A 56,371-nucleotide genomic window follows, 5' to 3' on the forward strand; every position below is an offset into this window, starting at 1 on the left:
GGGTTTCGAGAGGAACACCAATGTGCACGTCAAATCTCCTGCGTGATCTTATTGAGTAAACCCATGCACTACGGATGATTCGGCGGCGGCGATGGTCACCGCCTCGGTCCCGATGAAGCATCACATGATGGAGATGAAGGCGCCGACTACCGCCGACAGGCCGTTGGGAGCAAACCCGCCGTGCTCGGCCATCAGGCCGCTCAACCCGCTGACTTCCCGATCGGGAACCCAGCCTATCAACACGGCAAAACCCACACCGATGAAACCAATGATCGCCACGACCTTTCACCGAGCAGGCGCATGACCAGAACGACCAGCAGGCCAGAGAACAGATAGGTCAGCAGGACGGCCGGGCCAGCCGCCGCAATGGCATGTCCTGAGCCCACGAACAAACCGGAGCCGATAATCCCGACGATAGACAACATGGTGAAGTGACGTGGCTTGAAGCCCTGCGCCAATTGGCCACTCGAATCCTTGGAGCTCGGGCTGATCATTATTTTTTTCTCTGGTGAACGACATTCAGGCGTGCTGATGGGGGGCTATTGTCCCCCTCCTAAAAACGGCGCCCTCCAAGCGCTGCCGTTCTTGTCAAACCCATCATCGCGATGTGGTTATTTCGATGAAAAGCAGTGCCACCTTACTCGGCTTGTCCGACGATTCAGTTACCTGTTCGCGCCACCTTCTTGCCTGATATCGACACATGCAAACTTGGCGTTCACGATGAAGACCAAGCGGTCACGAAGTGGCTTGGTGTAATCATTTTGTTTTTTGCGCACTCTGCTAACAGAGCAATGAATGGTGATAGTTTGCGAAGCTTAAGCGTGCGAGAAGTTTTCGGAAGAGGCCTGCAACCTGAAACGGGTCATGAAAATCATCGGCGCTAACGGTTTGTTGGTAGGGGGCAAGGGAATGCAGTTTGTTGCTAATGGGCCAGACATCGCTGTCTGAGTTATTACGGGCTCATGAGGAAGGTCGTGTTGTGTTTTTCTGTGGGAAACCAACCCGGTAGTGAGGCGCTCGAACGTGCCTGTCGGGAACGTTCGCATGCCATTACAACCATACCAATTTCGGCCCGGTCAGTTTTGAAGGGGAGCACCGAGCTCTGTAGAACAGAAACTCTCACCTCTTAAATACCGCCATTTTGATACACCGTCGCACTCCAATATTGGCTGCCGTTACGTTTTTGGCGAGTCCATCCATCTGCCTCCAGTTGTCTGGCGATCATTCGATTCATAAACCCATGACCGAGCAGCAGAACCGGTCCTTCGCCGGCAAGGGACTGAAGCCGTTTAGCTGCCGTGCCGGCGCGCATCCTCGTAGTGGCGACGGATTCGACTCGGCGTGAGTAACCGCACAACCATAAGATCCGAAGGATAAATGCCCAGGTAAACGGCGATAGCCGTGGCAGTTGCCAGTGACCATAAGGCAGTGGAGCTTCACAGAACAGCGCGTCGACCAGGGCGGGCTTCAGGCCGAGAGCCTGGACGGAAGTCAGCGCACGAGGCGCGTTGCTTGAGACAATCACCGTGGCGGTTGCGGCGAGCTGCATGCTGGCATCCGGGACGGGTTGATTGGTAATTTCGGAGCGGTCGTATTGTTCGATCCAGTCTTTCATATCGAGCGCTGATATTTTGTCGGTTGCGACCAGTTTTGGCTGGCCGTGACGCATCAGGATTATTTTTCTGCTCACGGTCTGTTTACGTCCTTGTCCTGGTGTGTATCAAACCAACCGTGATCACGGTACCACGCCACGGTGTCGGTGATTGTTTGCTCCAGCGCCCGGAAACTCAGGTCAAGCTCTCGTTCGCTCTTGCCGTGATTGAAACGGGTGCGGTCCTTTTCTCGTACCAGCAGGCGCAACGTGGCTATGCTCAGCAGAATGGGCTTGCCGGTAATACGCGCGTAGATCTCCTGCACAACTGCCAAGGTGTACAGAAAGGGCAGCGGCAGTTGTCGAACGGGTGTCTTGACGCCTGCGATACGCCCAAGAGCGGGCACCAGTTCACGCATTGTCATATGCCGGCCCGCCGCGAGATAGCGCTCGCCTCGACGCCCATCTCTGGCGGCGGCAATCTGCGCCAATGCCACATCGCGGGCATCGACAACGGAGAAGCTACCGGGGATCAGTCCGGGCAATTTGCCGCGTACGACATCGTTGACCAACTGTCCCGAGGAGGTCGGGCCAATGTCGGCAGGCCCCCACATCCAGCCAGGCAGGACCATGCAGGCATGCATCTCGGGATGGACTTCCAGGAACGACAGGACGACACGGTCGGCGAGTATCTTGCTGCGGTAGTAGTCATCCGCGTCGGCGTCGGCCCGCAGGCAGGTTTCATCGATTGACGTGCCGGGAGCGCCGTCGAGCACGGCGATGGAAGACGTATGGATGAACCGTCGTATACCAGCGCGGTAGGCCTGACCAAGCAGGCTCCGTGTACCGGACACATTAATCTTTTCGAGTTCTTCCCAGTGGCTGCCGCCCTTGTAGTTGTCGCGAAAGAACGCTGCGGTGTGGAACACCGTATCGCAGCCTTGTAGCGACGCTGCGAACGCTTCGACATCGGCCATGTCACCAACGACCAGTTCCACACCCGGCAAATGCTTGAACTGTTGTTCACCTTTGGCTCTTGAACGGACCAGGGCTTTGACCACGCAGCCACGAGCGACCAGTTCACGTACCAGGTTGTTGCCCAACAAGCCGGTCGCGCCAGTGACGAATGTGTTATGCATGTGTCACCCCTCACTCTGATCGGTTGACGGCATCAATACCGCACTGTCGAAGAAGACCTCTTCGCGTATGGCCAAGCCGTCTTTGAAGGTGAAGTGTGCGGCGTAGTACACGGTAATGTGGCGTCCATGGGGTGGAATCACCCGGTCCGACAGCACCAATGGTGCAGCGAAGGTGCCGGTCAGGAAGGCGGTCAGTGCCAAACGATCGTGGGTGACGATAAATGGGCTCAAGATCACCTTGGCATCGGGGAACGCTTCGAGTAATGCGCGCTCTCGCTTGTGCATGGCCTCGCGACCGGTTTGTATCCCCATGCCATCGAAGTAGATGAAGTCTTCGGAAACCAGCGCAAGCATCGCCTCCAGGTCTCGGCGATTAAAGGCGCTGGCGGCGCGTGCCGCATAGTCGTTGGGGCCAGTAGTCATACAGTCCATTCCATTCTTTTCGAGGGGGTGTAGATATACCGTTGACACCTCTGCCGAAAAACAGCGACTGCTGCATAATGGATTTGCAAATTTGCGGATCAGGGAAGATATGAAGCATGGCTTTGCAAGCAAACTGGGACGATCTTCGCCTGCTGTTGGCAGTCTCGCGACGTGGCAGCTTTCTCCAGGCCGGTCAATTGCTGGGGGTCGCTGCGTCTACTGTGGCGCGACGGCTGACCCAACTTGAAGGCGCACTTGGCGAGCCACTCGTTGAGCGGGGAGTTGAAGGATGCAGGTTGACCCCGCGAGGCCAATCCCTCGTGGACGTTGCCTTGGCTGCAGAAGCGGGCTTGAGGCGTCAAACCGTTACGGGCATGTCCGAACCAGACACAGAGCTATCTGGCAGTGTCGTGGTCAGTGCAGGAGAGGGGTTCTCGTCTTGCGTGCTGGAGGCCGCGAGTCGCTTCACCACTCTGCATCCGCGATGCTCGGTGGAGTTGCTGATAACAGCCGACTTTCACAAGATCGTCCGCGGAGTCGCAGACATTGCTGTACGCACGACTCATCTGGGCGAGCCGTCGCTGATTTATCGCTCCATAGGCAGGCTCGCTTACGGTGTATTCGCCGATGCAGGTTATCTGAAGCGGTTTCCAGGGCTGACTCCGGCCACTGCGGCCAATATTGCCTTGCTTCCTCCGCTGGACATGTTGCCTCAAATGCGCATGGCAAAGGCCTCGGGCCTGGACCGCACGCAGATCAGCGTGAGCTCGTTCGCGGTTCAGCTCGAATCGGTGAGGCGAGGAATGGGCGTGGCAGTGTTGCCCAGAATTCTGGCGAAGGATCTGATCGGGTTGTTCCCGGATCTCCAGCTTCCAGATATGGAGGTCTATCTGGTGACCCGGCCGCAGGCATTGAAACAGGCTCACATCAAATGTTTTTTTGCCATCCTGGAGCAGGTACTGCTTGAAGCCCTTTCCATGGAAAGTGTCGAAGGGGACCTCTTGGAGGGGCGCCCCGAAATGGGTGCATGAGGCAGCTTGCAGGTTGTACGGTAATGGTGGAAAACAATCGGAACTGCGGTCGCAACCTTTGTCTGGCGAGAAAAGAGGCGGACCGCGTTCGGCCGATTTCGACGGTCACGACCGACCGAAATAGCCTGTGGACTCAGCCGGTCGACGCAACGGATTGGCTAAATTGTTCAGCAGGCGTTTCGTAGTTTAGTGTTTTCCGAGAGCGGCTATTCAGCTGCCAGGCCACTTCATTGACTGCGGCAGAAATCTGCTGGAGGCCAGCGAGTTCCACTCAAGGCCTGCCAGGATACTCTGAACTCTTGACAATGGAGGTACGGGAGCCTGGGCGGACACTGGATATCCCCCGGGTGCTGATCGAACACGCAGGCAACGTGGTAAGCAAGGACGAAATGATTGCTCACGTCTGGCCAACTTCAGTGGTCGGGGATATCAATCCGCGCGTGCACATTGCCGCCCTGCGACGGGCTCTCGTCGAAGGCCAGAACGGGTGGCCCTGCACTGTCAACTTTCCCCAGCGCGGCTACAGCTTCGTCGTCCCAGTGCAGCGCGAGTTGGAACGGACGCTGGTTTTGATCAAGACCGGACACAAACACCAGCACAAATTAACTCGTCCTGCGTCCGGTCTGCACCCAAAACTCGCTCCTGCAAATGGATATAACCCATCTCAAGGACAAACCAGCGAGCAACGTGGTGGTCTATCACAGTGGCTACGGGCACACCCGGGTCACGGCCGGCTGATTTCCTCGGTGCTGACAAGATCGTACCGATCGAAACCTACGGTATCTCAAACGGGTCAAGGGTTCGAAACTGCTCGTCCACCCTGGCGTGCCCGTGGGCTAACTGATACTGACAAGGATCAGCTCAACGCCGACCTGCTGACTTTCCTTCAAGCTTGATTGGCTCTGCCCCTGGCGCAGGCGTTCGGGCCCGCGCCGGTTTACACCCCTTGCATGGGCGGCATTCCAGTGCTGGGGTGATTCACGGTCGTCACCCCGGAAAATGAGCGGTCCTGCCGCTCGATTTGATCATTGGACGTGAATTTGAACGGTTAGTGAGGGAGGCGGCTTGCGTTGCGGTAGGTGGTGCGGATCGCACCGCCCGACAGCGCCAGGCGAAAGGCGTAATGCCTTCGCTGCGGGTGAAAATGTGACTGAAGTGCGCCTGATCACAGAAGCCGCATTCCAGGCCGATTTGCGTCAGGGTCAGGTTGGTCTTCTCGATCAGTTGCTTGGCCCGGGCGACGCGCTGGCAACGAATCCAGTCCTGGGGCGACAGGCCAGTGCTGCACTTGAAGGTACGGGAGAAATGACTGCGGGACATCGCGCAGGCCCGTGCCAGTTCGGTGACTTCCAGGGGGTCGCTGAGGCGGTCGAGGATCAATTGTTTGACCAGGCATTCCCGCCAGGGAGTGAGACCACCAGTGATGGCTTTTCGCGTTTGGGTGGCTGACACGCAGGTGTTGTTGTGCTGAACATGGGCCATGACAAATGTCCGTGTTGATGGGTGTGTTCTGGAGCACAGTGCGGTGGGGCGGCACCATCCCTTTTGGAAAAACAATCTTGCATCGAGGGTTTGATTTTTGGTCGCAAGGCTTTGGCTGGCGAGTTAAACGTTGTTAATTCCCTCCTTTGAGTGCCTATGATTCAGTAAAGTCCAAAGACGGGTGCCTGGTTGAAAACACAATGGAACGGTACTCGGGAATCATTACGATCTGCGCAATGCCGATTTGAACCTGCTGGCGATTTTCGAGGTTCTGATGTTCGAAAAAAACCTGACCTGGGTCGCTGGAAAACAGTCCCCGGATGCGCCGTTCATTGCCGCCAAACAAGTGCAAAACTTGTGGGAGCGAGCCTGCTCGCGAAAGCGGTGTGTCGGATGACATCAATGTCACTGATACTCCCTCTTCGTGAGCAGGCTCGCTCCCACAAGGTCAGTGCCTGACAGTTGTTTAACGGTTCTGCAACCATCCCAGAAAGCCACCTTTCCTGACCGCCACCGGTTTGGCCATCAACGCCATCCGGCTGTTCTGCTGCCGGACCGCTTGCAGCTTGTTCAGCGCCCGGTCGACTTCGCGTCGTTGCTCCATGCAACTGCGGGTCAGGGATTTGTCGAGGCGGTAGATGATGCTTGAGGTCATGGCAGTGAACCGTGCCTGGGACGGCGTGTCGGCGAGGATGCTTTGTTCGCCCATGATTTCACTCGGCCCCATGCGCCCGGCTTCAATCTGCATGCTGCCGTCGGCGACCGTGGCGCTGACCACGCCGGTGGCGATGACGAACAGGCTGTCCGGTACTTCTTCCAGATCCAGCACCACCTCACCGGCCGCGTATTGCTGCGCCACCATGTTCCGGGCCAGGCGATCACGCTCCTCGGCGCTCAGGGAACGGAAGACTTTCACTTCATCGAGCAACGCCCGGGCGCGGGTCGAAGGCTCGATCACGCCATCGGGCTGCCGGGAGATGCCTGCCGCTTCGAGGTGCCGATGGGCGAGATCGAACAGCTGATTGCGCACTTCGCTTTTCTTGCCGAGCTCGGCGATAAAACCGCTGGCAACGTATTCGGACATCTCTTCGCCGGCCTCTTTCAACACCGCTTTGGGTGCAGGGTTGAGCAACAGGCTGCTGCTGCCTTGCAGGGTGCGGTCGAGGGCGTCGAGTACTCGACGGGGGCGGATGTGGTTCGGCACCCTGATGCTGATCGACACCCCGTGCAGGTTGTTCGGTTGGCTGAGGTTGACGATCTTGGCCTTGGCCGCCACCGAGTTCGGTACCACGGCCATCGTGCCGGCGCTGCTCAACAGGTGCGTGGCGCGCCAGTTGATGTCGAGCACCTTGCCCTCGACGCCATCGATGACGACAAAGTCGTCCACCTGATACGGCTTGGTGGTGTTGAGCACGATGCCGGAGAACACGTCGGCCAACGTACTCTGCAGCGCCAGACCGACGACGATGGCAAACACGCCAGAGGTCGCGAGCAGACCTTTGACCGGCAGATCCAGCACATAGCCGGCGGCGGCGACGATGGAAGCCAGAAACACCAAGGCACCGATGACGTCCTGCAACAAACGGCCGCTGTGGCCGATGCGGCGCATCAGCACCAGACCGAACACCTCGGTCAGCACCCGTGCGGCGTACAGCCACCAGAGAATCCCCAGCGCCGTCGCGCCAAGTTGCGCCACCTGGTCATCGGCAAACAACGGCGCCTGCAATGGACTGACGCCGGTATTGATGATCAGCGAACTGAACGCCAGAAACAGCACCAGCCGCACACCAACCCGTGGCGCACGATGCTTGAATGGGACGAGGTGCCAGAGCAGAGCGTCGAGCACCAGCAGCAGGGCGCTCCAGGACAACAGGTGGGCAGAGAAAATGCTCATGGGGTGGACTCCTGCGGGCACAAAAAAATCGCCACACCCAGAGGTGTGGCTAGTGGTTGCACTCAGTTCAGATGGGTCTTGAGTTCCGCCGCCGCTTGCCGCACGGCTGCCTTCACCTCGGGAATCTGACTCAACGGATTGAGCAGGCCAAAGTCATGAATCATCCCGTTGTAGCGCACCGAGGTCACCGGCACACCGGCCGCATCGAGGTGGCGGGCGTAACCTTCGCCTTCGTCACGCAGCACGTCGAATTCGGCGGTCTGCACCAATGCGGCAGGCAGGCCCTTGAGTTGTTCGGCGCTGGCGTTGAGCGGCGAGGCATGGATCTGCGCACGTTCGGCCGGGTTGGTGGTGTAGTTGTCCCAGAACCACTGCATCATGCCTTTGGTGAGGAAGTGCCCCTCGGCGAACTGCTGGTACGAGCCGTCGTCGAACTGCGCGTTGGTTACCGGCCACATCAACAGCTGGAAGCGCAGGGCCGGGGTGTTCTGCTCCTTTGCCATCAGCGCCACGACTGCCGCCATGTTGCCGCCGACGCTGTTGCCGGCCACCGCCAGACGCTTGCCGTCGACACCGATTTCCTTGCCATGCCCGGCCACCCATTTCGTCGAGGCGTAGGCCTGGTTGATCGCGGTCGGGTACTGCGCTTCCGGCGACGGCGTGTAGTCGACGTACACCGCGACCGCGCCGGAGCCCACCACCAGGTCACGAATCAGGCGTTGGTGCGTCGGGAAGTCGCCCAACACCCAGCCGCCACCATGGAAGAACATGAACACCGGCAACTCGCCTTTGACCTTGGCGGGGCGCACCACTTTCAGGTTGATGGTCTGGCCATTGACCTTGATCGCCTTGTCGCTGACGTCCACACCGGACAGATCAACCTTCACCGAAGCCTGGGCACCGGTCAGCACCGCACGGGCGTCTTTGGGGCTCAATTGCTCAAGCGGTTTGCCACCGCCGGCGGCGAGGGCATCGAGGAAGGCCTGGGTGTTGTGTTCTACGCCAGTACCTTCAGCAGCGAACGCATTGCCGATGGACAGGGCGAGGAGGGAAGCGGCGAGGGTTTTCTTGATGTTCATGTGCAAATCCTTTTTAAGCCGTTTTAGTTTTTCTATGCCTTGGGATCGGGCTGCTGTGGCGCTGGGGTTTCGGCCTCAGCAACACCGTGAGCACAGATTAATGAGGTGCCGGAAAGTGAAAAAGCGGCCATAAAGCGTTTAACTGTCAACCAGAGAGTGACAATTAGCCCGTTCGAAGGCATTCCGGGCTGTCTGCTGCCGCTGTTCCCGCAGCGCTATCGCGAGGTGACTGCTGGCGAAGTAAATTCTCTCAGCACAAATCCTCCAGATTCGCACATCCGTACAATCGTTCTGCTCTAGCGAAACCGAAAATGGCGCTTCTCAAAACATATCCGGAGAAGTGTTATGGCAACCGCAAAAGCAGCACCAGGCAAAGGCCTGATTGATCCGAGCAACCACGCCCTGATCCTGATCGACTTTCAGTCACAGATGTCATTTGCGACTAAATCCATCGACGCTGTATCACTGCGTAATAACGCTGCACTGATCTCGAAAGCAGCGAAGGAATTTGGCGTTCCTGCCATTCTTACCACCGTCGCCGAAAAAAGCTTTTCGGGCCCAATGTTTGAAGAAATCACCTCGGTCTTCGCCGGCCAGGAGCTGATTGACCGGACCAGCATGAACACCTGGGAGGACGAGCGTATCGCCGTCGCCGTGAATAAGATCGGTCGCAACAGAATCGTTCTTGCCGGTCTCTGGACCTCGGTCTGCATCGTTGGACCGGCGATCTCGGCGCTTGAACAAGGCTTCGAGGTCTACGTCATTTGCGATGCGTGTGGTGACGTTTCAGATGAGGCTCATGAGCGTGCTATCGAGCGTATGGTTCAAGCAGGTGCGCGTCCAATGACCTCGCTTCAATACCTCCTGGAATTGCAGCGTGACTGGGCTCGCAGCGACACCTATAACGAGACGGTGAAAACTTCTATCGCTCACGGTGGCGCTTATGGTCTTGGTTTGATTTATGCCAAAACCATGTTTAACGCATCGGAAGGTCACTGATCGGTAAGCGCCTCTTCCCCACCAGGGGATGAGGCGCACTTTGCCTGGGGATCCGGAAGATTGGCATTGGGTACGAGTCTGTCGCGTCGTTGGCCACTTCTGAGCAAACTGTGGGGAGGAAATGGTGAGTACGATGACTGAAGAGCAGGCACCGGGTACGGCCTGGCAACCGCTTCGCCATGGACTGTTTCGCAGTCTATGGCTCGCCAGCATTGCATCCAGCATAGGGACGTGGATGCATGAAGTCGGTGCGGGGTGGCTGATGACCTCCTTGTCGGCCAGTCCCCTCATGGTGTCTCTGGTACAGGTAGCGGGTGCCGCTCCCATGTTCCTTCTAGCGCTGCCTGCTGGCGCGCTGGCCGACATCGTCGACAAACGGCGTTACCTGTTGGCTGTCCAGGCAGGAATGGCCGTCATTGCACTTGCGCTCGCCTTGATCACCTTTGCGGACCTGATGAGCTCTACGCTTTTACTCCTGTTTACTCTGGCCATGGGGATTGGAACGGCGCTGACCATGCCAGCATGGTCAGCGTTGACACCTGAGCTGGTTCCGGCCAGTGATCTGCCCGCCGCGATATCGCTGAGTAGCGTGGGGGTCAACGTTGCCCGGGCACTCGGACCGGCCATCGCTGGCATCATCATCAGTCTGGTAGGGCCATGGGCGACATTTGCCGTCAATGCCCTGTCCTTCTTTGGCGTTATCGCGGTGCTCGCCTTGTGGCGTCGCACGCCACAACAGACCGTATTGCCGGCAGAGCGCCTGTTTGGCGCTATACGTACGGGTTGGCGCCATACCCGTAGTTCACGGCACCTGCAGCGAGTTCTGGTGCGCGCCCTGGCCTTTTTCCTGGGTGCAAGCGCCGGCATGTCCTTGCTTCCACTGATTGTGCGAAGTGAGCTGAAGGGCAGCGCTGAGCAATTCGGGATCTTGCTCGGTTGCGTGGGGATCGGGGCGGTCGCGGGTGCAATGTTTCTACCCAGGATTCGTCAGCATGTTGCTGTCAATCCGCTGGTGGCATCGGCCAGCCTTATCTATGCAGCAGTATTGCTGGCATTGGCATGGATTCATGATTTCTATCTGCTTATCCCTGTGATGTTCCTCAGTGGTGCTGCCTGGATCGCGGTATTGTCCAGCTTTCAGGTGTCTGCGCAAACATCGGTACCTGCGTGGGTAAGGGCCAGGGCGTTGGCGGTCTATATCCTGACTTTCTTTGGCAGCATGGCTTTGGGCGGTGTGATATGGGGACTGATCGCCAGCTGGTTTTCGATCTCGATATCGCTGAGTCTTGCCGCCGTAATCATGGTGGTGGGAGTAGGGGTGGGCTGGAGGGTCAAACTGCCTGCGCTGAGCGCAGAAGACCTGGCCCCTTCGCTGCATTGGCCGCAACCGTTGATGGGTGTCGACGTTGAAGGTGAGCGTGGGCCTGTCATGATTACACTCGAATATGAGATTGACACGGTGGATGCCGATGCCTTCAAAGACGCTATGGAAGAGGTGCGCAGGATGCGGCAGCGCAATGGTTCTTTTTCCTGGCAGTTGATGCAGGACACCGAAAATCCGCAACTGTGGATCGAGTTGTTTTTCGACGAGTCCTGGTACGACCATCTACGCCACCACGGTCGAGTCACTCGCGCAGAGTTGAAAATCGAATCAGCCGCCCGGCGCTTTCAAATCGCTGGAAAGTCTGTACGTATTCGGCACTTGCTCAAAGGCTGACGGGTTAGTCTCACTTCAGTCCTGCGGTGGAAGAACGGCCTGCGCTTTTGAAAAGGTTGTGCAACCTGCGCCTCTTCTGGTACCGGGAAAAAAGGGGGCCTGAAGAACCGCAAAATCATTCGCTCGGACGTAGCCGGGGCGGTCTGACGACGACCATTGGTATCAAGATGACCGGAGAGGGCCCGTGGCTGCCCCAGATCAGGAACGCCAGTTTCCGGCCAGAATCGGCAAACTGCGAATTTTGGCTGCCTTCTTCATGTACAGGAGTTTTTCCAACTCCTGTACATGAATCCAAGAAACCGGTTACTGAAGGGTATTGGTAATGGCGTCAAAGGCGACCATGTCGTCGATAACCTCACCACCGGTGGGTTTGGTCTGTGCTTGCCACACTACAATCACCACATCTTTGGTCGGATTGATGTAGAGGAACTGACCAAAAGTGCCTGCAGCAGTAAAGGCTCTATCAGCCTTGGAAGCATCGGTCCAGCCTGGCCACCACATGTTGGCAAAGTCACCGTATGCCGCATCTGTGCCAGTGGTCGCGCTGGCGAAGCTCATCCAGTCTTCAGGCAACACTTGCTGTTCACCGGCCTTGCCGCCGCTGAGGAAAAACTGTCCAAAGCGCCCGTAATCTTCAAGGGTTGCACTGATGCCGCTGCCGCCCACTTCATTGCCGTTAAGGCCGTCGAGCCACCATTTGGCATCGGTTTGCATGCCATAGGGGACCCAGATTTTCTCGCTCAGGTATTGCGTCAGTGGCTTGCCCACGGCGGCGCTGACCAGTTGTCCCAAGACTTGCGTTTCACCGGTGCTGTAGTTGGTGCGAGTGCCAGGAGGTGCAGCGGTGGGCAGGCTTGCCATGAACTTGAGGAGCGACCCAGGCACTTGTTCGATTCGCAGCTTGATCAGCTGTCGTTCGTCTGATGTTGGATCAGTGTATTTCTCGTTCCATTTGATTCCGGAGCGCATGGACAGAATTTGACGTACGGTGACCTGGTCGTATCCGCTACCGGCCAGCGCGGGTAAGTAGTGAGTGACTTTGTCATCAAGGCTTTTGATGGCGCCGTCCTGCAATGCAGCGCCCACGAGAGTCGAGGTGATTGATTTCGCCACCGACATCGACATCCAGCGGGTGTTGGCGGTATTACCTTTTTCGTATCGCTCAGTCACGATTTGACCGTCCTTGAGCACCAACAGGCCTGTCACCCGATTCAGCGCAACGTAGTCATCGAGACTGTAGCGCTTGCCTTTATAGTCAAAGGCAACCGGGCCGAGTGGCGTGCCGCTGCGCGGTAACGGGAAAGGATGGCCGCCCGCTTTGATGGTCCGCACAGGGAACAAACGATCAGTATTGCGAAAGGTAGTGACGGCCATGTCCTCGCTGAGATTGCCGTCATAAATGGCCTGCACTTCGCCAATCGGCTCCAGCGCAGGTTGTTGGTAGGACTTCGTGGGACCAGGAGTGGCCGCGCAGGCGGTCAACGATAGAACGAGTGTCGAAACACACACCACCACTTGGAGATGGCTGCGCTTAACGAGCGATGGATGGCGAGGGAGCATTGGCATAAACACCTTCCTATGGTTTCTTGTTGTTTTGTCAGGGGGCAGTTTGCAAGGTGGACATTTTTGGGGCGCGTGGGATCGGGCCCGATCACGCGCGGAATCGGGCCATGGATAATCTGGAATATTTGATTGATTGATTGATTGATTGATTGATTGATTGATTGATTGATTGGCCAGGCTTGGTGAGAAAGCGCTCTAACGCACTGCCGCCACCAGTTCCAACTCCAGCAATCCGCTGCCTGGAAGCCCGGCGACGCCCAGCGCAGAGCGCGCGTGTTGCCCGCGCTCGCCAAACAACTCGATCAGCAAACGCGAAGCTTCGTCGAGAACTTTTGAGTAATCCTGGTAACCGTCCTCGGCATAGACAAATCCGCGTACGAACACAATCCGCTCGACGCATTCCAGATCACCGACCGCTTGCTCAAGCGCGCTCAAAGCGCGCAATACACAGGTGCGAGCAGCCAGGATCAAGGTTTCTGCAGACATGTCTGCCCGAGCCGGACCTTTGATTACACTGTCGGCCAAACGACACACCTGCCCGCTGACATAGGCCACACCACTGTGGACCACCACCGGTATGTAGTCACCCTTGGGGGCAGGGGCATCGGGCAATTGCAGACCCAACAGCTTCAGTCTCTCTCGAATGCTCATGGGCTCACCTGCGCAAAACTCACCGGCCCACCGAGCCACAATCCCTGAATCTGCTCCTGAGCATCCCGGCGAAAGCGCAACGATATCTCTGAAGGGCGGCCCATAGCCCGACCCTGACGAACACGCACCGGGCGTTCATCAACACTCACCAAGCCGTTTTCCAGCAAACCGAAGGTCAGGGCCGCGGCTGCAATACCGGTGGCCGCGTCTTCGGGGTAGCCGGAGGACTTGGGAAACTGTCGTGCATCGAATTGTCGAGTGGCAAGGTCCAGTGGTGCGTAGGGGTACAAACCGGTTGAGCCGATGCGCTCGCACAATTGCTCAATCCGGCGAAAATCCGGTTTCAACCCGTCCAGCACCGCCACGCTCTTGAGCGGGATCAGGGTTTTCACCCGGCTGGTGGCGGCGTTCTGGATGGGTAACGGAGCCAACTCATTGGAACTGATGCCCAGCACCGAGAGGATTTGCGCTTCGATGTCCGGGGACGAGAGAGTTTCGACCTGACCTTTGGGTTGGCTGATTTCGACCTGTACGGTGCCACCCCCATCGCGCATGACCCGCGCTTCCACGCGTCCACTCAAGGTCCAGATCGACAGTTGATCCTTTGGCAACATCCCCAGTCGGTCCAGCAGCCAGACGGCGCCGACCGAGGCATGTCCACACATCTCCATTTCGTGGTTCGGCACCCAGAAACGGAAGCTGAAATCATAGTCGGTTCCGGCCGGTGGCGAACAGACGAAGCCGCATTCATGCCCGTAAGCCTGGGCCACAGCCTGCATGTCCGCGTCGCTCATGCCGTCGGCGCGAGCGACGGTTGGTGCAGGGTTACCGCCGTTTTCGGCAGCAGGGAATACATTGATCAGATGAACTTGCGGGGTCATTTCTGCGCTCCTTGAGCGTCCGATAAAGCAGGTGCAACCGCATCGACGATGGCATTGGTAAATGCTGTGTGCGGATCAAGACTGACCGGTTCCGCTTCAACAGCGTTCATGAAACTGATGTTCTTCTGGACGCCCGACAACTCGACCCTCGGCGTGGCCGGGTAAGAGGGCAGTGACGCTGTCCATGCCGCATCGAAAATCGGCGCGGCGGTGTGAGCGAAGTACGGCCGCACGGCTTCCCGAGCCTTGTCCGGATCGGTGGCGATCAGTTGCTCGGCGCGCCACAGGGCTTTCACCATTTTTCGTGCGGTGTCGGTGTTACTGGCCAACCAGTCTTCCCGAGCAATCATCGCTGTAAAGAGGAAACCGTTGAGCGGCTGATATTCACCCTTGGCCAAGTCCATCAACACAAATCCCCCTTGCTGTTCGGCGGTGGTGATAGTCGGTGGTGACAGCGAAAAACCATTGATGCTGCCCTGGGAAAACGCCGCCAGCATGTTCGGCGCGCCGCCAATCGGCATGATGGTCAGGTCTTTGTCCGAACTCAGGCCTGCGTCCTTGGCCAGATAGCGAACCAGCATATCGGTGGTGCTGCCGGGACCGGTGACGCCGATTTTCAATCCTTTCAAGGCTTGTGCCCGGGCAGTCAGTGGTGACGCAGCGGATACACCCGCACTTTTCGCGGAATCGGCATCGATCACCACGGTGCTGCCGAACTGCGTCTGCACCGAGGCGAAAGCCTGAACATCCTGTCCCTTGGAGCGGGCACGGATGGCCACCGCCGGCAGGCCGACATAGGCGTCGGCATCACGTCCGAGGACAGCGGTAAGCGCCGCGGAGCCGCCTTTCTGGAAGACGATGACTTCGATGTCGAGCCCTTCTTCGGCGAAGTAGCCAAGCTTCTGCGCGACATAGATCGGCACATACAGGAAGCCTTCACTGGGAAACGCCAGTTTGACCTTGGTCAACTCGGCGGCCTGAGTCGCGAACCCACAGAGCAGTGCGCTGGCAAACGCGGTCGCCGTCATTAGACGTTTGAACATGATGGAACTCCGGATAATCAATCGAAAGGATGTTCAGACCGCCACTTCACGTTCGGCGTCGTTGGCTTTCCATGGCATCAGCCGGCGTTCGGCCAGTTTGACCGCGGTATTGAGGATCAGCGCCAGGGCAATGATGCCCACCAGCGCGGCGAACACACCGGCGGTGTCAAACTGCGAAGCCGCGTCGGAGAGCAAGTAGCCGAGCCCGCGATTGGCAGCGATGATTTCACCCACCAGTGCGCCGATCAGTGCGTACGGCACCGACAGGCGCAACCCGGTAAACACCCAGGTGAACGCGGAGGGAATGACCACCATGCTCAACAAATCACGTTCGCGGGCGCCCATCAGGCGCAGGATGGTCAACTGCTCGCGGGACACGTTGCGCACTCCGCTGTAGGTATTGAGGAACACCAGGAAGAACACCACTGCTGCGGTCAGAATGACTTTCATCGGCAAGCCGATGCCGAACCAGAGGATAAACAATGGTGCGAGAGCGACCTTCGGCAAGCTGTAGAACGCGGTGAGAAAGGGGTCGAGGATGTCGGCCAGGACTTTGGCCCGGCCTAACAGCAGGCCAGCAGCGAGACCGGCCACCGAGCCGAAGAAGAATCCGAGTACGGCTTCCAGCGTGGTAATCCCTGCGTGGTAGAAAAACACGCCATTGAGCAGGAGCTTGCACAAACTGGCCGCCACGGCAGAAGGCCGGCTGATGAAAAACTCCACGCCGAACCAGCGGGAAATGCTTTCCCACAGCACCAGCAGAAACACCAGGAACAGCAAGCGATAGACCTGAATCATAGGGCCTCCAGAGAGTGAGCCAGCGAGGAAGGATCGGCGGCACCGGCGATGTCTGGGGCCAGGCGCTGCCAAAGGGCGGCGCAGAGTTCGACGTAGTGCGGATCGGAACGCAGTTGCACCAGATTGCGCGGCTGCGCCAGTGACACCTCAAGGATGTGATCGATGGTGCCGGGACGCCCGGCAAAGACCACGCAGCGATCGGCGAGGGCGATGGCTTCGTCGACATCGTGGGTGACGAACAGCACGGTTTTTTTCAGTTTCTTGCACAGTCGCAACAGCTCGGTTTGCAGCGTGAGGCGCATCTGCGCATCGAGGGCTCCAAACGGCTCGTCCATCAGCAAGGTCTCAGGATCGCTGGCCAGCAATCGGGCCATGGCCGCACGTTTTCGCATGCCACCGGACAGTTGGTTCGGGTAGCTGGCACCAAATCCGGTCAATCCGACCAAGGCCAACAGTTCCTCGACACGTGCGTCGATTTCACGCTTGCCCAGGCGTCGGATCTGTAACGGTACGGCGATGTTGCCGGCCACTGTGCGCCATGGCAGCAGGTGGTCAGCCTGGGTCATGTAGCCGACCCGTGTGTTGACGCCTTTGACTTCGGCGCCGTCGTAATGAACCCGACCTTCGGTAGGGCCGAACAGCCCCGCGGTCATGTTCAACAACGTCGATTTGCCGCACCCGGACGGGCCGACCAAAGTAATGATTTCGCCACGCTGGATCTCAAGCGATACATTGCGCACGGCCACAAACCTGCGCCCGTCGACCTTAAAACTCTTCTGCACATCAGCGAAACTGATAAAGGGTTCTCGCCTCACGGCCCCATCCTCTTGTTGTTTTGTCAGGGCTCAGGATGCCGGGTGGAGAAACTCGGGGCGCACGGGATCGGGCCTCATCATGCGCGAGATCGGGCCATGGATAATCGGGATGGTTTACCGGTTGGTGTTACGGCGAAACTCGTCAGGCGAGCAGCCCTGTGCGCGTCGGAAGACATGGGCCAGGTGGGAAGGGGACTCGTAGCCGACGCTGTTGGCAATCTCCAGCACAGACATGCGCGTGTGCTGCAGCAGGTTCTTCACTCGCTCCAGGCGCATGCGCTGAACGCAGGCCAGCACAGATTCGCCAGTGTGTTGGGCAAACAAGCGGGTGAGGTGGCGTCGTGAAACATGAAAGGCTTCAGCGATCTCGTCCAGTCCCGGAGACTGTTCAAGATTGCCATCCAGATAGCGCTGAACATCACGCACCAATGCCGCACCATGACGTTCGGTCGAAGAACGTTGCAGGCTTGGCTGGCTCAGGGAAATCGCCAGGCATTCCAGGAGCAGCAAGTGGTCGGTCTGGGTGATTTGCCTACGCCGATCCACGTAGCGATCCGGTTGACTGAAGGCTTTTTTCGCCAGCAATAGATGATGAAGCGGTGCCGAGGCGTGCCAGATACCCAACGTCGGTACTCGCAAAAAACGGTTGGCATCACCGGACAGATCACGCAGGGCATAGCTCATGTAATCCGGGTCGACATAGAACGCAACATGTCCCTGTCTCACTGTCATTGACGATGAGGAATGGCTCCACTGGGGTGGGACCAATACGAACTGTCGGTCAACCATCGACGTTGAACGGCCGCTTTGTTCGTCCTTGAATCGCAACAAACCATGCTCCGGCACCATGATCATGAATTCATCATGCTCATGGGCAGCGGTTTCATAGGCTCCATTGGAGTTGAAGACGCTGTAGATTTCACGCATTGGCCACACCGGGTCGCGTCAGTCAGGTGCAAACACTAATACGCTGCGTAGTGAGAAATCTCAAGATCGGAAAGAGGCAGCCCGCTCGGTGAATGGCAGGCACTCCAGGTCAGGAGAACTCTCGATGTTGAATGATGTACACCTGCTGGAACGGCACAGCCTGCTCAGCTCGGCCGATTACCGCGAGATCAAGGACAAGGTCAGCCAATACCTGTGCCCGCACAGCTTCAACGTACTGCGTGACCAGAATGCAGCTTTGAAAGGGCAGAAGTTTTCACGCGCGGCATTCATGAACCTCCCTTAGCCACCCACCAGTCCAAAAAACAACCTGCGTCACGCCTGAGAAGCGAACCTAAGCTAATGCTAAAAAGATATTTATTACTACTTTTTAAGAACGTTTAGCTTCAAGCAAGGATTACAGGTTCAGTCAGACATGGAGTGAAACATGGCGCACACACGGGGTATCACCTCCTTACCGACTCTTGATCTGTCATTGCTCGATGGCACTGCGGCACAGCGTCAGGGGTTTCTTGACGATCTGCGTCATGCGGCACGGGATGTGGGCTTTTTCTACCTGACCGGCCATGGCATTGATACTGATTTATTGAAACAGGTGCAGAGCCATGCCCGTCAATTCTTTGCGCTGCCGGACAGCGAGAAAACTGCCGTCGGCATGATCAATTCCCCACATTTTCGCGGTTACAACCGCGCGGCGTCGGAGATCACTCGCGGTAAACCCGATTTACGCGAGCAGTTCGATCTGGGTGCAGAAAGGGACGCATTATCGCTGGTTGAAAACAGCCCTTACTGGGCACGCCTGCAAGGCCCCAATCAATGGCCAGCCGCGTTGCCGGCGCTCAAGCCATTGTTGCTGGATTGGCAGCAGGCCATGACCGGAATGTCGCTGCGCTTGCTCCGGGCTTTCGCCCAGGCGTTGTCGCTGCCGCAAGAATCTTTCGATCAGTTGTACGGCGATAAGCCCAATGAGCACATCAAGCTGATGCGGTATCCGGGGCAGGTGCCAGACGAAAGCAATCAGGGCGTGGGAGCGCACAAGGATTCAGGTTTCCTGAGTTTTCTGCTGCAGGATCATCAAACCGGTTTGCAGGTGGAAATCGAGGAGGGGCTTTGGATCGATGCGCTGCCTCGGGACAACACTCTGGTTGTGAACATCGGTGAATTGCTGGAGCTGGCCACCAACGGCTATCTGCGCGCCACCGTGCATCGCGTGCTGTCGCCGCCCGAGGGCAGTGAGCGTTTGTCGATCGCCTTTTTCCTCGGTGCGCAACTGGACGCGGTGGTGCCGCTTTACCCCCTGCCGCCGGAGCTGTTGCGCGAAGCACGGGGCCCGGCGAGCGATCCCGACAATCCGTTGTTTCGCGACGTGGGCTGGAACTACCTCAAAGGTCGCCTGCGCTCCCATCCCGATGTTGCCCAGCGATTTTACGGGGATGTACTGATCCCCAACGCACTCAGCGCCTGACCCTTTTACTCGATCAAGGATTACGAACATGTTCAAGAAGACAGGATTGACCCTGGCGGTACTGGGCGGGCTGGTTGCGTCTCTCAGCGCATTGGCACTGGAACCATTACGCGTGGCGGCAGACCCGGTGCCTCATGCGCAGATTCTGGCGTACATACAAAAAATCGACCCGCAGTTGAACCTCAAGGTGATCGAGATCCCCAACGGCGTGAACTCCAATGAACTGCTGGCGCACGGTGATGTGGACGCGAACTACTTCCAGCACTTGCCGTATCTGAAATCTCAGGAGCAGGCCCTCGGCGAAAATTTCGCGGTGGCTGCAACGGTGCATATCGAACCGTTGGGGATCTACTCCCACCGACACAAAAGTTTCGACCAGGTACCACTAAAAGGCACGGTGGCGGTGCCGAATAACGTCACTAACCTGAGTCGCGCACTGTACTTGCTTCAGGACAATGGCCTGATCAAACTCAAGGCCGGTTTCAACGACCCGGCCACTGACCAGGCAACACCCAAGGACATCGCCGAAAACCCGAAGCAGCTGAAAATCCTCGAAATCGAGTCGCCGCAGATTCCTCGCGCACTGGAGGATGTCGATCTTGCGGTGATCAACGGCAACTACGCGCTGGACGCCGGTCTGGCTCCGGCCAAAGATGCGCTGGGCCTGGAAAAGGCCGATGGCAATCCGTACGCCAATATCCTCGTGACCACGCCAAAGTTGCAGGACGACCCGCGTATCAAACAGCTGGCCAAAGACCTGACGTCGCCTGAGGTGGCCAAGTTCATTACCGACACCTTTGCCGGTTCGGTCATTCCGGTCGACCCGGTAACCGTGGCGGCCAGCAAGCCATGATTGTCGTCGAGCAGTTGAGCAAAACCTACTGGCCGGGGCAGGCACCTGCGTTGGACAACGTGTCCCTGAGCATTTCCGACGGTGCGATCTACGGGATTCTGGGGCGCAGCGGCGCAGGGAAATCGACGCTACTGCGTTGCCTCAATCTGCTCGAACGACCAAGTTCCGGGCGTATTCTGCTGGACGGTGAAGACCTGACAGCCCTGTCCGACCTCGAACTGCGACGACAACGCCAGCGCATCGGCATGATCTTCCAGGGCTTCAACCTGCTGCATTCACGCAACGTGTTCGACAACATCGCGGTGCCGCTGGAAATCGCGCGCGTCGATAAAGCGCGGCGCCATGTACGGGTCAGGGAGCTGCTGGAGCTGGTGGGCTTGAGCGATAAAGCCCGGGCGTTTCCTTCGCAGTTGTCCGGTGGGCAGAAACAACGGGTTGGCATTGCCCGTGCGTTGGCGGCGCGACCGGCTTATCTGCTGTCGGATGAAGCCACCAGCGCCCTCGACCCGGAAACCACGGCTTCGATTCTTGAACTGCTGCGCGATATCAATCGGCAGCTGGGGTTGACCATCGTGCTGATCACCCACGAGCTGGACGTGGTCAAGTCCATATGTGATCACGCCGCTTCACTGGCCCATGGCCGGTTGGTCGAGGCGGGGCCGATCGCGCAGTTGTTGAACAACCCGGACTCCAGCCTGGGCCGTTCACTGCTGCCGGGTTACTGCGCGCCTTTGGGCAAGGATGCACAAACCCTGGATTTGAGCTTTTTCGACAATCTGCTGGCCACGCCGGTGCTCAAGGAGTTGGTGCAACAACAGGGCGTGGAGTTGAACCTGCTGGCCAGTGGCGTCGAGTCTGTTGGAGGGCGCAGGGTAGGGCGGTTACGCGTGGCTTTTCGGCAGCCCGGTGAGGAGCTGAACCTGACGCGGGTGGTGGACTTTCTGAAGCGGCGTGGCGTCAGGGTGGAGCGTTCATGAACCGGAATATCGACTGGAGCGAAATCGTTCAACTGGTGCTGAACGCAACCGGTGAAACCCTGTACATGGTGCTGCTGGCGGGCATTTTTACCCTGCTGATCGGCTTGCCCCTTGGCGTGTTGCTGTTCATCAGCCGCCGCGGTGGGTTGTACCCGATGCCCAGACTCAACAAAGGCCTGGGCGGCTTGGTCAATCTTGGTCGCTCGTTACCGTTCGTGGTGATGCTGATCGCGTTGATTCCGCTAACCCGTCTGGTAGTCGGCACGACGTTGGGGAGTACTGCCGCCGTGGTGCCCATCACGATAGGCGCCTTTCCTTTTTTTGCCCGAATTGTCGAAAACGCACTGGACGAAGTCGATAAGGGCCGCATCGAAGCCATCCTCGCGATGGGCGGTGATATTCGACATGTGATTTTTAAAGTGCTGCTCCCCGAAGCACTGCCAGCGTTGCTCGCGGGCATCACTTTGACCCTGGTGATGTTGATCGGATTCTCATCCATGGCCGGGGTTATCGGGGGAGGCGGGCTCGGAGACCTGGCGATTCGCTACGGTTACCAGCGTTTCAATAACCAGGTGATGGTTGCGACCGTGGTGGTGCTGGTGATTCTGGTTCAGAGCGTGCAAAGCCTTGGTGATCGGCTGGTGAGCTCATTGGCTCATCGGCGATGACTTCTTTCGGAATCCAGCTGTGCAGCTGGGCGACATGACCAGGCTTCACTGGACTCGCTCCCATTGCAACTGCTGGCGCCGTTGGTCGATCCCGATATCATGCAGGGCGTAGATCACGAATGTAGATAACGCTATGCCAGGATTGTCATTCGCCGTCAGAATTTTGTTCGCATGCTGCCTTTTAGTCGCAACCGCTAATCACATCCGTGCGGACGTTTCGTATTACGTCGCATTGAAGCAACAGTGGCTGGAGCCGTTCTACCTGTCGCAGGTAGCTTTCCTTATCGTAGTATTTCTACTCTCACCCATCGCTTGGAATGGCCCTGTTCGGGAAGTAGCGCTCACCAATCCAGTCCGGCTGTGATTCGCTCCATTTATGAGGTAGAAGCGCTTCGATCTCACTCGCCCGCTGCGTCGGAAGGCGCATCGGCACATCTTTGAGATAGGCATACGAATCATGCCCATTCATGTTCGCCGACTGGATCAGCATGATTGCCGCCGCCCGTTTTCCGCTGCGTAGCGATCCAGCAAATAGTTGGTGAGGACTTCTCAGCCAGTAACGGTTTGACACTCTGTCACTCGCATCCAGCCATTAAAAAAAGCACCCCTTACTCCCGGATATCATGATTTTTCACAAGCATGAGCCTTCCATATAGTCCTCCCAAGCCCACTTGGAACACGGTTGTGTTTCCCTTGATGCGAGACAACTTTATGGAAAACAAGAAACGCGCCGTCCAGGCTTCAGAGGTTGGGATGGGGACTCGAGTCGTATGGGGAGGAGAGCAGGTTCAACATCCCTACAATGCGACCCAGACACCCATCGTGGTCAGTGCCGCCTATGGCTATGACGATATCGATAAGTGGTATGACGTGGCATTGGGGAAGGAGCCCGGCTTCATTTACAGCCGGATGAGCAATCCCACTGTCTCTGTCCTGGAAGATAAACTCTGTGAGCTCGAAAACGCAGAGTCGGCTGTAGCTTTCAGTACCGGAATGGCCGCAATCAGCGGTGTACTACACACCTTCCTATCCAATGGGCAGCGTGTGATATCTACACGCGACAGCTACGGTGGTACGAACAAGATTTTCGAGGAGTTTCTTCCTCGCATGGGTGTGGAGGTAACCCTTTGCGATACGCTCGACACTGTGGCACTTGAGCAGGAGATCGCTAAAGGCTGCAGCGTCCTGTACCTGGAAACACCCACGAACCCAACGCTGAAAATCGTTGATATTCGGCGCCTTGTGGCAGCGGCGAAGCGAGTGGGCGCTTTGGTTGTTGCGGACAATACATTCGCGACGCCTCTGAATCAGAATCCGCTCGCTTTAGGCGTTGATGTGGTTGTGCACAGCGCGACCAAATTCCTGTCCGGTCATGGTGATGTGCTCGGTGGTGTGGTCTGCGGCGCCGAGCATTTGATGTCTCAAGTTCGCCATTACCGCGAAATCAATGGTGCCTCGCTGGATCCTTTTTCGGCGTATCTAATCATCCGGGGCATCAAGACTCTGGCTCTGCGCCTTCGCCAGCAACAGGCGAGCGCGAAGCTTTTGGCCGAGTACCTCTGTACCGAGCCGCTGGTCGAGTCTGTGAACTATCCGGGGTTGCCTCAACATCCAGGTCATGACATCGCTCGTTCGCAAATGAACGGATTCGGAGCCATCGTCAGCTTCGTGCTGAAAGGTGGCATGGACACAGTGACTCGTTTGCTGCCGCTGCTCAGATTTGCGCATCGGGCGGGTAATTTGGGCGCTGTCGAGACCATCTATGGGCCGGCTCGGACGACCAGTCACGTGGAAAATACCTTGGAAGAACGTCAGGCACTTGGAATTTCCGAAGGTTTGGTTCGAGTGTCCGTAGGTATTGAAGATTCAGCAGATTTATTGGCTGACCTAAAACAAGCCTTCGCTTTAGTGCGAAGTAAACAAGGTGATGCAAGCCTTAACGCTGACAGTGCCCAACGTTTCATTGAGGTAGAAGCCTGAATACGGGCAGGACTTTCGATATTCATCTTAAGCCCTTCATGAAGAATGAAAATAATAAAATCCTGCGACGACAAAACTGTACTGCCCAAAAGCCGGTTACAAGGCGTTTGTCCGCACATTTCATGAGAATAAAACTATGTCCACGCATATCGAAGATAATCAACCCGATCCAAACTCGCGTTTCAAAAAGGAAATGCAAACACGCCACATCGTGATGTTGGCACTGGGCGGTGTGATCGGTACGGGGTTATTCCTTACCTCCGGTTACACGGTTAATCAGGCAGGGCCACTCGGTGCAGTGATCGCTTACATCATCGGTGCAGTGATGGTGTATTTAGTCATGGTCTGTCTCGGTGAGTTGGCTGTACAGATGCCGGAAACCGGATCTTTCAGTAGCTACGCAACGCGATACCTGGGCCCAGGCACAGGCTACACAGTGGCCTGGCTTTACTGGCTCACTTGGGCGGTAGCTATCGGTTCAGAATTTACGGCTGCGGGCATACTGATGGTTCGGTGGTTTCCTGATACACCGGTCTGGATTTGGAGTGCGCTATTTGCCATTGCAGTTTTCTTGAGCAATGTTGTCTCTGTTCGGTTGTTTGCGGAGACTGAATTCTGGCTTTCGCTGATTAAGGTTCTGACTGTTATCACGTTCATTGTGATCGGCGGAGCGGCAATTTTCGGTCTTTTTCAAGTACAGAGTTTGCAGGGAGCGGGACTTTCCAACTTCACACGTGAGGGGCTTTTCCCCACCGGGTTCTTACCCATTGCAATGACCCTCCTGGCTGTTTCCTTCGCATTTTCCGGAACCGAGCTGATCGGGATTGCGGCAGGTGAAGCGCAAGATCCACAAACTAGCGTGCCCAAGGCAATCCGCACGACAGTGGTACGTTTGGCGCTGTTCTTCGTGGGGACAATTTTCGTCCTTGCGACGTTACTGCCACGAGAACAAGCGGGGCTCGTAGAAAGTCCGTTCGTGATGGTGTTTGAGCTGATTGGCATCCCATACTCTGCCGACATTATGAACTTCGTCATTCTCACGGCACTGATTTCCGCCGCTAACTCGGGGCTGTATGCCGCATCGCGCATGCTGTGGACATTGAGCGATCAAGGACATATGCCCAAGCGCTACGCCAGGCTCTCCAGTCGGGGCACACCGGTGAACGCCATCGTTCTTAGTATGGCGGGTGCAGTGGCTTCTCTGCTCAGCAGTGTGTTTGCCCCTGATACGGTTTACTTGGCCTTGGTGTCCATTTCCGGTCTGGCGGTCGTAGTCGTGTGGATGAGCATTGCCGCAAGCCAGATCGCGTTCCGTCGTCAATACGTCGCGAATGGCGGACGAGTTGAAGACCTGCATTTCCGCGTGCGTGGCTACCCATGGGTGCCTATCGGTGCACTGTTGTGTTGTCTGCTGGCCTGTGTGGGTATCGCTTTTGATCCTGAGCAGCGAGTGGCGCTTTACTTCGGTCTCCCCTTTATCGCGTGGTGTTATTTCGTTTACTGGATCACTCGTAACAAGAGAGCAGAGCGGTTGGCTTTAGCCGCAGCTGCTCATTCCTCTAGCACCGCGTGAATTTCTCAGGCAATGATTGAGCATAGATAAAACCCTGATGAGGTTGCGCCGATGAGTCAAAAGTCACTACCACCCTTGAACTGGTTGAGGGCATTCGAAGTATCGGCGCGTTATTTAAACTTTACCCACGCGGCGGATGAGCTCCATTTGACTCAAGGGGCTGTGAGTCAGCAGATCCGTCAGTTGGAAAGTCACCTCGGTGTGGCGCTGTTCAAGCGCTTACCTCGAGGGCTTGGCTTGACCGAGGAAGGGCAGTCGTACCTGCCTGTCGTACAAGACGCGATCAGTCGCCTGGCAGTCGGCACAAACGAGATTTTCGGCCAGCACAATCGAAGACATTTGAAGGTGCGCGGCAGCCTTTCCTTTCTTCACTATTGGCTGGCCCCCCGACTCGCAGATTTTTGTCGGGAGTATCCCCAGATTGATATTCGATATATCAGCAATATTTGGGTGAAAGAACCGGACGGCGAGGATGACCTGGAGATTCGCTGGGGATGCGGTGAGTGGTCGGGCTTGCACGCTCAGCGATTGACTTGGGACATCCTTCAGCCTGTTTGCTCCCCAGAGCTCATGGCCAGCTCACCCATACATGAGCCTCGCGACTTGATGAACCATTCTCTGCTTCATGTGCTGGGGTACGAAGAAGGTTGGGGTTACTGGTTGAAGCGAGTCGGAGCAGACGACGTCGACTATTCCCGTGGCCTTCAGTTTGACACGCTGATTTCCACGATCCGCATGGCCGAATTGGGGCAGGGTGTTGCGCTGGCACGGTCTTCCGTGGTCGAGGATCTGCTTAAGAGTGGACAATTGGTTGCGCCATTCAATCACCGAATCGAGGCAAGCGAATCCTTTTATCTGGTGCACGAACAGAACGAAGTGCTATCGCCTGATGCCGCTAATTTTTCTACCTGGCTGGTGGCTCAAGCCCATCGCCTTTTGTAAAACTGATTTGGAGTTGTCATGCATTATGTAAGCACTCGCGGCGGCGACATGCGTGCTGATTTTCGCAGTGTGGTTCTGTCGGGGCTCGCCGAAAATGGTGGTCTCTACGTTCCAGCCAGTTTGCCTGTCTTCACCGAGAAACAGATTGCCAGCTGGTCGTGGCTGCCGTTTGATGAGTTGGTGTGGCGAGTGGTTTCGCCTTTTGTTGGCTCTTCCATAGACGAAAGCACCCTGCGTGCCTTGCTCAGTGACAGCTATCAACAATTCAAGCACCGCGCTATTACGCCGCTTGAACAGATCGGGCATAACGAGTGGATACTCCAGCTGTTTCATGGCCCGACTGCTTCTTCCAAGGATTTCGCCGCGCAATTGCAGTCGCGCCTGGTCAAGCATTTTCTGCAGGAGGTCGGTAAAGAAGCATTGGTAGTCGGTGCAACTAACGGTGATACCGGCGTCGCGGCGCTTGAAGCCTTTGCTAACTGCCCGGCCGCCCGCATGGCGATACTGTATCCGCGCGACGGGCTTGCGCCAGAGCAACTCAGTGCCTTGCAGGCAGCCGACCCGCAGTGGGTTCAGCTGTTTCCGGTTGACGGTAATTTCGATGATTGCCAGACGCTGGTCTCCCGACTCTTGCGTGAGTGGCCATTGGACGGAGTGTTGCCGGTCTGTTTCAACTCGACCAATTGGATCGGCGTCCTGGCCCAGATCGTTTTTTACTTCCACGCGGCATTGCAACTGGGCGGCGGTTCGCGTCCCGTTGGCTTTAGTGTTCCAGCTGCCAGTTCGGCCGAGATCTACGCCGGCTACATTGCGCAGAAAATGGGATTACCCATCAATCAGGTGATCATTTCCACCAACAGCAATGATGCCCTGCACCAGTTTTTTCATTGCAATCGCTACTCCACCCGGATGACTGATCGAACAGTGTCGCCGGCGATGGACTTCTCGCTGTTTTCCAACCTGGAGCGGTTTATCTGGGAAATTTACGAGCACGATGGCTGCTCAACAAAAGCGCTGATGGAGCATTTTGAAAATTGCGGAGAAATGAGCATCGGCAACCAACAATGGCTGCGTGCCCGAGTACTCTTCGACTCCTATGCGGTAGACGAATCCCAGGTGCGCGATGAGGTGGTCGAGCTGTACCGAGAGACAGGCTCGGCCATTGATCCTCACACCGCTGTAGGTGTATTGGCCGGCAGACTTCATCGACGCAGCCTGGGCGCGCCGATGGTCACCTTCGGGCAAATTGCGCCAGCCAAGTCAGCGGCGCTGTTGGCCGAATTGGGCGTCTGGCAAGCAAGCGCTCCGAGCACTGTTGAGGTGCGCGCGCAACCACCGTACCTGGCCAAGGGCGATCTGGACGGTCTGTGCCAGGCTCTTCGTCTGGCGCAGCAGAGGCTTGTATGAAGCGCATTCTCGATTCGTTGGACGAACGCATACTGGCCGAACTTACCGCCAATGCGCGAATAGCCCATATCGAACTGGGCGCCAAGATCAACTTGTCGCGCAATGCGGTGCGTCAGCGCATCGAGCGGCTTGAGCGCGACGGTGCGATCCAGGGCTATACGGTACTTCTCGGTGAGTCGCGGCGGCCTGTGTCGCTCATCAGCGCGGTGATCTTTGTCTACCGCTACGACCGCATGCGTGGCGAAGAAGTCCTGACTGCGCTGCGCTCCATTCCCGAAGTCGTGCAATGTGAAGTACTCAGTGGTGAGTTCGATTTAATGCTGCGTGTGAATGCCGCCACACCTGAACGTGTCCATCTCGTGTGGAAGGAAATCGCGGCCATGCCAGGGGTGGAAAACACCGTGACATCGTTTGTCCTTTCTGCGGTGTTTTGACAACTGAGTAACTGCATTGACCTGACCAGCCATTTGCATCGGGCCTGACCAGCACGCTTCGTAGTCTTGACCATCAGAGAATGACCCAAAGCAGACATCATGTGTCTAGCAAATCCGGAGCAATTCATGCCGATGCGGCGGCCGAGCGAGATTATCGAGTTGCTGCGGCATAGATAAGCGCCCGTTTAACCACGCAAGGTCTTTTGGGCGGACGCTTACTGTCCAGGGCCAGGCCACAAGGTTTTAGAAAATGCGTAAGCGATGGGCTTGAAACTGGAAGCAGGCTGCAGCCTCCGTTTCCCGGATGCTGACAGTTCAGTTGGAAGAGTTGTTCAGCTGCTGAAGCTCAAGTTGCTTGGCAGCACTGGCTTCGAGGATTGCACGCTCTTCATCCAGATACCGATAAATGCTTTGGAAGTTGGCGATTTTCTGTTTGATTTCTGCCATCTTCTTTTCAATCAGCTTAGCGCCGTCAGCACAATCGATCAGCTTGTTCCGCTGCGCATCCAGAATCTCGCCTATTTCCCCCAAGGAAAACCCCATGCTTTGCGCGCGCTGGATAAAGTCCAGATCCTGCAGAGTTTGCGCTGTGTAAACGCGATATTTGTTAGTTTGCCGCAGCGGTGAGATCAGGCCGATTTGCTCGTAGTAACGCAGCGTATGGCGGCTGGCGCCGCTGCGGGCCTCGAGTTCGCCGATTTTCATGAAAACACCGCTTGACTATAGAGTTGGGTCGATAGTTTACGCTTGATTTCTCACCTTAAACAAGGAGCAGGGAAATGAGCGTGGAGTGCTTTGTCACGGGGGGTACCGGCTTCATCGGTCAACATTTGGTGGCGTACCTGAGTGCAAAAGGTCACACCATTCGGGTGTTGATGCGTCGCCCAGAGCGACTGGCTGCACTGCGGGAGCAAGTCGACAATTTGGGAGGGTGCGCAACCCGGGTATTTGCCGTAGCCGGCGATCTGGAACGGGACAACCTCGGGCTGAGTCTTGCTGACCGAGAAGTGCTAAGGCACGCCAGAGTCATATTCCACCTGGGCGCCCACTTCGCATGGGGGCTTTCAGTGGAGCATTCTCGTGCGGTGAATGTGGAAGGGGCAAAGCGCGTGGCGCTGTTGGCGGCTGAGCAAAAAAGCCGGTTAGTGATGATCGGCGGCTACATGCTGAAAAATCATGAACATCTGCAACGCATCGGAATTGATCCTCGGTATCCGGAGCTGACGAATTGGCCTGCCGTCTACCGGCATGTCGGTGGTTACGAGGGGAGCAAGCTGGAGGCGCATTTTGCGACCCTGGAGGTCATGTCCGCCAAAGGCGGGGAGATTACCGTTGTCCACCCCGCGACGGTTTGTGGCCACAGCCGCACGGGGCATATCCTTGACGGTCAGCCGCTGGTAGAGCTGATACGCAACCTTGTGCAGGGAAAGCTGACTGCAGTGCCCGGTACCGCCGAGCACTGGCTGCCACTGGTCACCGTGGATTACCTGGTTGAGCTGGTGGCGGTTTGTGCTTTTGATCCTGCCATGGTGGGCCAGGAACTGCTGGCGCTTGATGAGCAAACTCCCAACTTGCGAGAACTCCTGGTACAGGTGGCACAACCTTTAGGCTTAAAGTCTCCCAAGCACTACATTTCACTCCGATTGCTGAAGTTGCTACTGAGTATTCCTCCCCTCGCGCGGTTTTTGAATACAAAACCCGAAGCCTTGGACTTTATCCAGACCACTCGTTTTGATACAGCGGCGGTCGAGCAATTTGCCAACAGGCATGGAATAGCCAAACCGGATATACGTCAGTCTTTGCAGCACACTGCAACGTTCGTCTACTCATATTGCATAGCCAAGGGCCAGGCCCTCTGACTCTCCCTTGGGGGCGACAAAGTCGTTAGCCCCGATTAAGTGGACTTTCCTAAGGTAAGCAATGCGGATTCATCAACTTGGAAGTGCAACCATCGTGCTTGAAATCGACCCTTGTCGAGTCATGTTGATCCTATGCCGGGAGAACAGGGTGCACAATCGCCTCTAGCTTGGGGGGTATGTTTAATTAACACTCAATCGCCTCAGCCATCCGCTTGAGCACTAATAAATACTGGGGTTGGTGGGATCTTCGTATCCTCAAACTTTGCGCCGTCGATGTAGGGCGGCATTCTATCGAACGACAATTCAGCGACAGGGATCGTCATCAATGCAATCTACTTTCAGCAAAGGCGTCATGTTTGCACTCTCCGCTGCGGCACTGAACGCAACGATCGGTGTACTCAGCAAAGTCCTCATGAGTAATGGCTTCACTGCCAGCAGTGTGGCTGTCATCAAAACCGTACTTGGTTGCGTGCTTCTCTCGATCTTACTGTTTTTCCTCAAGCGCCCGGCGTCCACGGCCAAATGGACTCAGGCGGCTATCTGCGCCTTCCTGGGCATCTTCGTGCTGTTCCATTTCGAAACGTCCGCCTATCGACACTACGCTGCGGCAGGTGTGGTGGTGGTGCTGATGGCCAGTGCCTCGATTTCCTCGATCATCCTGGGGCGCATCTTCCTCAAGGATGCCATCACCGCGAACGCTACCTTGGGCGCCGCACTGGCTATCGCCGGGATCGCGGTGATCTTCGGCGGCGACCTGCAGCAGGGCTTTACCCTGCAAGGTGCTGCGCTCGCCTCCATGGCCGGCTGCGGCTATGGGGCCTTTTCGGTTGCCATGAAGCGTATGGGTGTGTCGGGGGGGCTGCACTTCACCCGACAATTGTTGTTCTTTGGCAGCCTGTACCTGCTGATGCCGGCTGCGGCCGATGGTTTCGCGATGCGCGAGCTGTCGCCGCTGGTGATCGCCGCGCTGCTGGCGCTGGCCGCGCTGCCGACCATCCTGGGCTTCTTCTGCACCACCAAGGCCATCGAGTATCTCAAGCCATCCCAAGTGCAAGCGCTGGAGCTGACCGAGCCACTGTTCGCCGCGCTGCTGGCGTTTGTGGCGCTCAATGAAGTACCGCGCGAAAGCCTGTACGCGGGAGCGGCACTGATCATCGTCGGCCTGTGTTTCTCCAATGAGCTGGTCCGCTTGGGCAGCAAAGCATCCGTCCCTTCGACCGAGTGAGCTATTTTCGGATCCTGATTACTTCAGCAATCAGTGGTTTTTCAGTGTTTTGAGCGACTGACCGCTTCTGGCCGCTTTCTGCCCGTCGCCGCTACCGGCGGCAATGGGCAATTCTTTGCCGATCATGGTTACGAAGCGTGCTGGTCAAATCCGATGCAATCGGTGGTCAGGTCGAATGCAAGCGGGTGATCATGCGAAGTGCAATTTCGCAGACAACATCGTGCTTGGGCAAAACGCCCAATTAATACAGCACTCTGCCATATTCAACTGCCAAAGCCCGGCTCTTAAGCTGTTCCTATCGAACAACATCAATATAGGAACAGCGGTTATGACTGAGTACAAAATTGCCTTGGTAGGGTTTGGTGGCGTGAACCGTGGCTTCGCCCAATTGGTCGCCGATCGTAATGCCGAATGGAAAGAGGCCCTGGGCTTCACTATCAAAATTGTCGGTGTCACCGATCTGTTCCTCGGCTCCATCGTTGCCAAGGACGGTCTGGATGCAAAGCTGTTGGTTGCGCTGCCGGTTGAGAAAGGCGCACTCGCTCAACTGCCCGGCGGCAATGCCGAGGCCTTCAACGAAACCGTGATCAAGCATTCCGGTGCAGACATCATCGCTGAGGCCACTTTTACCAATCCGGTGGATGGCGAGCCTGCAACTACCTTTTGCCGCTGGGCCTTGGAAAGCGGCACTCATGTAGTGACCACCAATAAGGGGCCTATTGCGCTGCACGGTGCCGAACTCAAGGCGTTAGCCCGTCGCAACCAGGTCGCTTTCGAATACGAGGGGGCGGTGATGAGTGGCACCCCCGTAATTCGTCTGGCCAAGCAGGCCTTGGCGGGCGCCAATGTGCAAGGCTTCGAAGGCATCCTGAACGGCACTTCCAACTACGTGCTCACCCAGATGAAAGACGGCCTGGCGTTCAACGATGCCGTCGTACAAGCGCAACAGCTTGGCTACGCCGAGGCAGATCCAACCGCCGATGTGGAAGGGTTTGACGTACGCCTCAAGGTGGTGATCCTGGCCAACGAACTGCTCAATGCACGACTGAATGTCAGCGATGTAGCGTGTTCGGGGATCAGCAATATCAGCGCGCAAGATATTGCCCAGGCAAGTGCCAATGGCGCGAGCTGGAAACTGATTGGCTCAGCCGATCGTGAAGCAGATGGCTCAGTTCGAGCGAGTGTCGAAGCTCGGTTACTGTCGAACTCACATCCTCTTGCCGGAATCAGCGGTGCTACGAATGCGGTGTCATTCAATACCGAACTGCTGGGAGCTGTCACAGTGTCCGGGCCTGGGGCAGGGCGTATCGAGACGGCCTTCGCATTGCTGTCGGACATCGTCGCCATCCACACCGCCCACGGCAAATAACAGGAGATAGTCATGAGCGTATCCAGCATGGCCAGTATCCAGCTTGTTGAAGCCAAACAGATTGATGTGTTCAGTCCATTCGATGGTCGCTTGGTAGGGAGCGTCCCTTGCCTCGATGCAGCCGCAGTTCCTGGCTTGATGGAACGCGCGCGAATCGGCGTACGCGAGAGTGCGGCAATGCCTCGTCACCTGCGTGCGCGCATTCTTGAGGACGCGGCCCGGCGTGTAGAGCTTGAGGCTGAAGCGTTTGCCAAACTCATTGTTGCAGAGGCGGGGAAGACGCTGCGACAAGCAGAGAAGGAAGTGAAGCGTTGTGTGAACACGCTGAAGCTATCGGCGCAGGAGGCTCGTCGTAACGCCGGGGAAGTGATTCCATTTGGGGCTTATGAAGGATCGGAGTCGCGTCAAGGTTGGTTCACGCGGGAACCGTTGGGGCTTATCGTCGCGATCACTCCCTACAACGATCCACTGAATTTGGTCGCCCATAAACTCGGCCCGGCAATCGCCGGTGGCAATGCGGTGATTTTGAAACCTTCGGAACTCGCGCCGTTGTCTGCTCTCAAGCTCGTTGAGTGCTTGGTGGAAGCGGGTCTTCCACCCTCTGTGATTACCCCGGCTACTGGTGGCGTCGACTTGGGTAAAGCATTGGTGGAGGTTCGCGAAGTTCGGATGATTTCCTTTACGGGTGGTTTTGCCACGGGTGAGGCCATTGCTCGTAGTGCAGGGTTGAAGAAGCTGGCAATGGATCTGGGAGGAAATGCCCCGGTTCTTGTGCTTGAAGATTGTGATATCGAACCGACCGTGGAGTCCTGTGTGTCTGGTGCCTTTTGGGCAGCAGGGCAGAATTGCATCGGCACTCAACGCATCCTTATACACAGTTCAATTTATGAGGACTTCCGTGAGCGTTTTGTCAGCCAAACGCGTGCCCTGGTAGTGGGAGATCCTGATCAGCGAGCAACGGATGTAGGCCCGATGATTACGGAACAGGCGGCCCGTCGTACCGAACAACTGGTAAATGAAGCACTGGCCGAGGGGGCCGTTCTTCTGTGTGGACACCATCGCCAAGGGGGAAGCTATGCGCCGACCGTGCTTGAGCATGTGAGGCATGGCAGTACGATTTGGCAGCAGGAAGTCTTCGCGCCGGTGGTTATCCTGGAGCCTTTTGACCATCTGGAAGACGCTATTGCTCTGGCCAACGCTCCTGAGTACAGCTTGCATGCGGGACTCTTCACACGTGATCTTTCCAAAGCCTTGAAATTGGCGCGGCAAATTGAAGCGGGTGGCGTGATGATCAATGATTCTTCCGATTATCGTTTCGATGCCATGCCTTTCGGTGGTTTCAAGTACGGAAGTTTGGGGCGCGAAGGTGTTCGGTTTGCGTATGAGGATATGACGCAGCCTAAAGTGGTCTGCATCAGCGAGCTGGATTAAACGTACGAAGTAAATTGCCATCGGTTCACATCGGGTGGACGCTTTTATCTGACGCCCGATGTCCCCTGTGTTAAAAATGGAAGTAGATCGCACGAACTTACATGGAAGTGCACGTCCGATGCTTGGTGAGATATCCTGACCTCAACTGTAAAACGGTGAACGGACAACTTCTTTGGTTCACCCTATCTAACCTACTTGATCCGCAGGCGGGCCGTCACGTCCTGACTCCGAGCGTATGCTCGACCGAAACCACAAGACATGCAATGCCGTGCCTTGTGGTTATTTCAAGCGATGTTCACCACCGCAAGAGACTCTCGCGATGCTGCGCGTGCAGCCAGGTAGGCAAGAACGGCCGCCGCGCCCAGCAAGGTGGCGCTCAACTCGAAGGTCGCTCGATAGCCGCTCAAGTCAAAGACCAGCCCGCCAACGGTTGCGCCAGACGCGATTGCCAGTTGGATGATCGCCACCATTAACCCGCCTCCTGCTTCGGCAGCGTCTGGCAACGTTCTCGCCAGCCATGTCCACCATCCTACGGGCGCTGCAGTCGCAACCAGTCCCCATAGGCCTAGCAAGACAGTCGTGGTGGCCGCCGAGCTACCGAATGAAACAAGCGCCAGTGCAATCACCGCCATCAAGATCGGGATGACGATGAGCGTTCGATGCAGGCCGTTTTTCAAGAACGGTTCAATCAGGAAGGTTCCCGCGAGGCCCGCCAGACCCAGCACGAGCAACACCAGCGACAGCATGGAAACACTGACGTGCGTGACCGTTTCAAGGAAGGGCCGCAAATAGGTAAACAGCATGAACTGACCCATGAAAAAGACGCTGACCGCCACCATGCCTAACGCGACCGGTAGGCTTTTCATCAACCTGAAGACGTTTCCAGTGCCTGAGCCGCTGTGCGATTTCATCGCTGGAAGACTTAACGACAACCAGACACCGGCGACTATCGCGACTGGGATGACGCACAAGAATGCACCGCGCCAGCCAATCAAGGCACCGAGAAAACTGCCTAATGGCGCTGCAATCACCGTCGCCAAAGCGTTGCCGCCGTTGACGATTGCCATGGCCCGTGTGACCTGATCATCAGGTACCAGGCGCATGGCCGTCGCCGCCGATAATGACCAGAATCCACCGATTGCCACTCCGATCAGTGCTCGTCCGACCATGAAGACCCAGTAGTTCGGCGCGAACGCGACCACTGTTCCGGAAAGAATCATCATCAGTGTCAGTGAAAGAAGTAGTGCTTTACGGTCAACCCGTGCCGCCACCAGCGGGATAAGAAGGCTGGTGAACAAGGCAAACAGCCCCGAAACGGAGATCCCCTGACCGGCTTGCCCCTCGGTGATATGCAGATCTGCGGCAATCGGTGTCAGCAGGCTGACGGGCATGAACTCCGATGCCACGAGCACGAAGGCGGCGAGCGACATGGCGAATACGGCACCCCATGATTTATGGGGCACTGGGAGGAGGTGATCAGTCATTGCTTGAATCCTGTATTGCGCGAAGCGTCGTAGCCCCGAGGGCGAGGCTACGAGAGAACCGATGTCCGGTCAGGGCACAGACCGGGCTACTTCAGATTGCTTTTGAAAAACGTGGTCAACTTGGTGAATGGAATGAGGCTGACCCGGTCGTAAAGATCCACGTGTCCGGCATCAGGAATAATGAGCAGCTCTTTAGGCTCGGCAGCCCGCTGGTAGGCATCCTCACTGAACTCGCGTGAGTGGGCTTGGGCACCAGCAATAAACAGCAATGGGCGCGGGGAGATAGTCTCGATGTCATTGAATGGATAGAAGTTCATGAACTTCACGTTGCTGGTCAGCGTCGGCATGGTGGTTGTCTGTGGCGTTGCGCCTGCCGGAGTGACCTCACCTCGTGGGGTGCGATAGAAGTCGAAGAACTCGTCGCCTACTTCGTTGCCGGTCAGTTTGAGCGGCGTGCCGCCGGTGTAGCGGATTTCGCCACCCTGGAATTCCGCATAGCGTTGCTCGGACGCTTCGCGAATGATCTGCTGGCGTTGTTCGAGAGTCACGGCGTGTTTGAGTCCGTTACGGTTGGCCGCTCCCATGTCATACATGCTGACGGTGGCGATTGCCTTCAGGCGTGGATCTATCTTGGCCGCGCTGATGGCGAAGCTGCCACTGCCGCAGATGCCGATGACGCCAATACGCTCACGGTCGACTATGGGTCGAGTGCCGAGAAAATCTACGGCGGCACTGAAGTCTTCTGCGTAGATATCTGGTGAGACTGCCTGACGAGGTGTACCTTCGCTCTCACCCCAGAAAGACAAGTCCAGCGACAGTGTGACAAAGCCCTGCTCGGCCATTTTGGTGGCGTACAGGTTTGCGCTCTGCTCCTTCACTGCCCCCATGGGGTGGCCGACGATAATGGCGGCATTTTTCGCTTTGGGGTTGAGTCCCTTCAAGGTGAACAGGTTGCCCGCCACCTTCATACCGTATTGATTTTTGAAGGTGACCTTTTCAACGGTCACTTTCTCGCTTTTGTAGAAGTTGTCCGCGCCGTTGGACATATCGGCTCCCATTGAGGAAAAAGAGGTAACGAGCAGCCCCAGGGCTAGCAAAATTCCTTTCACTGGATATTCCATTCGATTGCATGGTTGTTCGCTGGAGTTTTTGACTCAGGCGTTTAGTCAGCCAACGTGGCGTTGTCGATTACAAAGCGGTACTTGACGTCGCCCTTGAGCATTCGCTCATAGGACTCGTTTATCTGATCGGCTCGAACCAGTTCGATGTCGGCGACGATGCCGTGCTCGGCGCAGAAATCCAGCATCTCCTGGGTCTCGGGAATGCCGCCGATCATCGAGCCGGCAATTGTTCGGCGCTTCATGATCAGGTTGAATACGTTCGGCGACGGATGTGGCGATGCGGGCGCTCCGACGAGAGTCAGTGCGCCATCGCGCTTGAGCAGCACCAGGAAAGCATCGAGATCGTGCGGGGCTGCGACGGTGTTGAGAATGAAGTCAAAGCTCTTGGCATGCGCGGCCATTTCTTCGGCATTGCGCGACACGACAACCTCGTCGGCGCCCAATTGCTTCGCCGCCTCGCGCTTGGACTCTGAGGTAGTGAACGCAACGACGTGGGCGCCCATCGCATGCGCTAGTTTGATGCCCATGTGGCCCAGGCCACCGATGCCCACCACGCCGATTTTCTTGCCTGGCCCAGCGTTCCAGTGACGAAGCGGGGAGTACGTGGTAATGCCCGCACACAACAGCGGCGCGACGGCTGCCAATTGGTCTTCGGGATGGCGGATGCGCAGTACATAGCGTTCATGCACCACAATGTTTTGCGAGTAGCCGCCGAGTGTCCAGCCGGGTACGTCCGGGGTCGGGAAGTTGTAGGTGCCGATCATGCCGTCGCAGTAGTTTTCCAGACCCGTGGCACAGTCGTCACAGTGTTTGCAACTGTCGACGATGCAACCGACGCCGACCAGATCGCCGACTTTGAAACCCGAAACATGCGCGCCTACTGCCGATACGCGGCCAACAATTTCATGCCCAGGTACGCAGGGAAATTGCGTGCCTGCCCACTCGGCACGCACCTGATGCAGATCCGAATGGCAGATACCACAAAAGGCGATATCGATCTGAACATCATGGGCGGCGGGTGCACGGCGGCTGATCTGCAACGGCTCAAGCGGTTTGTCGCCCGCGTGAGCACCATAGGCTTGTACAAGCATGGGAAAGTCCTGAATGGCGGTGTCGGATGATCATTTTCCGGCTCTGCCCAGAGACTCTGTAGAGCATTCCGCTTGATTACTTGCCTGATCCTATGAGTCTTGGCTTTTTTGCAGGACGGTCGCCAGCTGGCGAGTTAGAGTTCAGCGAAGAGGTACAAGACGAACATGACGATCAAACACGAAACCGCAGCTGCATACACATCCCCCCAAGAAGCGCTTGCGCATACCATTGGTGCTCGGATCTCAAAGCCTGGTGACTGCGCTACTTCGATTGCTGGCCTGGGCTTTTATCGGCGTGAGCATCCTTCTCCCCCCGTCGTTTGCATGGTCGAGCCGAGCATCATTCTTGTCGCTCAGGGCCAGAAGCAGCTGTGGGTAGGTGGCGAAGGTTATCCGTATGACACGTCGCGATTCCTGGTCACGTCATTGGACTTGCCAGCCAATTCAGAGGTGCTTGTTGCAAGCCCGGAAAAGCCATGCCTGGGGCTGACTTTGAAACTCGATCTGCGCATGCTGGCTGAGCTGATAGCGCAAAGTGACCTGCCACCAATCCGGGATCGATCAGATGCGAAAGGGGTAGGAATTGGTTCAGTGACCCTGGCAATGCTGGCGTCATTCGAGCGCTTATTGGCACTGCTCGATGAGCCGGAGTCCATCCCTGTTCTCGCACCCTTGATCCAGCGGGAGATTCACTACCGTCTCTTGCAGAGTGATCAGGCGGGCCGACTACGACAAATCACATCCGTCGATGGCCAGGGTTACCGGATCGCCAAAGCCATCGATTGGCTGAAGTTGAATTACACCTTGGCGCTTCGCGTGGAGGAACTGGCTGCCCGAGTACAGATGAGCACGCCGACGTTTCACCACCACTTCCGCCAACTCACCGCAATGAGTCCCTTGCAGTACCAGAAATGGCTGCGATTGAATGAGGCGAGGCGATTGATGCTCAATGAACACCAGGACGTATCGAGCGCGGCTTTCAAGGTCGGCTATGAAAGCCCGTCGCAGTTCAGTCGCGAGTACAGTCGACTGTTTGGCGTACCCCCCAAGCGGGATATTGCGGTATTGCGAGGGCAGGGGTAGCGGCATAAATGCACGCCTGAGCGGTGTTTGAACGGAGAGATTGTTTGCTGGTTGAGAAACTGTCGACTGTCCGCTCTTTCCAACACCCTGAGGCAAACATCACTCCGGTGTCATGAGCACCGCGAGCGTCATATTGATGAACTCTTCATTCCTACTGATGGCCTGCAGAGCACCTCGAACGCTCTCGGCTACGTCATTTGATCCGGGCTGTTCAACCCAATTCGTGAGTTCCATGATGGCGGCCTCAAGGGCAAGCTGGTTTTGATTGATCTTGAATAGCAGGGATATGCTGGACTGAGCTGCGACAATTTATGACAGGGCACTGTGATTCTCTGCTTGAGGGCAGAGACTTCGCGGGAGGTGGGAGGGCAGGTCGTGTCAAATCATTCAGTGTACGAGTCAATGCATGCCCATAGCTAAGCTGTGGGTGACGTAAATGGAGAGGTCGCTCCTTCGGGCCAATGGGCCCGGCTCACCAAATCAGCCGAGCATCTCCTTAATGATGGATGCAACATTCCTGGCATCGTCGATCCCTCGGTGATAGGTACCCTGCTGGTCAATGCCTTTCATGTCGGGTTCTCCATCGATTGTATGAAGGTTGTCAGCGAGCATAGGCATCCTCTCTCGTCCCGCTGAATAGAACACGAGGAGCGTTGCTACGACTTGGCAACTCCAGCACTAGCGGCATCAACAGCGGCTCCTAGCGTGATGCGTGCCTTTTCGCGCCGTCTGCGCGCGAGTCGCTCCTCGCCGCCGCTCCGTTCGGACTCACCGGCCAGAAGTGCATGAATGTCGGGCAGCGTGTAAATGGCGCCACGACTGCCCCACGTACCCTCCGGAATTTCCGTCGGGAAGACCCAGACGCGCGGGGCAACCTCTTCGAGCAGTCGGTTCTCGGCGCGAGCCACCGCTTCCGTGACTGCTTTAACCAGTGCTCGGCGAGACTCGTCCGTGTATTGCCCCTCAGGCGCCGAAGGAATGATCCGGTAGCGCACCGCTTTCGAAGGTTCTCCGCCGACGAATACTGCAGCGGGTCGATGCAGATGGAACACAGATACGCTCTGAGCAATCGGATTGCTCGGATCATATCCTTCCGCTTTGATCAGAATGTCAGTCAATTCTTTAACCAGGCGTGCTTCCGCTTCAGGCGTCAAGGCATCTTCCGGCCACAGTGCGTCGATCATTGGCATGGTGCCATTCCCTCTTCAGGTGTTTTGGTTTGGTAATCATCGGGCTTTACGAGACAACCAGGGAGTGGCAGCATTGCCATTATTCGAGGAATTTAAGACATTCACGGAAATGATCACAATCCGGATCTGGGTCTACGACGGAATTCTGGCATCCGGCGTCGCGGGCCCCATCGACGTCCTCAGCGCCGCCAATCATCTTATTGCGCGCGAGGCTGCGGGCAGGCCCGGCGCTTTACCCATGTTCGCATGGAGCGTGGAATCGCTTGACGGACAAGCGGTAAAGGCAGCGTCGGGCCAAAGCATTTCGGTGGACGGCAAAATCGATCCACGCAAACGCGCAGACGCCGTTCTGTTGACAGCCCCGTTTGTTTCGAACATGGATGAGTTCATCGGCCGCCATGAGCAGTTGAATGCGCTGTCTTCGGCGCTACGGCATCAACACAAGGCGGGCGCCGTACTGGCCACATACTGCACCGGCAACTACCTGCTTGCCGAGGCAGGCTTGCTGGACGGCCGAGTCGCTACGACACACTGGGCCAAGGCGGCTGATTTCGCCCGACGCTATCCGCGTGTCGAACTTCGGGCCTGGGAAGTCCTGACCGGGCAAGATGGGATTATCTCGGGTGGTTCAGTGACATCGTATCTCAACCTCGCCGTGCGGCTGGTCGAAATGTTCGCCGGTGAGAAGTTTGCCGCGATGACCGCCAAGTCGCTATTTATCGACATGAACCGGACTTCTCAGGTTTCTTACGCGAAGCTTCTCGACGAACACGGGCATTCCGATTCGCTCGTCGCGCGAGCTCAACAGCGCATGGAGACGACACTTCAGCAGAGGTTTCTGCTGAGTGAACTCGCCGCCTGGCTCGCTGTTAGTGAACGGACGCTTAACCGGCGTTTCAAGCAAGCAGTAGGCCTGGCGCCATTGGCGTATCTGCAGAACCTGCGCATCGAAGTCGCTAAACAGTTGCTGGAATCAAGGCCCATCGGCATCGATGAGGTCAGCCAGCGCGTCGGCTATGGAGACGTCAGCACATTTCGGCAGCTGTTCAAGCGCAAGACCGGTCTCTCGCCGAGCGAATATCAAATGCGATTTGCGCGCGCTTCCTTGGTAGACGATATAGAACGCGAGTCGTACAGCACTGTTGATTGACAATCTCGAGGGCTTTGTTCGAAACGGCCCTTGGAGATGCTCGGGACGAGAGTAGAAACTGAAGCTGTCCTCGATCTGATCGGTCGACTAGAGAGGGGAGTGGTTGTTTGAGCTTCATCGCGCCACACCTGGCAGTGGAAGCTGACGCTGATTGTTGCTATCGCTCCTTTGGGCCCGTGAGGCCCGGCTCGACGTAATGCTTTACCGAGCCGGAAACCCCATAGCGTTCCGCCAATACAAGATCGCGCTACTTGCAGTTGCCTGCCTTTCGATATCCCGCTGCCTGAGCTTCAGATTCTGAGGTGAAGGAAACCTGATTCTTTTCGGACACCTGACCATAACCAGGACACCCCATAGAGAGGTGATAGACCTGACTCTTTCGGTTGCCAATGATCGAACCTACTCCGGTCGCGCTTGCTAGGGTTGGCTGGGCGGCTACTCGCGGAGGATTAACAGGAACGGCGCTAACCACCCCATCACCAACCGCCTTGTATCCTTGCGACCATTGACGCTCGCCAGTTACAAATGGATTGGAGTGCCCCATGATTGCTGCAATGCGTCGATCCCGCTCTTTCTCCCAAGGCGAAACCGGGTATTGCTTGTCCCAGGCCATCAGTAGCTGTTGCTGCTGACGAGACATGCTCAGTTTGTATCTGTCGAACATGTAAAAGGTAGTCCTCGCGACCAGCCCTTTGACCTCATCGCGCGGTTCCGCAGCCCGTTGATCGAAATCAACCCGCGTCTTGCACTGCCCATACTGCGGCGCTACCCCAGAGGCCATCCCGTAATTGAAATTGCTGCGGTCGCCATTTACCTCCCCAACAGATGGGTAGAGGTTGAACAGATCAGCTTCCATCGCTCGGAATACGGGATCATCATCCACGCAATGTTCTCGGCCACCGTTCTGCCAGCATTGGCGTTGGTTACCGAATGTCCAGGCAGGAACGATGTGTTCCCATTCAGTCCGTTCCGCGCGGCTCTGTTGTTTCCTGGTTTGATAGCCGCAAGACTCAGCATCAATCCGGCCACCTGACTTACCTACCCATGTCCATTTGCAGCCGCAATACAGCTCGCCCATGGCACTGTTCGCCTGGTCGAGGTAGATCTTTTGCTTGGCGATGACCTTGGCTTCGGAAAAGGTCGATGGAGGGCTTGAGAAGGCGGGGGTGATTACTGAGAAGGTCAGCAGCGCTACTACGGAAAGCAGTTTTTTCATTGGAAAGCATTAGCCAATTAAGGGCGCGCATTGTACTCACGACGCCCACGCCCACTGCAGAATTTTCTTAGGAAAACGCAGCCTCGATAAATGCCTCCAGCGCTTTATCTTCCAGTATCTCAATAGAGAAGTGCCCGAAGCGTTTGGGCAACCAAATGATGCGTGCCCCAGACGGGGATTGCAGGTTCGCACGAGCCAATGGCTTTCCATTTTCGTCTTCTGGCTGAACACCTGCGGCCATCAATTCGTCATAGGCTTTCTCGATGTCCGGTGTCGAGTAGCAGTGGCGGTAAATCATCCCTTCACCCGACGAATCCAATAACTCTTTCAAGTTCCCCGCCAACGGCTGTACCAACATGAAACGCTCTTGGCCAATCAGCGCAATCGCATAGCGCACGTGCAGACCACCTCGTTCCCAGACGAGCGTTTTGGAGATCCTGGCGTTTAGTATCTGTGCGTAGTAAGCACTGGCTTCGTCGAGATTCTTGACCAGTACATCTACGTGACTGAACTTCAGATCCATCGCAGCCCTCCTGTTGAACCGGCGTTCATGAAAGGGGCCAGCGTAGCAGGACGCCTAGCACTAAGCCCTCGAATCGGAGACTTAAATGCACGCGCTCTTAAAGGGGGTGGATAGATAGTGTGTTTACAAACAGCTGCGGTGCCCGCAAATAGAAAACCCCTGAAACCATAAGGAGTCAGGGGTTTAGAAGTAATGGTGCCCAGAGACGGAATCGAACCGCCGACACGGGGATTTTCAATCCCCTGCTCTACCGACTGAGCTATCTGGGCCGCGGCGGAATTAAACGTCTTTTACGGCTGAGGCGTCAAGCACGAAATCAAAAAAAACCAATGAATACCTATGCTTACGATTGCTCGTGATGTGGAAACCTCAAAACCGTGAGCTGGAGGTGGTTATCTGGCTCAGGTCATGAGCGAGTATGAAGTAACCCGTGCAAGGACTGGGTTCGAGGTGTTCCTTGGAAATGCTGGGCACGAGAGTAGAGACAGAAGCAGTCCTCGATCTGATCGGTCGACTGGAGAGAGGAGTTGTCTTTTGAGTTTCGTCATTAGCTTCATTCAAAAGAGACGCTGGTCGTTTTATCGCTCATTTGGGCAAGGCCAGGCTTTGCTTAGATTTTCCGGGAGGGGAGAGCGCAACATTGAGGTACCATTGAGCCAGTTACGCAGTCGGATTTGAATGATAGTTTTGAGCTCTTGACTCCGAGTTTGTTGGCTTGTAACGCAATTTTCTATGTGTAACGTTGCGATTGTTACGATGCACAAAATTACGTTACACCGAAGCTTCCGGGCTTGCTGGCGAGACAGCGAAGCTTGGCTAAAACGGTGTCACCGAGAACGCTCGCTTGTGCAGAACTCGTCGCTAAATCTCTCTTGATCAGTAGAGTCGATCTGCCATTCAACTATCCATCTGCCGTCGCTAAACACAAGCTGATAGCTCGAGCAATTTCTAAAAGGTTTCCTCACATCGTGAGCTCGAAATTCACGCATGAGTTCGTATGAACGAGCGTGGCTTCCGTGCTTGATCAGCCAAGCGGCAGCTCTGATGAATTGCCCATGGCTAAAGACCAGGATGTTCTGAGCATCGTGATCCGCAAGCTTGGCCAGCATCGCATCTGCGCGCTCGAGCAGATGATCGAACGACTCAGCGCCAGGCCCATCAGTAAACTCCGCGGCACCATTTTTCCAATAGCTTTCCGCATGTGGTTTACGGTCGGTCTGTGTAGTGCCGGCGAAGCGGTTTGGGCTCAAATACGTAAATTCTTCGACCGGCCACACTTCGAATGACACGTCAGGGAAGCACCCTGTGGTTGGTAATGCGGTTGCGATAGCGCGCTCAAAGGGGGATGAGATGATCAGGTCGGGCGTGCACGTTATGGACTCAGCAAGTTCACGAGCTTGATGCAGACCGTTTTCAGTCAGTGGTATTGAGTCCGGTGCTGCCGTGGCTAGACCGGCGTTAGCGGAGCTCTCCGCGTGGCGGATCAACCTTACGAGTTTCATCGCGGGCCCTAGGTTTGATGCATAGGTGCTTCCTCATTTGTCCTCGGCGCTGACGTGCTGTTCGCTATTCCAGGTTTCTGTGAGCTCGTCTATGCGATCCGCAATTTGAGGCTTTTTTGATAGGACTAGGCAGCGCGTATTGCCGACAAACTCTTCGATCAAAAATACAGCATCGCCGACATTCTGTTCGAGCTCCTGAGGCGCTTCATCCGGAATGCGTCCGGGGCATTGTGGAGAGGCGCCCAACCACGGCTGGGCGCCATTTGACTCAGCCTGTGTGGTGACTCTCGGCAAGACCGTAGACGGATGTGTCGATACCTTCGAAGCGCGCTTTTAACTGCAGTGCCAGATACAGCGAATAATGCCGTGACTGATGCAGGTTGCCACCGTGGAACCAGAGGTTTTCCTGCTGTGTTGGCTTCCACATGTTCCGCAGTTCGCCCTCGTACGGGCCAGGATCATTCGTGGTTCCAGAACCCAAGCCCCAGCAGCGGCCGACCTTGTCAGCTACTTCCTGGGAAATCAGCTTCGCCGCCCAACCATTCATTGAGCCATAGCCCGTGGCGTAGACGATCAGATCTGCCGGTAGTCGGCTGCCATCGTTGAGTACGACGGCATCTGCTTCGATGCGTTCGACACCCAGACCAGGCGCGCTCTTGAGCTTGATCGTGCCATTAGCGATCAGTTCGGAGGCGCCGACGTCGATGTAGTAGCCAGAACCACGGCGTACGTACTTCATGAAAAGGCCAGACTCGTCGTCACCGAAATCGAGCATGAAGCCGGCCTTGGCCAAGCGCTCGTAGAAATCCTTGTCACGCTCCTTGATCGCGTCAAAGATGGGTTGATGAAAGCTTGGCATAACCTTGTAGGGGATCGAGGCGAACAGCATGTCAGCCTTGTCCGTGGTCAACCCCGTCTCCAGGGCGTCTTCAGAGTAGAGCCCGCCGAAGACGAGATCCATTAAACTGTCGGAACGCACGATGTGGGTGCTGGAGCGTTGCACCATGGTCACCTCGGCGCCGTTCTCCACCAAGTCGGCGCAGATGTCGTGAGCCGAATTGTTCGCACCGATGACCACCGCGCGCTTGCCGCTCCAGGCGTCTCCACCGGGATGGCGGCTGGAATGATGCTGCTGGCCATTGAAAACCTCGGCACCCGGATAACCAGGAACATTGGGTACGCCAGACATGCCGGTGGCGAGGATCAACTGGGTCGGTTGTAAAGTCACACGCTCGCCATCGCGCTGCACTTCAACCTTCCAGGTGCCACTTTGCTCGTCAAAGCTGGCGTTCACGCATTCTGTACGCGGCCAATAATTGAGCTCCATGACTTTGGTATACATTTCCAGCCAGTCGCCAATCTGGTCTTTTGGGGTGAAGACCGGCCAGTGATCGGGGAAGGGCAGGTAAGGCATATGGTCGTACCAGACAGGGTCGTGTAAGCACAGCGACTTGTAGCGACCGCGCCACTGATCGCCAGGACGCTCGGCTTTGTCGACGATCAGGGTTGGCACGCCCATTCGCTTGAGTCGCGCAGCGAGCCCCAGCCCACCCTGGCCGCCGCCTACGATCAGGCAGTAAGGTTGGGTGGTGATGCCTAGCGAAGCTTCTTCATCACGACGGCGCTCCAGCCAGTTGCGTTTGTCGGCGTGGGCGTGACCATGACTGGCACCCATTGGGCGACGGCGGCCGCTGGGTTCTTCAAAGCCTTTGAGCTCGCGCATGGTCGTCAACAGCGTCCAGCACAGGCCCTCCTTTAGACGCACGTAGCCTTTAGCTCGCGCCGCATCGGTTTCCAGGCTGATCCAGCCTTCGAGCACACCATTATTCAGCGTCGCCTCACCCTCCAGTTTCCATCGCTCAGGACGAGTCTGGTCGAGGCGTGTTTCGAGCATGTCTCGGATGGCAGGCTTGCCTTCCAAGGTCACCAGGTTCCAGCTGAAAAGTAGCAGGTCACGCCAGTGACACTCTTCGGCAAACAGTTCCAGTACGCCGTCCAAATCACGTTGGACGAGACGCTCGTTGAGGCTTTCGACCCAAGCCGCGAGCTGAGCAGTTGGCGTGTGCAGAGGTGTTTCAACAGCGATGTTCATGGGGCTTCTCCCGATCTTGTTGTTTTTGTAACAACTTGCCCCAGAGCAAGGCCCGGGCCATCTTCATGAAAGCCCCGGTGCAGAGCGGCTGCTGCAGTACTGCTCAGGCTTTGACTCGGATCTATGTCACGATTCCGGGAATGGTGGATGACAGAGTGTCACCCGGTGCAAAAAGCGCTCGTTGCGATCTTTTCATATAAGCTGCGAACAGACCCGTGTCCTGACCGTAGCGGAGAACAAGAACAATGAAGCCGGCCTTGATCAACGCCCATGCACAGCAAGTGCTACAAGCCGTGCAGGGCACTATCGCCAGCCACAGCCCTACTGCTGACCTGGCCATCACACGATCCTGGCGCCGGTGCCTGGATCAGTATCAGCTCGATCCTGCCAGTCGCCGCGCACCTAACGTGGTTGAGCATCCACGCTTGCAGGATCATCGCGCGCCACTGGAACACATCATCGCTGTGGCGCATTGGCAGATGAGCAACTTGCACCAACAACTCGGACGTGATGGCCACGTGGTGCTACTCACCGATGCTCGCGGTGTGGCGATCGACAGTGTGTTTAACGAATCCGAACGAGCGGAGTTTCAGCGTTCCGGGCTGTGGCTCGGCTCGGTATGGAGTGAAGATTGTGAGGGCACCAACGGTGTCGGCACCTGCCTGGTCGAGCGACAGCACGTAACCATCCGCCGTGATGAGCATTTCCGTGGCAAGCACGTCGGTCTGACCTGTTCGGCGAGCCCGATATTTGATGCGAGTGGTGAGTTGCTAGCCGTGCTCAATCTCTCTTCTGTGAGGGATGACCACAGTCTTCAGCAACACTTCCAGGCCATGGCATTGACCAACCTGTCAGCCAAGTTGATCGAGAGCTGTTTTTTCTTGGGGCATGATCCGCAGCGATACTTGCTGCGCTTCCACCCTGAGGCTGGCTTCGTTGGGCTGCTGGGTGAAGGCCTGCTCAGTTTCGACGAGAGTGCCCGTATCTGTTCAATCAATCATGCTGCGCTGGATCTGCTGGGCCTCAGCCGTGACCAGGTGGTTGGGCAATCTCTGACGATACTGCTGGAAACCCCTATTGATCAGGTGATGAGTCAGGCCAGCGCTCAGCCGAGTGTCTGTTGGCCAATGCGGCTGGTGGACGGACGCCTGCTCTACGGACAGTTGCGAGAACCCGCGCACCAGGCGCCCTTGGTCATTCCCCCAACTCCCATAATCAACGACGTACACGTGTGTCTGGAAGACCCGCGCCTGCAACGCGGTTTTGCTCGCGCATTGCGTGTTTTGGAGCGTGACGTTCCGGTGTTTTTACAGGGCGAAACCGGTACCGGCAAAGAAGCTTTTGCTGCGGCGCTGCATCGCGCCAGCTCCAGAGCGAGCCAGCCGTTTGTGGCGATCAATTGCGCGGCCATCCCAGAAACGTTGATCGAGAGCGAGCTGTTCGGCTATCGCGGCGGCAGCTTCACCGGCGCACGCAAGGACGGGATGATCGGTAAGCTGGAGCAGGCCCATGGCGGCATTCTATTTCTCGATGAAATCGCCGATATGCCACTGGCGTTACAGACTCGCCTGCTGCGCGTGCTGGAGGAACGTCAGGTGGTGCCGCTAGGTGGCGCAACGGCACGTCCGCTAGACGTACGCCTTATCAGTGCCAGCCACCAGGATCTGCAGGCCTGTGTGGCCGAAGGGCGCTTTCGCGAAGATCTTTTTTATCGCATTGCTGGCTTCGCCGTGCAGCTCCCGCCGTTGCGTGAGCGTTCAGACAAGGGCCGTTTGCTCGACCTTCTGCTGCGCGAAGAGACAAAAGGTGCAAGGATTCGACTGGAGGCGGGCGTCAGAGAGCTCTTGCTGAAGCAGCCTTGGCCAGGCAATGTCCGGCAGTTGCGTACGTGCTTGCGCACACTGGTAGCGTTGGCGTTGGAGGGGCGTGTCACTCTGGACGACTTGGCGGAGTTGCTGCCGGCAGTGCCAGCGACAGCCGCGCTGGCCGAAAATCCGCTTGGAGTATCCGAACGGCAGACGCTGCTAACGTTGATTGAGGCGGAACACTGGCATATCGCCCATGTTGCCGCCCGCCTAGGGATCAGCCGCAATACGCTCTATCGCAAACTGCGTCATCACGGTATTTCACGACCCGGTTGAATGCAGAATGACATCGTCGCGTTTCCTGCCTCTGTGGACTTGGACTGAGGGTAGAAACGACATGTGTTCTCGACTGCGGAAAAACTGACGCATTCCGGTTACTTAGAAGGAGATATTTATATGGAAGTACGTTGCACATCAATCGAAGAAGTTCGTCAGCACATAGACCGCATCGACCGCGATGTGGTTGCACTCCTCGCCAGGCGCGGCAACCTCGTCACCCAGGCGGCGGCTTTCAAGAAAACCACTGATGATGTGCGCGCTCCAGCGCGGGTTGAACAGGTCATCAGCAAAGTGCGCGGAATTGCAAACGATTCCGGTGCCTCACCTGATGTCGTGGAGCGGGTATACAGGGCCATGATCTCTGCATTCATTGACGAAGAGTTGAAAACTCACTCAGCCCTGAAAGATAAGTCTTAAAGTCGTCAGCTTTCATAATCACCGAGGCTCAGCGAGGCTGGTATTTCAGCCTCGCACGCCATTGCATTGATCCTATTTTTGGCTGAGCGCCGCTATCGATACTCCCGAAGCGACGAAGGTGAGTCCTGCCCCGACGTTCAGGCCATTCACCAGTCGTGGCCTCTGACGCAAAAACCGGGAGAGTGCAGTAGCAAATACGCCCATGAGTGCGAATCCCACTGCCGTAAGTACGGCGAACCATATGCCGTACACCAGCATCTGCACGCTCACTGAACCGCGTTGTGGGTCGACGAATTGCGGGATGAATGCAAGTACGAAAAAACCAGGCTTTGGATTGAGTGCTGCCGAGAGAAATCCCGTGAGAAAAATGCTCGGCAGAGATTGTCGAGTCGTTGGCCGGAAGCTAATCAGGCTACGAGAGCGTAGTACTTTGATGCCGAGCCAAAGTAAATAACCGGCGCCGATAAGCTTGACGACCCAGAAGGCTACTGCGGACGTTTGCATAAGCAAAGTCAGTCCTAGCGAAGCAGTTGCCACATGAAAGAGAATTCCCGCCCCGGATGCCATGCCCGATACGACAGCGGCTATCCTGCCCTGACTGAGTCCTCGGCCTACGGCCAGCAGATTGTCCGGGCCTGGTGCGAGCACCAATAGCAAGCAGGCGGCAGTATAGGCAAGCCAGATATTGATCGGAAACACGGCATTCTCCTTAGGCCTCAACGAGGCATCCATCCTCATGTAGCGAAAGACTGTGCCCACACCGGGCTGCAAAGTCGAGTCTTGGCTGACCAAGTGATTTTTTGAATACAAAGGGCCTTCGGGACCTTTTTTTTTGAATGAATAAACAGGAGCTCGAAGCGCTGCGAGAACACTTCAAAAATACAAGTGCGAATACGTATCAAAAGCAAATAATGTGATATACCATGCGCCGCGAATTATTGGCATGTATGCCATACCGTTTGGCTATTTTCACAAGGTTTCCTCGATGCGTCGTACTCTGGTCTCTATCTGTGTGCTTCAGGCGTTTTCCGCTTCCTCTTGGGCGGAGCAAGCGGCAACCGATAAAACCAGTCTGGAGTTGCAGGTGACCGACATCGTCGGTACCTCGGAGTACGAAACGGCCCAAGGGCCAGTGCAGGGCTACCGTGCAACCCGTTCTGCCAGCGCGACGCGAACCGACACTGCGATTCACGAGACACCGCAGTCCATCAGCGTGGTGACCAAAGATGTTGTCGAGGACATCGGGGCGACTCGCCTGCAGGACGCCCTTGACTATGCCGGCGGAGTGGGGCGGGCCAACAACTTCGGCGGCCAGGGACTGACCACCTTCACGGTGCGTGGATTTACCACCGGCGAGTTCTATCGCAACGGTTTCCCGATCAACCGTGGTTATCCGAACATGCCGGATGCGAACACCATCGAGCGCCTGGAAGTACTGCGCGGCCCCGCGACCACGCTCTACGGCCGGGGTGATCCAGGTGGCACGTTCAACGTCGTTTCCAAGCAGCCTCTGCCTGAGTCTACTGTGACGTTGGGCAGCCAACTCGACGACCAGGGAATGAAGCGTGGCACGCTGGATGCCTCCGGCCCGCTCGACGAAGAAGGACGCCTGGCCTATCGCTTGAACGTGGTAGGAGAGGGCGGAGATACCTTCCGCGATCATGTTGAAACCGAACGTTATGGCGTGACGCCGGTTATTTCCTGGCAAGCCACCGACGACACCAGGGTGATCTTCGAAGGCGACTTCATGCGCAACAATCACCCACTGGATCGCGGCTTGACGCACTATCCGAATCAGATTGGCATCGCGTCGCGTGATACGTTCTTCGGTGAGAAAAACGTCGGCAAGTTGCACAACGACAACAACATCGCGCAGCTGCGTTTCGAGCACTTCCTCAATGACAACTGGACATTGGGTGGTGGGTTCCAATGGCTCGATGGCACGTTGCAGGGCAACGCCGTTGAAGCAAATGGCGTTGCCGCCGACGGGCGCACGCTGGGGCGCAACTTCAATTACCGCAAGCTGGAGTGGACGGACAAGGACACTCAACTGAACCTCACCGGACATTTCTCCACCGGCGGCTTCGATCACACATTATTGACCGGCGTTGAGTACGAGGATTACGACTATAAGTCCATCATCCAGCGCTCCAGCGGCGCAGTCGGTGCCTACCCGATTGATATCTTCAATCCGGTGTATGGCCAGCCGCGTCCAGCCTTGACCCGCACGCCGACCAACGACAAGGAAAACCTCAAGACCTATGCGGCCTTCGTCCAGGATCAGGTGGCATTGACTGAGCGTTTGAAGGTCTTGGCGGGCGCCCGTTTCGAGCGTTTCGAGCATGACTACGAAACCTTTGTGCCGGGTGGCAGAAGCTGGGAGGCGAGTGACAATGCGGTGACGCCGCGTATCGGCGTGCTTTATGACCTCACCGATACCGTGGCCGTTTATGCCGATACCGCGCGCTCTTTCAAGCCCAATACCGGGGCCAGTCGACAGGGTGGCGGCTTTGAACCGGAAAAGGGCAAGTCCTATGAGATGGGTATCAAATGGGAAGCCCTGGATCGCCAGTTGAGCGTTGACGCGGCGATCTACCAGATTGAAAAACGTAACGTCCTGACCACTGACCCCGTGGACTCGACCTTCAGTGTGGCAGCGGGTGAGGTGCGCAGCCGTGGCTTCGATTTGAACGTGGCAGGCAATGTAACCCCGGAGTGGCGGGTGATTGGCGGCTATGCCTATGTCGACGCCGAGGTCACCAAGGACAATGTGATTCAGTCGGGCACCCGGCTGATGAATATTCCGAAGAACAGCTTCAGCCTGCTGAACGTTTACGAGTTCCAGGATGGCAATCTGAAAGGGCTGGGGTTGGGTGTGGGTGGTAGGTACGTTGATGAACGTGCGGGCCAGACGGCTAACACGGCGTTTTCGATGGGCAGTTACACCGTCGTTGATCTGCTCGGCTTCTATAAGATCAATGACCAGGTCAGGCTTAATCTCGATGTGAAAAACGTGTTCGACCGGGACTATGAAGAAGGCGCCTTCGGCAATGTCTATGCTTACCCGGGCGAGCCGAGAACAGTTCAGGTCGGTATTTCTTACACCCTGTAGACGAACCGGTAAATTTGGTTTGAACTCAAAAGGCCCTTCCAGGGCCTTTCTTGTCGGGTGTGATGAGGTGAGGTGGACTCAGGAGTCTCCTCAGACAAGATCCAGGTCTTTTCGCTAAATCGGGGTAATGAACGATGTCCATCAGCGCAGATCAAACTGCTGAGTATCAAGCCTTCGCCGAGCAGCTGGCCGATGCTGCCGCTGTAGCCATTCAGCCGTACTTTCGAGCAAAGCTGGATGTGGAAGATAAGGGCGGTCGTGTCTTCGATCCGGTCACCTTGGCCGATAAGGCTGCCGAACGAGCGATGCGCGAACTGATTCAGGATCGGTATCCCGCACACGGCATCCTTGGTGAGGAGGAGGGCTCAATTACAGGCAGCAGCGAGCTGACCTGGGTGCTCGATCCAATCGACGGAACCCGGGCTTTCATCACCGGCCTGCCACTATGGGGAACACTGATCGCCCTCAACGATGGTCAGCGCCCTGTGCTCGGGGTCATGAATCAGCCTTTCACCGGCGAACGCTACATTGGCACTTCGGATGGTGCGTGGCGCAATGGTACGAAGCTACAGACACGACCATGCCAAGGTCTCTCCTCAGCAAGACTGATGTGCACAACACCCGATATGTTCGATTCAGCTGTACGGCGAGACGCGTTTCAATCCGTGGCCAGTCAGGCGCAATTGGTTCGCTTCGGCGGTGATTGCTATGCGTACTGCATGCTGGCTTCAGGTTTTGTAGATGTGATTATCGAGGCTAGCTTGCAGCCCTACGACGTACAGGCGTTGATACCGATTATCGAAGGTGCCGGTGGAGTGATTACCGCCTGGGATGGCAGCACAGCTCAAAATGGCGGGAGTGTCGTTGCTTGTGGAGATCCTGCGTTGCATACGCAATTGGTGGAGCTGCTAAGGCACGCTGTCTGATCCTGGTAAGGGCTAAAGCGCGAGGGATAGATAGCCTCAGACTGACTGTCTATCCCGGCCTTGGCAATGATTCGCGCGCGCAGCCCTGAGTCCCTTCGCCGGCTATGACCTGATAGAGAACCTCAGCGGCTGGCTTTTAACGTTTCAAGCAGCGCCTCGGCGGCCAGGGTGTGGACTTTGCGGGTCGGGTGCCATTCATCCCAGTAGTAATGGGCATCTGGATTTTCACACACCGGCTTGACGTCCGGATAGGTGGCTTGGCACGGGGTATCCAGATCCTTCAAACCCGCAACATCGGGGGCCGCGCGAAGCTTGTTGCTGAAGGCCAGGTGGTCAAAGTAACTAATGCTGACGTGATGGGCTTTAGCGAGTGTTGTTAGTACGGCTGGCAGTTTTTGCTCGAGTATCTGCTGGTATTCTGTTGCATTCTTCACTTGATTGCCCTGCACCACAGCCGGCACGTGACTCAAATCCGTAGTCCCCACGACCATCACGTGCTTCGCGCCTGCCGCAATCAGCGTCTCGGTAGCCTTCTGTATGTTCGCCACGCTGTTGTGGCTTAGCACGTCAATCGATTCCGGGTGCGAGAAGTCGGCCCATTCAAAAAAGTCGTTGGCTGAGATGAAAATGAAATAGAGCGAACTCGGATCCGCTTTGTGTGTTTTAGCGGCTTTCAGATGATCGGCGATTTGGCCGAAAACCCCAGTGTCGCGAGATGGCTCCATCCAGGCGTAGTAGTTGCCGTTGCCGCTCTTGGCACCGCCAATCCCGTAGTCGGTCAAGGGGGTTTTCAAGGCGTGAGCCAAGTCCTCGACGGCGGTGGGGCCATTGCTCCAGCGTCCCTTCCAATACAACGAACCGGGGAGCTCCTGTGCATCTTTGACCTTTTGAGTGGCCAAGTTTCTAGTGAAGGTTTCACCCGCACCATTGTCAGAGTAGCTGTCACCGAAAGCATAGAGATGATCGTAGCTGGGGGCGCCAAAGGCGGTTGATGCAGTCAGTGTCAACAGAGCGGCCAAGTAAGCGCGGCGAGTCATTGAAAGTCTCCCAGGATGTCACCTCAGACTACCGGCGGCGACGTTTTGCCTTGCCACGGTTGCGACCTGTGTTTAGCCGCGTGCGCAAAGTCTGTCCTGTTCGCGACAGGTAGCCGCCGAGCTCAAGGACGCCCATGACCAATGATCACTTGAGGTTCGCCGATGACCGACCTATCTCCTTGCAGGAATACGACCTGCTCGATCGCGCCGGGCTCAGGTCAAGAGTTGCCGATTTCATGACATTGACGCGACCGGGCTGATCCGGTCCAGATGGCTGGCAATCATCGCAGCAACCATGCTGCAGACTTGTCTGGCGTCCAATGATTCATCGAACAACAATTCGACCGTCGCATGGATCATTTCGACCACGACTCGGGCAACCATCAAAAGCATCTGCGGATCGGCGTGCGGGAAAGCGCTGGCCAGCGCTTGGGCTTGCGCGCTGGCGACACGTCGGTGAGAGTCGAGTCTCACATGCTCCAGCGCCGGTACTGCTCGAAGTGCTTTGAGAATCCACATCCCACCCAAGGTGGCATGGGTTACTTCATAAGTATCCAGTATCAGTTCCGCAAGGGCCTTTTCCAGTACCTCCCGGGAGCCGGTCAGCAGCTCCTGGTTGATCCAGTGGCCAACCAATTCGTTTTGCTTTTCCAGTAAGCGATCGCCTAGAACGCTCAGTAGCGCGTATTTGTTGGGGAAGTAGCGATAGAGCGCTGGCGGGGTAAGGCCTGCTCGTTCACATACCAGATTCGTCGACAGGCGCTCTATTCCGACATCGCAGAGTGTCTGAGCCGTAGCCACGAGAATTCGCTCATAGGTTTCGGTCGCCCGCTGCTGTGCTGGCAGCTTTTTGTGTTCCGTTGCTCCAACGCTGTTCGTGGAGAGGGGAGTGGAGGTTTTGAGCTTGGCCATGAGCGCCCTTAACGAGAAGTGAGAGGCAAGGATAGCAGGATGAAAAAACAGTTGATTCAGCGAAGAATGATAGTTATAACTATCGTGTAGCGATGACTATCATAACTGATGCGTCGTTTGTGTGACGGTGTTTCTAAAACAAAAAATACAGGGCACGACTATGAACGCGCGGCACTTGCTTCTCCTTTCCCTCGCTTTGATGTGCACCGGAAAAATTTTTGCGGCGGCGGGACCGTTGGATGCCAAAGGACTTTGGCTCACGGCGGAAAAGGACGCGATCATCAAGCTCGATGATTGCACGGCCAAGGCAGGCGCAATTTGTGGACAAATCGTTTGGGTGAGGGACGTCGCATCGACAACCAGCGATTGTGGCGTCCAGATCATGCAATTGGATCGTTACGAGAAGGACGCCTGGCGCGATGGGTGGGTCTATGACCCGCGCAATCAGAAAAAATACAAAGGCGTCGTTCGGGTCAAGGAAGGAAATCTCAATGTAAGGGCGTTCGTCGGCTCGGAGATTCTGGGTCAGACGGAGCAATTCGAACGCGTTGAAAAACTGCCTCCCGCACCGGTTTGCAAACTGTAAACCTGACCTTCCTCGTGGGAGAGTTCCATGCGTACAAACATCACCCATTGCATGATGGCGGGCCTGCTGTTGTCCGGCGCAACCCCAACGCTGGTGTTGGCGGACGAAATGGCCAGCTACGCGGTAGACGTTACCGCACGAGTCAGTTCTGACATTCGCAACCGCGGTATCTCCGATTCATTGAACGGGCCGGGGGCCAAAATTTCCATTCAAGTCGCTCATGAGAGCGGGCTGGTGGCCCTGGCCGAGTTCACGACCGTCAGCAAGAAGCAGTTTCTGAACGGCGATGGCGTCGAGATCCTGCTTGCCGGCGGCTATCGTTTTGGCGATCCGGATGCCTGGCACTTCGGCCTGGGCCTGGCGAGCGAAATGTTCCCCAATGCTCAGTTCAGGGCACCCAATCGGTTCGACGCTCAGACATTCACACTGACAGATGAGCGCAGCACCAACTACAACAGCCAATTCGCCGTGTTGGAGTTGGGGTATGGCGCACTGGAAGGTCGAATCGCCAGGGTCCTCTCCAAGACCTATCGAGGCGCCAATACCGGAGG

Annotated in this window: 52 protein-coding genes, 1 tRNA gene and 6 pseudogenes (1 of these 59 cut by a window edge); 29 read left to right on the forward strand and 30 right to left on the reverse strand. The window is 56.6% G+C overall.

All coding sequences use genetic code 11. The features are described from left to right. Positions 1 to 123: 123 nt before the first annotated feature. The 4 genes and pseudogenes from ACCD00_RS10565 to ACCD00_RS10580 form a co-directional block, all read right to left on the reverse strand. Positions 124 to 494: pseudogene (locus tag ACCD00_RS10565) on the reverse strand (hypothetical protein); the annotation flags it as partial. Between the two features lie 632 nt (positions 495 to 1,126). Further along, positions 1,127 to 1,669, reverse strand: coding sequence for a histidine phosphatase family protein (locus ACCD00_RS10570; protein WP_413424340.1), 543 nt, complete (start codon positions 1,667 to 1,669; stop codon positions 1,127 to 1,129). A gap of 17 nt (positions 1,670 to 1,686) precedes the next feature. After that, the gene (locus ACCD00_RS10575) at positions 1,687 to 2,730 is read right to left on the reverse strand and encodes an SDR family oxidoreductase (RefSeq protein ID WP_413424220.1); all 1,044 of its coding nucleotides are present in this window, start codon (positions 2,728 to 2,730) and stop codon (positions 1,687 to 1,689) included. 3 nt (positions 2,731 to 2,733) lie between these two features. Beyond that, on the reverse strand, positions 2,734 to 3,153 hold the full coding sequence (locus ACCD00_RS10580) for an ester cyclase (RefSeq protein ID WP_413424222.1): 420 nt from the start codon (positions 3,151 to 3,153) through the stop codon (positions 2,734 to 2,736). A 116-nt stretch (positions 3,154 to 3,269) separates the two neighbouring features. On the opposite strand from ACCD00_RS10580, the gene ACCD00_RS10585 reads away from it, so the two are divergent. Beyond that, positions 3,270 to 4,184, forward strand: a complete 915-nt coding sequence (locus tag ACCD00_RS10585) for a LysR family transcriptional regulator (RefSeq protein WP_413424224.1) — start codon at positions 3,270 to 3,272, stop codon at positions 4,182 to 4,184. A 389-nt stretch (positions 4,185 to 4,573) separates the two neighbouring features. Next, positions 4,574 to 4,654 (forward strand): annotated as a pseudogene (locus ACCD00_RS10590) (hypothetical protein); the annotation flags it as partial. Between the two features lie 517 nt (positions 4,655 to 5,171). On the opposite strand, the gene ACCD00_RS10595 reads toward ACCD00_RS10590, so the two are convergent. The 3 genes from ACCD00_RS10595 to ACCD00_RS10605 form a co-directional block, all read right to left on the reverse strand. Next, on the reverse strand, positions 5,172 to 5,666 hold the full coding sequence (locus ACCD00_RS10595; protein WP_413424226.1) for a helix-turn-helix domain-containing protein: 495 nt from the start codon (positions 5,664 to 5,666) through the stop codon (positions 5,172 to 5,174). A 466-nt stretch (positions 5,667 to 6,132) separates the two neighbouring features. Next, positions 6,133 to 7,560 carry a mechanosensitive ion channel domain-containing protein gene (locus ACCD00_RS10600; protein WP_413424228.1) on the reverse strand — a complete coding sequence of 476 codons (1,428 nt, stop codon included), beginning with the start codon at positions 7,558 to 7,560 and terminating at the stop codon, positions 6,133 to 6,135. A gap of 62 nt (positions 7,561 to 7,622) precedes the next feature. Beyond that, positions 7,623 to 8,639, reverse strand: coding sequence for an alpha/beta hydrolase (locus tag ACCD00_RS10605; protein WP_413424230.1), 1,017 nt, complete (start codon positions 8,637 to 8,639; stop codon positions 7,623 to 7,625). 345 nt (positions 8,640 to 8,984) lie between these two features. On the opposite strand from ACCD00_RS10605, the gene ACCD00_RS10610 reads away from it, so the two are divergent. The 3 genes and pseudogenes from ACCD00_RS10610 to ACCD00_RS10620 all read left to right on the forward strand — a co-directional run. Beyond that, entirely contained in the window at positions 8,985 to 9,638 is a 654-nt protein-coding gene (locus ACCD00_RS10610) for a hydrolase (protein ID WP_057399470.1), read from the forward strand. A gap of 133 nt (positions 9,639 to 9,771) precedes the next feature. Next, positions 9,772 to 11,355: an MFS transporter gene (locus ACCD00_RS10615; RefSeq protein WP_413424232.1), complete on the forward strand. Its 1,584-nt coding sequence runs from the start codon at positions 9,772 to 9,774 to the stop codon at positions 11,353 to 11,355. A 60-nt stretch (positions 11,356 to 11,415) separates the two neighbouring features. Next, positions 11,416 to 11,537, forward strand: a pseudogene (locus tag ACCD00_RS10620) (IS5/IS1182 family transposase); the annotation flags it as partial. 121 nt (positions 11,538 to 11,658) lie between these two features. Here ACCD00_RS10620 and ACCD00_RS10625 read toward each other — a convergent pair. The 7 genes from ACCD00_RS10625 to ACCD00_RS10655 form a co-directional block, all read right to left on the reverse strand. Further along, positions 11,659 to 12,921 (reverse strand): serine hydrolase domain-containing protein, encoded by a 1,263-nt coding sequence (locus tag ACCD00_RS10625; RefSeq protein ID WP_413424234.1) that lies wholly within the window; start codon positions 12,919 to 12,921, stop codon positions 11,659 to 11,661. A 192-nt stretch (positions 12,922 to 13,113) separates the two neighbouring features. Beyond that, a complete protein-coding gene (locus ACCD00_RS10630) occupies positions 13,114 to 13,569 on the reverse strand; it encodes a RidA family protein (protein WP_413424236.1) in 456 nt (151 codons plus the stop codon). After that, positions 13,566 to 14,450, reverse strand: coding sequence for a PhzF family phenazine biosynthesis protein (locus ACCD00_RS10635; protein WP_413424238.1), 885 nt, complete (start codon positions 14,448 to 14,450; stop codon positions 13,566 to 13,568). The genes ACCD00_RS10630 and ACCD00_RS10635 overlap by 4 nt, the downstream gene beginning before the upstream one ends. Then, positions 14,447 to 15,493, reverse strand: coding sequence for an ABC transporter substrate-binding protein (locus ACCD00_RS10640; RefSeq protein ID WP_413424240.1), 1,047 nt, complete (start codon positions 15,491 to 15,493; stop codon positions 14,447 to 14,449). Before ACCD00_RS10640 ends, ACCD00_RS10635 begins: the two co-directional genes overlap by 4 nt. Before the next feature lie 33 nt (positions 15,494 to 15,526). Continuing rightward, complete coding sequence (locus ACCD00_RS10645) at positions 15,527 to 16,291, reverse strand: ABC transporter permease (protein ID WP_413424242.1); 765 nt, start codon at positions 16,289 to 16,291, stop codon at positions 15,527 to 15,529. Next, entirely contained in the window at positions 16,288 to 17,106 is an 819-nt protein-coding gene (locus ACCD00_RS10650) for an ABC transporter ATP-binding protein (RefSeq protein ID WP_413424244.1), read from the reverse strand. Before ACCD00_RS10650 ends, ACCD00_RS10645 begins: the two co-directional genes overlap by 4 nt. A 114-nt stretch (positions 17,107 to 17,220) precedes the next feature. Continuing rightward, complete coding sequence (locus ACCD00_RS10655) at positions 17,221 to 18,033, reverse strand: helix-turn-helix domain-containing protein (RefSeq protein WP_413424246.1); 813 nt, start codon at positions 18,031 to 18,033, stop codon at positions 17,221 to 17,223. Between the two features lie 124 nt (positions 18,034 to 18,157). On the opposite strand from ACCD00_RS10655, the gene ACCD00_RS10660 reads away from it, so the two are divergent. The 5 genes from ACCD00_RS10660 to ACCD00_RS10680 all read left to right on the forward strand — a co-directional run bounded on the left by ACCD00_RS10660 (position 18,158) and on the right by ACCD00_RS10680 (position 22,014). Then, entirely contained in the window at positions 18,158 to 18,337 is a 180-nt protein-coding gene (locus ACCD00_RS10660; protein ID WP_413424248.1) for a hypothetical protein, read from the forward strand. Positions 18,338 to 18,478: 141 nt separating this feature from the next. Beyond that, positions 18,479 to 19,516: an isopenicillin N synthase family dioxygenase gene (locus ACCD00_RS10665; protein ID WP_413424250.1), complete on the forward strand. Its 1,038-nt coding sequence runs from the start codon at positions 18,479 to 18,481 to the stop codon at positions 19,514 to 19,516. 28 nt (positions 19,517 to 19,544) lie between these two features. After that, on the forward strand, positions 19,545 to 20,369 hold the full coding sequence (locus ACCD00_RS10670) for a MetQ/NlpA family ABC transporter substrate-binding protein (protein WP_413424252.1): 825 nt from the start codon (positions 19,545 to 19,547) through the stop codon (positions 20,367 to 20,369). Then, positions 20,366 to 21,346, forward strand: coding sequence for a methionine ABC transporter ATP-binding protein (locus ACCD00_RS10675; RefSeq protein WP_413424254.1), 981 nt, complete (start codon positions 20,366 to 20,368; stop codon positions 21,344 to 21,346). Before ACCD00_RS10670 ends, ACCD00_RS10675 begins: the two co-directional genes overlap by 4 nt. After that, the gene (locus ACCD00_RS10680; protein ID WP_413424256.1) at positions 21,343 to 22,014 is read left to right on the forward strand and encodes a methionine ABC transporter permease; all 672 of its coding nucleotides are present in this window, start codon (positions 21,343 to 21,345) and stop codon (positions 22,012 to 22,014) included. Before ACCD00_RS10675 ends, ACCD00_RS10680 begins: the two co-directional genes overlap by 4 nt. Positions 22,015 to 22,315: 301 nt before the next feature. Here the strand turns inward: ACCD00_RS10680 and ACCD00_RS10685 are convergent. After that, positions 22,316 to 22,549 (reverse strand): annotated as a pseudogene (locus tag ACCD00_RS10685) (transposase domain-containing protein); the annotation flags it as partial. 176 nt (positions 22,550 to 22,725) lie between these two features. On the opposite strand from ACCD00_RS10685, the gene ACCD00_RS10690 reads away from it, so the two are divergent. From ACCD00_RS10690 to ACCD00_RS10710, 5 genes are all read left to right on the forward strand, one after another. Next, positions 22,726 to 23,994: a cystathionine gamma-synthase family protein gene (locus ACCD00_RS10690; RefSeq protein ID WP_413424258.1), complete on the forward strand. Its 1,269-nt coding sequence runs from the start codon at positions 22,726 to 22,728 to the stop codon at positions 23,992 to 23,994. A 136-nt stretch (positions 23,995 to 24,130) separates the two neighbouring features. Then, the gene (locus ACCD00_RS10695) at positions 24,131 to 25,567 is read left to right on the forward strand and encodes an amino acid permease (RefSeq protein WP_413424260.1); all 1,437 of its coding nucleotides are present in this window, start codon (positions 24,131 to 24,133) and stop codon (positions 25,565 to 25,567) included. Positions 25,568 to 25,618: 51 nt separating this feature from the next. Further along, positions 25,619 to 26,509, forward strand: coding sequence for a LysR substrate-binding domain-containing protein (locus ACCD00_RS10700; protein ID WP_413424262.1), 891 nt, complete (start codon positions 25,619 to 25,621; stop codon positions 26,507 to 26,509). 18 nt (positions 26,510 to 26,527) lie between these two features. Then, positions 26,528 to 27,916 carry a threonine synthase gene (gene thrC / locus ACCD00_RS10705; RefSeq protein WP_413424264.1) on the forward strand — a complete coding sequence of 463 codons (1,389 nt, stop codon included), beginning with the start codon at positions 26,528 to 26,530 and terminating at the stop codon, positions 27,914 to 27,916. After that, on the forward strand, positions 27,913 to 28,350 hold the full coding sequence (locus ACCD00_RS10710) for an Lrp/AsnC family transcriptional regulator (protein ID WP_413424266.1): 438 nt from the start codon (positions 27,913 to 27,915) through the stop codon (positions 28,348 to 28,350). Before thrC ends, ACCD00_RS10710 begins: the two co-directional genes overlap by 4 nt. 315 nt (positions 28,351 to 28,665) lie before the next feature. Here the strand turns inward: ACCD00_RS10710 and ACCD00_RS10715 are convergent, their stop codons facing one another. After that, positions 28,666 to 29,055 (reverse strand): MerR family transcriptional regulator, encoded by a 390-nt coding sequence (locus tag ACCD00_RS10715; RefSeq protein ID WP_413424268.1) that lies wholly within the window; start codon positions 29,053 to 29,055, stop codon positions 28,666 to 28,668. A gap of 74 nt (positions 29,056 to 29,129) precedes the next feature. On the opposite strand from ACCD00_RS10715, the gene ACCD00_RS10720 reads away from it, so the two are divergent. The 4 genes from ACCD00_RS10720 (at position 29,130) to ACCD00_RS10735 (ending at position 34,234) form a co-directional block, all read left to right on the forward strand. Then, on the forward strand, positions 29,130 to 30,209 hold the full coding sequence (locus ACCD00_RS10720; protein ID WP_413424270.1) for an SDR family oxidoreductase: 1,080 nt from the start codon (positions 29,130 to 29,132) through the stop codon (positions 30,207 to 30,209). A gap of 325 nt (positions 30,210 to 30,534) precedes the next feature. After that, complete coding sequence (locus ACCD00_RS10725) at positions 30,535 to 31,434, forward strand: DMT family transporter (protein ID WP_413424272.1); 900 nt, start codon at positions 30,535 to 30,537, stop codon at positions 31,432 to 31,434. A 328-nt stretch (positions 31,435 to 31,762) separates the two neighbouring features. After that, positions 31,763 to 32,803, forward strand: coding sequence for a homoserine dehydrogenase (locus ACCD00_RS10730; protein WP_413424274.1), 1,041 nt, complete (start codon positions 31,763 to 31,765; stop codon positions 32,801 to 32,803). A gap of 12 nt (positions 32,804 to 32,815) precedes the next feature. Then, positions 32,816 to 34,234, forward strand: a complete 1,419-nt coding sequence (locus ACCD00_RS10735; protein WP_413424276.1) for an aldehyde dehydrogenase family protein — start codon at positions 32,816 to 32,818, stop codon at positions 34,232 to 34,234. Positions 34,235 to 34,518: 284 nt separating this feature from the next. On the opposite strand, the gene ACCD00_RS10740 is transcribed toward ACCD00_RS10735, so the two are convergent. The 3 genes from ACCD00_RS10740 to ACCD00_RS10750 all read right to left on the reverse strand — a co-directional run bounded on the left by ACCD00_RS10740 (position 34,519) and on the right by ACCD00_RS10750 (position 37,930). Then, positions 34,519 to 35,718, reverse strand: coding sequence for an MFS transporter (locus tag ACCD00_RS10740; protein ID WP_413424278.1), 1,200 nt, complete (start codon positions 35,716 to 35,718; stop codon positions 34,519 to 34,521). An 86-nt stretch (positions 35,719 to 35,804) separates the two neighbouring features. Then, entirely contained in the window at positions 35,805 to 36,827 is a 1,023-nt protein-coding gene (locus ACCD00_RS10745; protein ID WP_413424280.1) for an alpha/beta hydrolase, read from the reverse strand. 53 nt (positions 36,828 to 36,880) lie between these two features. Next, entirely contained in the window at positions 36,881 to 37,930 is a 1,050-nt protein-coding gene (locus ACCD00_RS10750; protein WP_413424282.1) for an NAD(P)-dependent alcohol dehydrogenase, read from the reverse strand. 165 nt (positions 37,931 to 38,095) lie between these two features. On the opposite strand from ACCD00_RS10750, the gene ACCD00_RS10755 reads away from it, so the two are divergent. Next, positions 38,096 to 39,013, forward strand: coding sequence for an AraC family transcriptional regulator N-terminal domain-containing protein (locus ACCD00_RS10755; protein WP_413424284.1), 918 nt, complete (start codon positions 38,096 to 38,098; stop codon positions 39,011 to 39,013). 99 nt (positions 39,014 to 39,112) lie between these two features. Here the strand turns inward: ACCD00_RS10755 and ACCD00_RS10760 are convergent, their stop codons facing one another. Further along, on the reverse strand, positions 39,113 to 39,322 hold the full coding sequence (locus ACCD00_RS10760) for a hypothetical protein (protein ID WP_413424342.1): 210 nt from the start codon (positions 39,320 to 39,322) through the stop codon (positions 39,113 to 39,115). Positions 39,323 to 39,669: 347 nt separating this feature from the next. After that, positions 39,670 to 40,203: a tautomerase family protein gene (locus tag ACCD00_RS10765; protein ID WP_413424286.1), complete on the reverse strand. Its 534-nt coding sequence runs from the start codon at positions 40,201 to 40,203 to the stop codon at positions 39,670 to 39,672. Between the two features lie 73 nt (positions 40,204 to 40,276). Here ACCD00_RS10765 and ACCD00_RS10770 point away from each other — a divergent pair, with 73 nt between their 5' ends. Both ACCD00_RS10770 and ACCD00_RS10775 read left to right on the forward strand, forming a co-directional pair. Further along, positions 40,277 to 41,353 (forward strand): GlxA family transcriptional regulator, encoded by a 1,077-nt coding sequence (locus tag ACCD00_RS10770; protein WP_413424288.1) that lies wholly within the window; start codon positions 40,277 to 40,279, stop codon positions 41,351 to 41,353. A 9-nt stretch (positions 41,354 to 41,362) separates the two neighbouring features. Further along, positions 41,363 to 41,464, forward strand: a pseudogene (locus tag ACCD00_RS10775) (antitoxin); the annotation flags it as partial. 136 nt (positions 41,465 to 41,600) lie between these two features. On the opposite strand, the gene ACCD00_RS10780 reads toward ACCD00_RS10775, so the two are convergent. The 3 genes from ACCD00_RS10780 to ACCD00_RS10790 form a co-directional block, all read right to left on the reverse strand. Continuing rightward, positions 41,601 to 42,569, reverse strand: coding sequence for an endonuclease (locus ACCD00_RS10780; protein WP_413424290.1), 969 nt, complete (start codon positions 42,567 to 42,569; stop codon positions 41,601 to 41,603). Positions 42,570 to 42,636: 67 nt separating this feature from the next. After that, positions 42,637 to 43,092 (reverse strand): VOC family protein, encoded by a 456-nt coding sequence (locus ACCD00_RS10785; RefSeq protein ID WP_413424292.1) that lies wholly within the window; start codon positions 43,090 to 43,092, stop codon positions 42,637 to 42,639. Between the two features lie 193 nt (positions 43,093 to 43,285). Beyond that, positions 43,286 to 43,361 (reverse strand) — tRNA-Phe (locus ACCD00_RS10790). A gap of 158 nt (positions 43,362 to 43,519) precedes the next feature. On the opposite strand from ACCD00_RS10790, the pseudogene ACCD00_RS10795 reads away from it, so the two are divergent. Beyond that, a pseudogene (locus tag ACCD00_RS10795) lies at positions 43,520 to 43,630 on the forward strand (antitoxin); the annotation flags it as partial. 289 nt (positions 43,631 to 43,919) lie between these two features. On the opposite strand, the gene ACCD00_RS10800 reads toward ACCD00_RS10795, so the two are convergent. From ACCD00_RS10800 to ACCD00_RS10810, 3 genes are read right to left on the reverse strand one after another with little or no spacing between them, the layout of a single operon-like run. Then, on the reverse strand, positions 43,920 to 44,594 hold the full coding sequence (locus tag ACCD00_RS10800; protein ID WP_413424294.1) for a histidine phosphatase family protein: 675 nt from the start codon (positions 44,592 to 44,594) through the stop codon (positions 43,920 to 43,922). Positions 44,595 to 44,627: 33 nt separating this feature from the next. Continuing rightward, positions 44,628 to 44,840, reverse strand: coding sequence for an AbrB/MazE/SpoVT family DNA-binding domain-containing protein (locus tag ACCD00_RS10805; protein WP_413424296.1), 213 nt, complete (start codon positions 44,838 to 44,840; stop codon positions 44,628 to 44,630). A 22-nt stretch (positions 44,841 to 44,862) separates the two neighbouring features. Next, positions 44,863 to 46,686 (reverse strand): NAD(P)-binding domain-containing protein, encoded by a 1,824-nt coding sequence (locus ACCD00_RS10810; RefSeq protein ID WP_413424298.1) that lies wholly within the window; start codon positions 46,684 to 46,686, stop codon positions 44,863 to 44,865. A gap of 245 nt (positions 46,687 to 46,931) precedes the next feature. Between ACCD00_RS10810 and ACCD00_RS10815 the strand changes: the two genes are divergently transcribed. Further along, complete coding sequence (locus tag ACCD00_RS10815; protein ID WP_413424300.1) at positions 46,932 to 48,827, forward strand: sigma-54-dependent Fis family transcriptional regulator; 1,896 nt, start codon at positions 46,932 to 46,934, stop codon at positions 48,825 to 48,827. Between the two features lie 120 nt (positions 48,828 to 48,947). Beyond that, positions 48,948 to 49,247: a chorismate mutase gene (locus ACCD00_RS10820; RefSeq protein WP_413424302.1), complete on the forward strand. Its 300-nt coding sequence runs from the start codon at positions 48,948 to 48,950 to the stop codon at positions 49,245 to 49,247. A gap of 72 nt (positions 49,248 to 49,319) precedes the next feature. Here ACCD00_RS10820 and ACCD00_RS10825 read toward each other — a convergent pair whose 3' ends face one another. After that, entirely contained in the window at positions 49,320 to 49,946 is a 627-nt protein-coding gene (locus ACCD00_RS10825; RefSeq protein WP_413424304.1) for a LysE family translocator, read from the reverse strand. A gap of 286 nt (positions 49,947 to 50,232) precedes the next feature. Between ACCD00_RS10825 and ACCD00_RS10830 the strand changes: the two genes are divergently transcribed. After that, on the forward strand, positions 50,233 to 52,359 hold the full coding sequence (locus ACCD00_RS10830) for a TonB-dependent siderophore receptor (RefSeq protein ID WP_413424306.1): 2,127 nt from the start codon (positions 50,233 to 50,235) through the stop codon (positions 52,357 to 52,359). A 134-nt stretch (positions 52,360 to 52,493) separates the two neighbouring features. Continuing rightward, entirely contained in the window at positions 52,494 to 53,285 is a 792-nt protein-coding gene (gene hisN, locus ACCD00_RS10835) for a histidinol-phosphatase (RefSeq protein ID WP_413424308.1), read from the forward strand. A gap of 122 nt (positions 53,286 to 53,407) precedes the next feature. Here hisN and ACCD00_RS10840 read toward each other — a convergent pair whose 3' ends face one another. Further along, entirely contained in the window at positions 53,408 to 54,322 is a 915-nt protein-coding gene (locus tag ACCD00_RS10840; RefSeq protein WP_413424310.1) for an SGNH/GDSL hydrolase family protein, read from the reverse strand. Positions 54,323 to 54,556: 234 nt separating this feature from the next. Then, complete coding sequence (locus ACCD00_RS10845) at positions 54,557 to 55,234, reverse strand: TetR/AcrR family transcriptional regulator (protein WP_413424312.1); 678 nt, start codon at positions 55,232 to 55,234, stop codon at positions 54,557 to 54,559. A gap of 160 nt (positions 55,235 to 55,394) precedes the next feature. On the opposite strand from ACCD00_RS10845, the gene ACCD00_RS10850 reads away from it, so the two are divergent. Next, positions 55,395 to 55,820 carry a DUF2147 domain-containing protein gene (locus ACCD00_RS10850; RefSeq protein ID WP_413424314.1) on the forward strand — a complete coding sequence of 142 codons (426 nt, stop codon included), beginning with the start codon at positions 55,395 to 55,397 and terminating at the stop codon, positions 55,818 to 55,820. Between the two features lie 27 nt (positions 55,821 to 55,847). After that, positions 55,848 to 56,371, forward strand: the 5' portion of a protein-coding gene (locus ACCD00_RS10855) for a TorF family putative porin (protein ID WP_413424316.1). Its footprint extends 358 nt past the window's final position; the window shows 524 of its 882 coding nt (coding positions 1-524); it begins with the start codon at positions 55,848 to 55,850; its stop codon lies off the right edge, out of view.

Source organism: Pseudomonas sp. Pseusp3, assembly GCF_047304225.1.
Classification (GTDB): Bacteria; Pseudomonadota; Gammaproteobacteria; order Pseudomonadales; family Pseudomonadaceae; genus Aquipseudomonas; species Aquipseudomonas fluorescens_CD.

Excerpts from the sequence above, each read along its gene's own strand:
- ACCD00_RS10570 (WP_413424340.1), bottom strand. The coding sequence starts at position 1,669 with ATGCGTCACGGCCAGCCAAAACTGGTCGCAACCGACAAAATATCAGCG.
- ACCD00_RS10575 (WP_413424220.1), bottom strand. The coding sequence starts at position 2,730 with ATGCATAACACATTCGTCACTGGCGCGACCGGCTTGTTGGGCAACAAC.
- ACCD00_RS10580 (WP_413424222.1), bottom strand. The coding sequence starts at position 3,153 with ATGACTACTGGCCCCAACGACTATGCGGCACGCGCCGCCAGCGCCTTT.
- ACCD00_RS10585 (WP_413424224.1), top strand. The coding sequence starts at position 3,270 with ATGGCTTTGCAAGCAAACTGGGACGATCTTCGCCTGCTGTTGGCAGTC.
- ACCD00_RS10595 (WP_413424226.1), bottom strand. The coding sequence starts at position 5,666 with ATGGCCCATGTTCAGCACAACAACACCTGCGTGTCAGCCACCCAAACG.
- ACCD00_RS10600 (WP_413424228.1), bottom strand. The coding sequence starts at position 7,560 with ATGAGCATTTTCTCTGCCCACCTGTTGTCCTGGAGCGCCCTGCTGCTG.
- ACCD00_RS10605 (WP_413424230.1), bottom strand. The coding sequence starts at position 8,639 with ATGAACATCAAGAAAACCCTCGCCGCTTCCCTCCTCGCCCTGTCCATC.
- ACCD00_RS10610 (WP_057399470.1), top strand. The coding sequence starts at position 8,985 with ATGGCAACCGCAAAAGCAGCACCAGGCAAAGGCCTGATTGATCCGAGC.
- ACCD00_RS10615 (WP_413424232.1), top strand. The coding sequence starts at position 9,772 with ATGACTGAAGAGCAGGCACCGGGTACGGCCTGGCAACCGCTTCGCCAT.
- ACCD00_RS10625 (WP_413424234.1), bottom strand. The coding sequence starts at position 12,921 with ATGCCAATGCTCCCTCGCCATCCATCGCTCGTTAAGCGCAGCCATCTC.
- ACCD00_RS10630 (WP_413424236.1), bottom strand. The coding sequence starts at position 13,569 with ATGAGCATTCGAGAGAGACTGAAGCTGTTGGGTCTGCAATTGCCCGAT.
- ACCD00_RS10635 (WP_413424238.1), bottom strand. The coding sequence starts at position 14,450 with ATGACCCCGCAAGTTCATCTGATCAATGTATTCCCTGCTGCCGAAAAC.
- ACCD00_RS10640 (WP_413424240.1), bottom strand. The coding sequence starts at position 15,493 with ATGTTCAAACGTCTAATGACGGCGACCGCGTTTGCCAGCGCACTGCTC.
- ACCD00_RS10645 (WP_413424242.1), bottom strand. The coding sequence starts at position 16,291 with ATGATTCAGGTCTATCGCTTGCTGTTCCTGGTGTTTCTGCTGGTGCTG.
- ACCD00_RS10655 (WP_413424246.1), bottom strand. The coding sequence starts at position 18,033 with ATGCGTGAAATCTACAGCGTCTTCAACTCCAATGGAGCCTATGAAACC.
- ACCD00_RS10660 (WP_413424248.1), top strand. The coding sequence starts at position 18,158 with ATGTTGAATGATGTACACCTGCTGGAACGGCACAGCCTGCTCAGCTCG.
- ACCD00_RS10665 (WP_413424250.1), top strand. The coding sequence starts at position 18,479 with ATGGCGCACACACGGGGTATCACCTCCTTACCGACTCTTGATCTGTCA.
- ACCD00_RS10670 (WP_413424252.1), top strand. The coding sequence starts at position 19,545 with ATGTTCAAGAAGACAGGATTGACCCTGGCGGTACTGGGCGGGCTGGTT.
- ACCD00_RS10675 (WP_413424254.1), top strand. The coding sequence starts at position 20,366 with ATGATTGTCGTCGAGCAGTTGAGCAAAACCTACTGGCCGGGGCAGGCA.
- ACCD00_RS10680 (WP_413424256.1), top strand. The coding sequence starts at position 21,343 with ATGAACCGGAATATCGACTGGAGCGAAATCGTTCAACTGGTGCTGAAC.
- ACCD00_RS10690 (WP_413424258.1), top strand. The coding sequence starts at position 22,726 with ATGGAAAACAAGAAACGCGCCGTCCAGGCTTCAGAGGTTGGGATGGGG.
- ACCD00_RS10695 (WP_413424260.1), top strand. The coding sequence starts at position 24,131 with ATGTCCACGCATATCGAAGATAATCAACCCGATCCAAACTCGCGTTTC.
- ACCD00_RS10700 (WP_413424262.1), top strand. The coding sequence starts at position 25,619 with ATGAGTCAAAAGTCACTACCACCCTTGAACTGGTTGAGGGCATTCGAA.
- thrC (WP_413424264.1), top strand. The coding sequence starts at position 26,528 with ATGCATTATGTAAGCACTCGCGGCGGCGACATGCGTGCTGATTTTCGC.
- ACCD00_RS10710 (WP_413424266.1), top strand. The coding sequence starts at position 27,913 with ATGAAGCGCATTCTCGATTCGTTGGACGAACGCATACTGGCCGAACTT.
- ACCD00_RS10715 (WP_413424268.1), bottom strand. The coding sequence starts at position 29,055 with ATGAAAATCGGCGAACTCGAGGCCCGCAGCGGCGCCAGCCGCCATACG.
- ACCD00_RS10720 (WP_413424270.1), top strand. The coding sequence starts at position 29,130 with ATGAGCGTGGAGTGCTTTGTCACGGGGGGTACCGGCTTCATCGGTCAA.
- ACCD00_RS10725 (WP_413424272.1), top strand. The coding sequence starts at position 30,535 with ATGCAATCTACTTTCAGCAAAGGCGTCATGTTTGCACTCTCCGCTGCG.
- ACCD00_RS10730 (WP_413424274.1), top strand. The coding sequence starts at position 31,763 with ATGACTGAGTACAAAATTGCCTTGGTAGGGTTTGGTGGCGTGAACCGT.
- ACCD00_RS10735 (WP_413424276.1), top strand. The coding sequence starts at position 32,816 with ATGAGCGTATCCAGCATGGCCAGTATCCAGCTTGTTGAAGCCAAACAG.
- ACCD00_RS10740 (WP_413424278.1), bottom strand. The coding sequence starts at position 35,718 with ATGACTGATCACCTCCTCCCAGTGCCCCATAAATCATGGGGTGCCGTA.
- ACCD00_RS10750 (WP_413424282.1), bottom strand. The coding sequence starts at position 37,930 with ATGCTTGTACAAGCCTATGGTGCTCACGCGGGCGACAAACCGCTTGAG.
- ACCD00_RS10755 (WP_413424284.1), top strand. The coding sequence starts at position 38,096 with ATGACGATCAAACACGAAACCGCAGCTGCATACACATCCCCCCAAGAA.
- ACCD00_RS10765 (WP_413424286.1), bottom strand. The coding sequence starts at position 40,203 with ATGCCAATGATCGACGCACTGTGGCCGGAAGATGCCTTGACGCCTGAA.
- ACCD00_RS10780 (WP_413424290.1), bottom strand. The coding sequence starts at position 42,569 with ATGAAAAAACTGCTTTCCGTAGTAGCGCTGCTGACCTTCTCAGTAATC.
- ACCD00_RS10785 (WP_413424292.1), bottom strand. The coding sequence starts at position 43,092 with ATGGATCTGAAGTTCAGTCACGTAGATGTACTGGTCAAGAATCTCGAC.
- ACCD00_RS10800 (WP_413424294.1), bottom strand. The coding sequence starts at position 44,594 with ATGAAACTCGTAAGGTTGATCCGCCACGCGGAGAGCTCCGCTAACGCC.
- ACCD00_RS10810 (WP_413424298.1), bottom strand. The coding sequence starts at position 46,686 with ATGAACATCGCTGTTGAAACACCTCTGCACACGCCAACTGCTCAGCTC.
- ACCD00_RS10815 (WP_413424300.1), top strand. The coding sequence starts at position 46,932 with ATGAAGCCGGCCTTGATCAACGCCCATGCACAGCAAGTGCTACAAGCC.
- ACCD00_RS10820 (WP_413424302.1), top strand. The coding sequence starts at position 48,948 with ATGGAAGTACGTTGCACATCAATCGAAGAAGTTCGTCAGCACATAGAC.
- ACCD00_RS10830 (WP_413424306.1), top strand. The coding sequence starts at position 50,233 with ATGCGTCGTACTCTGGTCTCTATCTGTGTGCTTCAGGCGTTTTCCGCT.
- hisN (WP_413424308.1), top strand. The coding sequence starts at position 52,494 with ATGTCCATCAGCGCAGATCAAACTGCTGAGTATCAAGCCTTCGCCGAG.
- ACCD00_RS10840 (WP_413424310.1), bottom strand. The coding sequence starts at position 54,322 with ATGACTCGCCGCGCTTACTTGGCCGCTCTGTTGACACTGACTGCATCA.
- ACCD00_RS10845 (WP_413424312.1), bottom strand. The coding sequence starts at position 55,234 with ATGGCCAAGCTCAAAACCTCCACTCCCCTCTCCACGAACAGCGTTGGA.
- ACCD00_RS10850 (WP_413424314.1), top strand. The coding sequence starts at position 55,395 with ATGAACGCGCGGCACTTGCTTCTCCTTTCCCTCGCTTTGATGTGCACC.